This is a genomic window from Microbulbifer maximicatervae (SeqCode) (assembly GCF_052467955.1).
Genome location: NZ_CP174329.1, coordinates 345,194 through 402,864 on the forward strand (window position 1 = coordinate 345,194; position 57,671 = coordinate 402,864).

The 57,671-nt window shown below is 49.9% G+C and carries 48 protein-coding genes (2 of these 48 running past the window's edge); 40 read left to right on the forward strand and 8 right to left on the reverse strand.

Features of this window, described 5'->3' with window-relative positions; all coding sequences use genetic code 11:
• Together dnaN and dnaA are read right to left on the reverse strand one after the other, a co-directional pair.
• Nucleotides 1–119: the 5' portion of a DNA polymerase III subunit beta gene (gene dnaN / locus ACJJI5_RS01435; protein ID WP_444895604.1), read on the reverse strand. It extends 988 nt beyond the left edge of the window; the window shows 119 of its 1,107 coding nt (coding positions 1–119); its start codon is at nt 117–119; the stop codon falls past the left edge of the window.
• A gap of 33 nt (nt 120–152) precedes the next feature.
• On the reverse strand, nt 153–1,784 hold the full coding sequence (gene dnaA / locus ACJJI5_RS01440; RefSeq protein ID WP_445355345.1) for a chromosomal replication initiator protein DnaA: 1,632 nt from the start codon (nt 1,782–1,784) through the stop codon (nt 153–155).
• A 511-nt stretch (nt 1,785–2,295) separates the two neighbouring features.
• Here dnaA and rpmH point away from each other — a divergent pair.
• The 20 genes from rpmH (at nt 2,296) to ACJJI5_RS01540 (ending at nt 22,303) form a co-directional block, all read left to right on the forward strand.
• Nucleotides 2,296–2,430: a 50S ribosomal protein L34 gene (gene rpmH / locus ACJJI5_RS01445; RefSeq protein WP_020413885.1), complete on the forward strand. Its 135-nt coding sequence runs from the start codon at nt 2,296–2,298 to the stop codon at nt 2,428–2,430.
• Between the two features lie 29 nt (nt 2,431–2,459).
• A complete protein-coding gene (gene rnpA, locus ACJJI5_RS01450) occupies nt 2,460–2,846 on the forward strand; it encodes a ribonuclease P protein component (protein ID WP_445355346.1) in 387 nt (128 codons plus the stop codon).
• A complete protein-coding gene (yidD, locus tag ACJJI5_RS01455; protein ID WP_108735100.1) occupies nt 2,843–3,076 on the forward strand; it encodes a membrane protein insertion efficiency factor YidD in 234 nt (77 codons plus the stop codon). The genes rnpA and yidD overlap by 4 nt, the downstream gene beginning before the upstream one ends.
• 8 nt (nt 3,077–3,084) lie before the next feature.
• Complete coding sequence (gene yidC, locus ACJJI5_RS01460; protein ID WP_445355347.1) at nt 3,085–4,755, forward strand: membrane protein insertase YidC; 1,671 nt, start codon at nt 3,085–3,087, stop codon at nt 4,753–4,755.
• Between the two features lie 79 nt (nt 4,756–4,834).
• Nucleotides 4,835–6,211 (forward strand): tRNA uridine-5-carboxymethylaminomethyl(34) synthesis GTPase MnmE, encoded by a 1,377-nt coding sequence (mnmE, locus tag ACJJI5_RS01465; RefSeq protein WP_445355348.1) that lies wholly within the window; start codon nt 4,835–4,837, stop codon nt 6,209–6,211.
• 891 nt (nt 6,212–7,102) lie between these two features.
• Nucleotides 7,103–8,992 (forward strand): tRNA uridine-5-carboxymethylaminomethyl(34) synthesis enzyme MnmG, encoded by a 1,890-nt coding sequence (mnmG, locus tag ACJJI5_RS01470; RefSeq protein WP_445355349.1) that lies wholly within the window; start codon nt 7,103–7,105, stop codon nt 8,990–8,992.
• A gap of 85 nt (nt 8,993–9,077) precedes the next feature.
• Nucleotides 9,078–9,707, forward strand: a complete 630-nt coding sequence (gene rsmG / locus ACJJI5_RS01475; RefSeq protein ID WP_445355350.1) for a 16S rRNA (guanine(527)-N(7))-methyltransferase RsmG — start codon at nt 9,078–9,080, stop codon at nt 9,705–9,707.
• Between the two features lie 126 nt (nt 9,708–9,833).
• A complete protein-coding gene (locus ACJJI5_RS01480; protein ID WP_020413891.1) occupies nt 9,834–10,643 on the forward strand; it encodes a ParA family protein in 810 nt (269 codons plus the stop codon).
• 12 nt (nt 10,644–10,655) lie between these two features.
• On the forward strand, nt 10,656–11,558 hold the full coding sequence (locus ACJJI5_RS01485) for a ParB/RepB/Spo0J family partition protein (protein ID WP_445355351.1): 903 nt from the start codon (nt 10,656–10,658) through the stop codon (nt 11,556–11,558).
• 202 nt (nt 11,559–11,760) lie between these two features.
• On the forward strand, nt 11,761–12,123 hold the full coding sequence (locus ACJJI5_RS01490; protein WP_282930569.1) for an ATP synthase subunit I: 363 nt from the start codon (nt 11,761–11,763) through the stop codon (nt 12,121–12,123).
• Nucleotides 12,124–12,172: 49 nt separating this feature from the next.
• The gene (gene atpB, locus ACJJI5_RS01495) at nt 12,173–13,099 is read left to right on the forward strand and encodes a F0F1 ATP synthase subunit A (protein WP_282930570.1); all 927 of its coding nucleotides are present in this window, start codon (nt 12,173–12,175) and stop codon (nt 13,097–13,099) included.
• 59 nt (nt 13,100–13,158) lie between these two features.
• Nucleotides 13,159–13,404 carry a F0F1 ATP synthase subunit C gene (gene atpE / locus ACJJI5_RS01500; RefSeq protein WP_020413895.1) on the forward strand — a complete coding sequence of 82 codons (246 nt, stop codon included), beginning with the start codon at nt 13,159–13,161 and terminating at the stop codon, nt 13,402–13,404.
• A 52-nt stretch (nt 13,405–13,456) separates the two neighbouring features.
• Nucleotides 13,457–13,927, forward strand: a complete 471-nt coding sequence (locus tag ACJJI5_RS01505) for a F0F1 ATP synthase subunit B (RefSeq protein WP_282930571.1) — start codon at nt 13,457–13,459, stop codon at nt 13,925–13,927.
• Nucleotides 13,928–13,939: 12 nt separating this feature from the next.
• Entirely contained in the window at nt 13,940–14,476 is a 537-nt protein-coding gene (locus ACJJI5_RS01510) for a F0F1 ATP synthase subunit delta (protein WP_108735091.1), read from the forward strand.
• A gap of 48 nt (nt 14,477–14,524) precedes the next feature.
• Entirely contained in the window at nt 14,525–16,069 is a 1,545-nt protein-coding gene (atpA, locus tag ACJJI5_RS01515) for a F0F1 ATP synthase subunit alpha (protein WP_108735090.1), read from the forward strand.
• Nucleotides 16,070–16,146: 77 nt separating this feature from the next.
• Nucleotides 16,147–17,007, forward strand: coding sequence for a F0F1 ATP synthase subunit gamma (gene atpG, locus ACJJI5_RS01520; protein WP_444895613.1), 861 nt, complete (start codon nt 16,147–16,149; stop codon nt 17,005–17,007).
• Between the two features lie 53 nt (nt 17,008–17,060).
• Entirely contained in the window at nt 17,061–18,464 is a 1,404-nt protein-coding gene (gene atpD / locus ACJJI5_RS01525; RefSeq protein WP_282930574.1) for a F0F1 ATP synthase subunit beta, read from the forward strand.
• An 18-nt stretch (nt 18,465–18,482) separates the two neighbouring features.
• Entirely contained in the window at nt 18,483–18,902 is a 420-nt protein-coding gene (locus ACJJI5_RS01530; RefSeq protein ID WP_108735087.1) for a F0F1 ATP synthase subunit epsilon, read from the forward strand.
• Nucleotides 18,903–19,011: 109 nt separating this feature from the next.
• Nucleotides 19,012–21,153: an NHL repeat-containing protein gene (locus ACJJI5_RS01535; RefSeq protein ID WP_445355352.1), complete on the forward strand. Its 2,142-nt coding sequence runs from the start codon at nt 19,012–19,014 to the stop codon at nt 21,151–21,153.
• 175 nt (nt 21,154–21,328) lie between these two features.
• The gene (locus tag ACJJI5_RS01540; RefSeq protein ID WP_445355353.1) at nt 21,329–22,303 is read left to right on the forward strand and encodes a hypothetical protein; all 975 of its coding nucleotides are present in this window, start codon (nt 21,329–21,331) and stop codon (nt 22,301–22,303) included.
• Between the two features lies 1 nt (nt 22,304).
• Here the strand turns inward: ACJJI5_RS01540 and guaD are convergent, their stop codons facing one another.
• Nucleotides 22,305–23,702: a guanine deaminase gene (guaD, locus tag ACJJI5_RS01545; protein WP_445355354.1), complete on the reverse strand. Its 1,398-nt coding sequence runs from the start codon at nt 23,700–23,702 to the stop codon at nt 22,305–22,307.
• Nucleotides 23,703–23,938: 236 nt separating this feature from the next.
• Here guaD and ACJJI5_RS01550 point away from each other — a divergent pair, with 236 nt between their 5' ends.
• Nucleotides 23,939–24,367 carry a VOC family protein gene (locus ACJJI5_RS01550; protein WP_444895617.1) on the forward strand — a complete coding sequence of 143 codons (429 nt, stop codon included), beginning with the start codon at nt 23,939–23,941 and terminating at the stop codon, nt 24,365–24,367.
• A 115-nt stretch (nt 24,368–24,482) separates the two neighbouring features.
• Entirely contained in the window at nt 24,483–25,121 is a 639-nt protein-coding gene (locus ACJJI5_RS01555; RefSeq protein WP_444895618.1) for a glutathione S-transferase family protein, read from the forward strand.
• A gap of 74 nt (nt 25,122–25,195) precedes the next feature.
• On the opposite strand, the gene ACJJI5_RS01560 is transcribed toward ACJJI5_RS01555, so the two are convergent.
• Complete coding sequence (locus ACJJI5_RS01560; RefSeq protein ID WP_413663867.1) at nt 25,196–26,194, reverse strand: hypothetical protein; 999 nt, start codon at nt 26,192–26,194, stop codon at nt 25,196–25,198.
• 23 nt (nt 26,195–26,217) lie between these two features.
• Nucleotides 26,218–27,564, reverse strand: a complete 1,347-nt coding sequence (locus ACJJI5_RS01565; protein ID WP_413663866.1) for a methyltransferase — start codon at nt 27,562–27,564, stop codon at nt 26,218–26,220.
• Between the two features lie 409 nt (nt 27,565–27,973).
• Between ACJJI5_RS01565 and ACJJI5_RS01570 the strand changes: the two genes are divergently transcribed.
• The 5 genes from ACJJI5_RS01570 to ACJJI5_RS01590 are packed head-to-tail and all read left to right on the forward strand — an operon-like array spanning nt 27,974 to nt 36,668.
• Entirely contained in the window at nt 27,974–29,203 is a 1,230-nt protein-coding gene (locus ACJJI5_RS01570) for an NAD-dependent epimerase/dehydratase family protein (protein ID WP_444906811.1), read from the forward strand.
• Nucleotides 29,204–29,218: 15 nt separating this feature from the next.
• Nucleotides 29,219–30,196 (forward strand): NAD-dependent epimerase/dehydratase family protein, encoded by a 978-nt coding sequence (locus tag ACJJI5_RS01575; protein WP_445355355.1) that lies wholly within the window; start codon nt 29,219–29,221, stop codon nt 30,194–30,196.
• Nucleotides 30,186–33,317 carry a glycosyltransferase family 4 protein gene (locus ACJJI5_RS01580; RefSeq protein WP_445355356.1) on the forward strand — a complete coding sequence of 1,044 codons (3,132 nt, stop codon included), beginning with the start codon at nt 30,186–30,188 and terminating at the stop codon, nt 33,315–33,317. The genes ACJJI5_RS01575 and ACJJI5_RS01580 overlap by 11 nt, the downstream gene beginning before the upstream one ends.
• 13 nt (nt 33,318–33,330) lie before the next feature.
• On the forward strand, nt 33,331–35,433 hold the full coding sequence (locus ACJJI5_RS01585; protein ID WP_445355357.1) for a glycosyltransferase: 2,103 nt from the start codon (nt 33,331–33,333) through the stop codon (nt 35,431–35,433).
• Nucleotides 35,430–36,668 (forward strand): glycosyltransferase family 2 protein, encoded by a 1,239-nt coding sequence (locus ACJJI5_RS01590; RefSeq protein WP_444934524.1) that lies wholly within the window; start codon nt 35,430–35,432, stop codon nt 36,666–36,668. The genes ACJJI5_RS01585 and ACJJI5_RS01590 overlap by 4 nt, the downstream gene beginning before the upstream one ends.
• A 70-nt stretch (nt 36,669–36,738) precedes the next feature.
• Here the strand turns inward: ACJJI5_RS01590 and ACJJI5_RS01595 are convergent, their stop codons facing one another.
• Nucleotides 36,739–40,092, reverse strand: coding sequence for an amidohydrolase family protein (locus tag ACJJI5_RS01595; RefSeq protein WP_445355358.1), 3,354 nt, complete (start codon nt 40,090–40,092; stop codon nt 36,739–36,741).
• Between the two features lie 226 nt (nt 40,093–40,318).
• Between ACJJI5_RS01595 and glmU the strand changes: the two genes are divergently transcribed.
• From glmU to ACJJI5_RS01650, 11 genes are all read left to right on the forward strand, one after another.
• Complete coding sequence (gene glmU, locus ACJJI5_RS01600; protein WP_445355359.1) at nt 40,319–41,680, forward strand: bifunctional UDP-N-acetylglucosamine diphosphorylase/glucosamine-1-phosphate N-acetyltransferase GlmU; 1,362 nt, start codon at nt 40,319–40,321, stop codon at nt 41,678–41,680.
• A 125-nt stretch (nt 41,681–41,805) separates the two neighbouring features.
• A complete protein-coding gene (gene pdhA, locus ACJJI5_RS01605; protein ID WP_445355360.1) occupies nt 41,806–42,897 on the forward strand; it encodes a pyruvate dehydrogenase (acetyl-transferring) E1 component subunit alpha in 1,092 nt (363 codons plus the stop codon).
• Nucleotides 42,897–43,892, forward strand: a complete 996-nt coding sequence (locus ACJJI5_RS01610; protein WP_445355361.1) for an alpha-ketoacid dehydrogenase subunit beta — start codon at nt 42,897–42,899, stop codon at nt 43,890–43,892. Before pdhA ends, ACJJI5_RS01610 begins: the two co-directional genes overlap by 1 nt.
• Entirely contained in the window at nt 43,889–45,106 is a 1,218-nt protein-coding gene (locus tag ACJJI5_RS01615) for a dihydrolipoamide acetyltransferase family protein (RefSeq protein WP_445355362.1), read from the forward strand. Before ACJJI5_RS01610 ends, ACJJI5_RS01615 begins: the two co-directional genes overlap by 4 nt.
• Before the next feature lie 123 nt (nt 45,107–45,229).
• Complete coding sequence (locus tag ACJJI5_RS01620; RefSeq protein ID WP_445356293.1) at nt 45,230–46,054, forward strand: DeoR/GlpR family DNA-binding transcription regulator; 825 nt, start codon at nt 45,230–45,232, stop codon at nt 46,052–46,054.
• Between the two features lie 2 nt (nt 46,055–46,056).
• On the forward strand, nt 46,057–47,886 hold the full coding sequence (gene glmS, locus ACJJI5_RS01625) for a glutamine--fructose-6-phosphate transaminase (isomerizing) (RefSeq protein WP_413663854.1): 1,830 nt from the start codon (nt 46,057–46,059) through the stop codon (nt 47,884–47,886).
• Between the two features lie 24 nt (nt 47,887–47,910).
• A complete protein-coding gene (locus tag ACJJI5_RS01630) occupies nt 47,911–48,789 on the forward strand; it encodes an alpha/beta fold hydrolase (RefSeq protein WP_445355363.1) in 879 nt (292 codons plus the stop codon).
• A 157-nt stretch (nt 48,790–48,946) separates the two neighbouring features.
• Entirely contained in the window at nt 48,947–49,963 is a 1,017-nt protein-coding gene (locus ACJJI5_RS01635) for a zinc-binding alcohol dehydrogenase family protein (protein WP_445355364.1), read from the forward strand.
• A gap of 361 nt (nt 49,964–50,324) precedes the next feature.
• Nucleotides 50,325–51,089: a class II aldolase/adducin family protein gene (locus ACJJI5_RS01640; protein WP_445356294.1), complete on the forward strand. Its 765-nt coding sequence runs from the start codon at nt 50,325–50,327 to the stop codon at nt 51,087–51,089.
• Nucleotides 51,090–51,270: 181 nt separating this feature from the next.
• A complete protein-coding gene (locus ACJJI5_RS01645; RefSeq protein ID WP_413663851.1) occupies nt 51,271–52,890 on the forward strand; it encodes a Na+/H+ antiporter in 1,620 nt (539 codons plus the stop codon).
• 44 nt (nt 52,891–52,934) lie between these two features.
• The gene (locus ACJJI5_RS01650) at nt 52,935–53,285 is read left to right on the forward strand and encodes an AraC family ligand binding domain-containing protein (RefSeq protein ID WP_445355365.1); all 351 of its coding nucleotides are present in this window, start codon (nt 52,935–52,937) and stop codon (nt 53,283–53,285) included.
• Between the two features lie 14 nt (nt 53,286–53,299).
• Here the strand turns inward: ACJJI5_RS01650 and ACJJI5_RS01655 are convergent, their stop codons facing one another.
• Both ACJJI5_RS01655 and ACJJI5_RS01660 read right to left on the reverse strand, forming a co-directional pair.
• A complete protein-coding gene (locus ACJJI5_RS01655) occupies nt 53,300–55,117 on the reverse strand; it encodes a monovalent cation:proton antiporter-2 (CPA2) family protein (protein WP_445355366.1) in 1,818 nt (605 codons plus the stop codon).
• A 52-nt stretch (nt 55,118–55,169) separates the two neighbouring features.
• Nucleotides 55,170–56,471 (reverse strand): cation:proton antiporter, encoded by a 1,302-nt coding sequence (locus ACJJI5_RS01660; protein WP_282930598.1) that lies wholly within the window; start codon nt 56,469–56,471, stop codon nt 55,170–55,172.
• Nucleotides 56,472–56,990: 519 nt separating this feature from the next.
• Between ACJJI5_RS01660 and ACJJI5_RS01665 the strand changes: the two genes are divergently transcribed.
• Nucleotides 56,991–57,386 carry a DoxX family protein gene (locus ACJJI5_RS01665; protein ID WP_413663848.1) on the forward strand — a complete coding sequence of 132 codons (396 nt, stop codon included), beginning with the start codon at nt 56,991–56,993 and terminating at the stop codon, nt 57,384–57,386.
• A gap of 114 nt (nt 57,387–57,500) precedes the next feature.
• Nucleotides 57,501–57,671: the 5' portion of a glutathione transferase GstA gene (gene gstA, locus ACJJI5_RS01670; RefSeq protein WP_445355367.1), read on the forward strand. 435 nt of this gene lie beyond the right edge of the window; the window shows 171 of its 606 coding nt (coding positions 1–171); it begins with the start codon at nt 57,501–57,503; the stop codon falls past the right edge of the window.

A 57,671-nucleotide genomic window follows, 5' to 3' on the forward strand; every position in this document is an offset into this window, starting at 1 on the left:
TGGCCCTGTAACTGCATCAACACATTGGCCAGGACTGGCAGTGTTTGGCGTTTCTCAACAACACCGGCCACCAGTTGTAACGGCTTCAGAAGGGCGTCCCGGCTCACATTGAATTTCATCGGTAGTTTCGCCTTGTTTTGTCAGTTATTCGATTAAGTGGTCAGCGACCGTGTCAGCAATTTAACGTCCTCGCGAATATCCGCGTCGGACTCCTGCAGCTCACGTATTTTGCGGCAGGCATGCAGTACTGTTGTGTGGTCGCGACCACCGAAGGCATCGCCGATCTCCGGCAAGCTGTGATTGGTCAGCTCCTTGGCCAGGGACATAGCGACTTGGCGGGGGCGGGCCACCGAGCGACTGCGCCGCTTGGAGAGCAAATCCGCCACCTTAATTTTGTAGTATTCAGCGACAACCCGCTGGATATTATCCACACTGACCAGTCGATCCTGTAGGGCCAACAGGTCTTTTAGTGCTTCGCGCACAAGGACATCGTCAATAGCGCGACCGGTAAACTGCGAATTGGCAATTACGCGGCGCAGTGCACCCTCGAGCTCCCGCACATTGGAGCGAATACGCTGCGCAATAAAGAAAGCGGAGTCGTGGGGCAAGTCCACACCCACCTGCTCGGCCTTCTTCATCAAAATAGCGACTCGGGTCTCGAGCTCCGGAGGCTCTACAGCTACCGTTAATCCCCAGCCAAAGCGGGATTTCAAGCGCTCTTCCAAGCCGTCGATCTCTTTCGGATAGCGGTCACAGGTTAGGATAATCTGTTGACCACCTTCCAGCAGGGCATTAAAGGTATGGAAAAACTCCTCCTGAGAGCGCTCCTTACCGGCAAAGAACTGGATATCATCAATCAGAAGAGCGTCAACAGACCGGTAGTAGCGCTTAAAGTCGCTGATTGCATTCAGCTGTAGCGCTTTCACCATATCTGCAACAAAGCGCTCGGAGTGCAAATACACTACCTTAGCATTGGGGTTGCGCTCCAACAGCGCGTTGCCAACCGCGTGCATCAAGTGAGTTTTCCCCAGACCCACGCCCCCATATATAAAGAGGGGATTGTAGGCGCCGCCAGGATTGTCAGAAATCTGTTGTGCCGCAGCGAGGCCCAGCTGATTGGACTTACCTTCAACAAAGGATTTGAAAGTAAAGTTGCGGTTGAGTGAGCTGCCGTGCTTGATAGCCCCCTCCACCTCAACCTGCCTGGCCGGCTGCTCCGGTATGGAGCGAGCCATACCATTCATAGCCGGTGGTCGCAGATCTGTCAGGGCCAGTTCGCCTGTCGTCATCTGTTCGGCAGTCACCTCCTCAGCCATAGCGGGATGAGGCACCGGCCTGCTGGCACCAAACCCAGATCCCAGCGGTGAAGTCACCGGAGGTGGCGCAGTGGCAACAGGCGGCACAGATACCGGTGGCGGTGCCACTGCCGGCTGCACCGGAGGTGGTGGCGGAGCTGGCGCCGATGGCACGGGTGTCGGTACCGGTGTCGGAGGGGCATTATTTGTTACATCGCCGCGCTGGAAGCGAGCCGGCCGGCGAGCGGTAATCTCGAGCGCCACTTGCAGAGGGCGTCCTGGTGCGAACTGTTGCACCAACTCGCGAATGCGGTTCAGGAATTTATTGCCAACCCAGTCCAGCACAAAGCGGTTCGGTGCGATCAGGCGCAACTCGCCCTCCGCACTAACGGGATTGACGCGCAACGGTCTGATCCAGGTATTGAACTGCTGAGACGGCAGCTCGTCCTGTAAACAGCTCGCGCACTGCTTCCATACGGATTCAGTCAAGAAACCCCCCAAAAAACCCCAAAATGGTAAGACCAAGGAGAGACGGCAAGGCCGGATTAGGAATCACCCGGGGCCATCAAATAAGATCGGCGCAGTATACCTTTCCACCTTTAGGTTATCCACAAGAAAGACTGCATCTGTTGAAAAAACTGCGCAAAAAGATCCACACAATCAAGGATTTGCACAACAATTAGACAATTGAGGTGGGAACCCTCTGAAAGTTATCCACAGTAAGCTGTGGGTATCTTGGGGTCAATCAGTGGGCATTCAGAGATACCCCTGATGACTCAACGACTTGTTTAGTTGGCGTAAAAAATTACAGTGAACTCGCACACCAATAAAAAGAATTTCCCTGATTAGCGCGTTGCTTTCACTGCTGGGTTTCTATACAATCCGCGGCCTTCGCAGCGCGTAGCTCCGTCTGCACCGGCTTTGTGCCGGACCGGAGTCCAGGCCGCGGCCGGGAAAGGTCCCGAGAAATTTTGAACACAAAGTCTCAGGTAGCAAGACTATGAAACGCACATTTCAACCAAGCAACTTGAAGCGCAAGCGCACTCACGGTTTCCGCGCTCGCATGGCAACCAAAAACGGCCGTAAGATTCTGGCCCGCCGTCGCGCTAAAGGCCGCAAAGTACTGTCTGCATAAGATCTCTTCCCTTTTAGAGATATCTCTTTATGCAGCAGGTGCGCAGCAGCTTCGGATTTGCCAAGACGCTGCGCCTGCTCAATGCGGCGCAGTATCGCTTGGTATTCAATGAAAACCAGGTGCGCGCCGCACACCCTCATCTGTTGATCCTCGCCCGTCCCAACTCCTTGGAACACCCGCGTCTCGGCCTCGTTATTGCTAAAAAGCATGTACGCAACGCCTCCGACCGCAACCAAATCAAGCGTATAACCCGGGAAACCTTCCGTCTGCAGCAATACGATTTGCCGCCGCTGGATGCCGTGGTGCTCGCACGCCCTGGGATCGCAGATCTGGATAAGGCCGAGTTGGCGAAACTACTGAATAAACTCTGGCGTAAACTGGCCAAGCGGGCTCGACAGCCGCAACCCCGACCATGAAGTGGATACTGATCAAGCTGATCCATGTATACCGCTACCTGGCCAGCCCCTGGGTAGGCAACCAATGTCGCTTCTACCCCACCTGCTCCCGGTACTCTGAAGAGGCCATTGAAACTCATGGAGCGATAAAAGGGGGTTATTTAACTCTGCGCCGCCTTATAAAATGCCACCCCTGGCACCCTGGTGGATTGGACCCGGTTCCCCCCACCAGACACAAGAACACGCTCTAGGTAATAAGATGGATTGGCAACGCTATACGCTGCTCGGCGGAATTCTCGCGGTTCTCCTGGCACTTATCTTCCAGTGGAACGCATTTCAAGAGCAACACACTCCTGAACTCGACCGCGAAACCGTCGTGCAGACTGGCGGCGAGACTGTCAGCCAAATACCCGCCGAAACACCCGCAAGCACCGGCGACAGTGATGTTCCCCAACTTCGCTCCCAGGTGCCCGCATCCAATGAAGGCAGCAGTACTGAGAGCAAGCTGATCAGTGTCACCACCGACGTTTTTGATCTGCTCATCAATCCTCGTGGCGGCGATATCGTCAAAGTGGCGCTGCGCAAACAGCAAGAGAAGTTGGATACCCCGGACCAACCCCTGATCCTGTTGAACCAGACCCGCAACCATACTTATATTGCCCAGAGTGGTCTTATCGGTAAAAACGGGACCGACAGCGCCGCTGGCCGCCCGGTTTTCAAGGTGGCAAAAACCGAATATGCGATGGTTGAGGGCGATGATACCCTGATAGTAGACCTGACTCTGCAACAGGAAGGCGCCAATATCACCAAGCGCTTCACCTTCAAGCGTGGAGACTACCTGATCCAAGTGGCCTACCTGGTGGATAACACCAGTGACAAACCCTGGTCCGCGGCCATGTTTGGTCAGATTAAGCGCGATGCCAGTGAACCCGCAACCGACACCGGTTTCGGTATGTCGCCTTTCCTCGGCGCTGCCATCCGCACCAACGAAAAGAACTACTTCAAGCAGGACTTCGAGGAGATTGCTGAAAGCCCCACCCGCGAAACCATCGAAGGTGGCTGGGTAGCTATGGTTCAGCACTACTTTATCAGTGCCTGGATTCCCCCCCAGGACGAGCGCAATACTTTTGAATTGAAGGAGCTATCCAACGGCCTCTTCCGCATGGGCTTTACCGCACCTCAAGTGCAAATCCCCGCTGCCACCCAAGGCGAGCTGAGCGCTTTTTTCTACGCTGGCCCGAAAGATGTCTACCGTCTGGAAGAAATCTCCCCCGGCCTCGATCTGACCGTCGACTACGGCTGGCTCTGGTGGATCGCCAAACCGCTGTTCGGTGTCCTGCACTTTATCCAGGAGCATATTGTCAGCAACTGGGGCTGGGCGATCATCCTGCTCACCGTATTTATCAAGACGCTGCTTCTGCCACTGTCCGCCGCTGGCACCAAGTCCATGGCGCGTATGCGCAAGTTTGCGCCGCAGATGAAAAAGCTGCAGGAGCAGTACAAGGATAATCGGCAAAAGCTGGCGGAAGAGACCATGAAGCTCTACCGCCGCGAGAAGATCAATCCGATGGGTGGCTGCCTGCCGATCCTGCTGCAGATGCCGGTATTTATCGCGCTCTACTGGATGCTCACCGAAACCGTTGAGCTGCGTCACGCGCCCTGGATTTTCTGGATTCACGATCTGTCGGCGAAGGACCCCTACTTTATCCTGCCGGTATTGATGGGCCTGTCTATGTGGTTTATGCAAAAGCTGAACCCGGCGCCCACCGACCCAACCCAAGCCCGCATCATGCAGCTGATGCCGGTGATGATGACTGTGTTCTTCCTGTGGTTCCCAGCGGGTCTGGTTCTGTACTGGATCGCCAACAACCTGATTACCATTGCGCAAACCTGGTATATCAATAAACAGGTGGATGCCGGTAAGTACTAACCAGTACCGATCTGCAGCAACACAATAAACAAGGGCCGCAAATGCGGCCCTTTTCCGTTCTGTCGAGTAAACTCAGCCGATGACACAAGAAAGCCTCAATCGCGACACTATTGCCGCTGTTGCCACCGCGCCCGGGCGCGGCGGTATCGGCGTTATCCGACTGTCGGGCACAAGAGCCCTGCAAATTGCCCAACAAATCTGCGGGGAAAAATCCCTCCAGCCCCGCTCTGCCCACTACCGGAACTTTACCCACAAAGAGCAGTTAATCGATCAGGGATTGGCACTCTTTTTCCCTGGCCCCAACTCCTTTACCGGGGAGGATGTGGTGGAGCTCCAGGGACACGGCGGTCCGGTAATTCTCGATCAGCTACTTCAAGCCGCTATCGAATTGGGCGCTCGACAAGCCCGCCCCGGAGAATTTTCCGAGCGGGCTTTCCTCAACGACAAAATGGATTTAACTCAGGCCGAAGCGATCGCCGATTTAATCGACGCCGGCAGTGCCCAGGCAGCGCGAAATGCCATGCGTTCACTACAGGGCGCGTTTTCCGAGAAAATCGAAGACCTGGTGGAAAACCTCACCCACCTGCGTATCTACGTGGAGGCCGCCATTGATTTCCCCGAAGAGGAAATTGACTTCCTCGCCGATGGCAAAGTGGCAGCTGATATAGAAACCTTACTGGCACAAATGGTGGGTGTGGAAACCCAGGCGCGTCAGGGCGCGATAATGCGCGAGGGAATGCGAGTTGCTATCGCAGGCCGCCCTAATGCAGGGAAATCCAGCCTGCTCAACACACTGGCCGGACACGACGCCGCTATTGTCACCGATATCGCCGGTACCACTCGGGATATCCTGCGTGAACATATTCATATCGACGGTATGCCCCTCCAGTTTGCCGATACTGCGGGATTAAGAGATGCCCCGGATAGAGTCGAGCAAATTGGTATCGAACGCGCCTGGGAGGAAATCCACGGCGCAGATAGGGTACTACTTGTCATGGATGCAGAGCAGCTCCACTCCCTGGACCCCACACGAGTTTGGCCAGAATTTACCAGTCAGCTGAGAGATCTCAACAAACTGACATTAGTACTGAATAAGATTGACCTCACCGACTACAGCGCTGGACTTCAGGCACACACTGAAGGCGTGCCAGTGATTGCCATTAGTGCAAAAACAGGTGCCGGGCTCGATGCGTTAAAAGAGCATTTAAAACAGAGTATTGGTTTCAGCGGCGCTGGAGAGGGAACATTCAGTGCCAGGCGCCGACACCTGGACGCACTGGGCCGGGCACAAGCTTTTATACATCAGGGCCAGCGGCAACTTCACACTAGCGGTGCAGGCGAACTGCTCGCCGAAGACTTACGCCAAGCCCAGCAGGCTCTGGGAGAAATTACAGGCACCGTCAGTGCCGATGAATTACTCGGCAAGATCTTCGGCAGTTTTTGTATCGGTAAGTAAACGCTCCATCCCAACTTCCAAGTTATCCCAAGGGGGAGGCTACTTTATCCTCCCTCGCTTCTCTCCTTCCAGCTTCCCAACATATTTCTCACTTCTTTTACACAGGCTTAACCCCGACTTTCAGGGCGGGTAAATTAAATCCCCAATTTTTCCCGATCTTATTAAATAGATTCGCGAAAAAATCTGGCAAAAAACTCTGCAAAGTAAGATATGGCGCCGATCGAGTTATACATGTCCACGGGGATTTCCCGTGGATATCTTTTCACTTGCTTCAATCACTTATAAATCACATAGATACAGCAACAAAACTCACAGACTTATACAATATTCACTCTTACGCACAATTAACCCCCAAGTCTTATCACCCTCTACGCACAAGCTAAAACCTGAAATTGCCAGGTGTGAGTAAAAAAGGGGATAAACACCTGCGTAAGCAACGAATGCTATGATGATAACTTTCCCGCCAGCACGAGGCGCGCAAAGTTGTCCCGGCTTTCCACAATCGTCTACCGGGGTTGCCCCCCCTTCAGCCAAGGGGTTATTGCCCATGTTTTCATCAGTGTAACCCATTGATTTATAAGTATTTTTTTTGTTTATACATGATTTGCCGGGCACTAATAAAAACAACTAAATCAAAAACCTCTCTCTAAGAAATACATTTATTCATTTATATAAACTTAAGAGAGTCCAAAAAATGAATTTCTCTGAGGCTAGCTCAAGACAGTTTGCTTAGAGAAAAAGCCCGATAGGCATGGAACTGGATAGTCTCCGTTTTTACAGCTTTTCAAACCTCTACCAACTAGAGTGCAGGAATATGCTTGTAGCCAATTGCTGACTCATACCTACTGCCTATAAAATGTGCGCCCCCAGTTGTAACCAGTAGCAGCCACTATGGAATTCCCTAAGACCTATGATGTGATCGTGATCGGCGGAGGCCACGCAGGTACCGAAGCCTCACTGGCAGCGGCACGTATGGGAGCTTCCACTCTGCTGCTGACCCACAATATCGAGACCCTTGGACAAATGTCCTGCAACCCGGCGATCGGCGGTATCGGCAAGAGTCATCTCGTGAAGGAAGTCGATGCCCTCGGTGGCGCTATGGCAACGGCAACAGACCTGGGCGGAATTCAGTTCCGGGTCCTCAATGCCCGCAAAGGCCCTGCAGTAAGGGCAACTCGTGCCCAGGCCGATAGAGCCCTGTATCGCGCCGCTATCCGTTCAATCCTGGAAGCACAGGAAAACCTGGAGATCTTCCAACAAGCGGCGGATGACCTGATTGTCGAAGGTGAACGGGTTGTGGGCGTTGTCACCAATGCGGGGGTGCACTTTCGCGCCAAGACAGTGGTACTGACCGCAGGGACTTTCCTCGGTGGGCGTATACATATCGGCTTGGATAACCACGCCGGCGGCCGCGCTGGAGACCCGCCCTCGATTGCCCTTGCAGATCGTCTGCGCGAACTGCCTTTCCGCGTCGATCGCCTCAAAACTGGCACCCCTCCCCGTATTGATGCCCGCTCGGTAGATTTCAGCGAGCTGGAGGAACAGTGGGGAGATAGCCCCACACCGGTGATGTCCTATTTGGGCAGCCGCGATCAGCACCCGCGCCAGGTCTGCTGCTGGATTACCCACACCAATGCCCGCACCCATGAAATTATCCAGGGGGGGCTCGATCGCTCGCCCATGTATTCCGGCGTGATTGAAGGGATTGGCCCGCGCTACTGTCCCTCCATCGAAGACAAGGTGCACCGCTTTGCGGACAAAGATAGCCACCAGGTGTTTATCGAGCCGGAAGGGTTGACCACCAACGAGCTGTACCCCAATGGTATTTCCACCAGCCTGCCCTTCGATGTACAGATTGAGCTGGTGCACTCCATCAAAGGCTTTGAAAAGGCGCATATCACCCGCCCTGGCTATGCAATTGAGTACGATTTCTTCGACCCGCGCGACCTTTTGCCGTCCCTGCAAACCAAATTTATCCAGGGGCTCTACTTTGCCGGCCAGATCAATGGCACCACCGGCTACGAGGAAGCGGCTGCCCAGGGACTCCTGGCTGGCGCCAATGCCGCCCTACAGGCCCAGGAGCGCGAAGCCTGGGCCCCGCGTCGGGATGAAGCCTACCTGGGCGTGCTTGTGGATGATTTGATCACCAGCGGCACTAAAGAGCCCTACCGCATGTTTACCAGCCGCGCGGAATATCGCTTGCTGCTCCGTGAGGACAATGCTGACCTGCGCCTGACCGAAAAAGGTCGCGAATTGGGCCTGGTCGACGATACCCGCTGGGCAGCGTTCAGTGAAAAGCGCGAGGAGATCGCTCGGGAGACCCAGCGACTACAAGATACCTGGGTGCACCCAAAGACGCCCCAGGCCGCCTCTGTAGAAACCAAATTGCCGCAGCCATTGGCGCGGGAATATAGCCTGATGGACCTGTTGCGCCGTCCGGAACTGGGCTATCAGGATGTGGCGGGCCTCAAAGGGGAAGCGGTAACCGACGAGCAGGTTGCCGAACAGGTGGAAATTTCGGCCAAGTACGCCGGTTATATCGATCGCCAGCGCGAGGAAATTGAGCGTTTGCAGGCCTACGAAGATACCCCGATCCCGGCGGACTTCGACTACAGCGATATTTCTGGTCTGTCCAATGAGGTCAAGCAAAAACTGGGAGAGACCCGCCCGGATACCCTGGCGCGGGCCTCGCGAATACCGGGCGTGACGCCCGCATCCATATCCCTGCTGTTGATCCAGTTGAAAAAGCGCGGGCTGCTGAAGCGCAAAAAAGCGGTATAAATCGGTTTTCCACAGGGTATCCCGCGAGGCCCTGCGGGGTTTGAATTTCGCGGGACTACTGGGGGATAGACCCATTTCTCACTCAATGGAACAGTTTCGTCCGCGCCTGTTAGAGGCGGCGGCACAGATGTCGGTGCTACTCAGTGACCGGCAGCAGGATCAGCTACTGGAATACCTGGCGCTTTTCGCCCGCTGGAACAGTGCCTACAACCTGTCCGCCATACGCGACCCGGAGCAGATGCTGGAGCGCCATATTATCGACAGCCTCAGTGTGGTAAATCTCTGTGGCGAAGGCTCTTTAATCGATGTGGGTAGCGGTGGCGGCCTGCCAGGGATTCCCCTGGCAATTGTGCATCCGGAGCGCGCCATCACCCTGCTCGACAGCAATGGCAAGAAGACCCGCTTCCTGTTCCAAGTCGCCAGCACCCTGCCCCTGCCCAATATCACGGTAGTCAATGAGCGGGTAGAAGCCTTTGTGCCAGAACTGTCTTTTGCCGGTGTGGTGTCCCGCGCCTTTGCCTCCATCGAAGATATGGTCAATGGCAGTGAGCACATGTTGGCACCCAGGGGTCGTTTTTATGCCATGAAGGGCAAGCTGCCTGAGGATGAGTTGAGCGCTCTGCCAAAAGGCATTAAGGTCGAGCAGGTGCACCGGTTGTCGGTGCCCGGCTGCGACGGTGAGCGACATATGATTCAGCTCTGTCGCACAGAGTAAGATGATAGTTTGGCGGGTTTGTCGCCCGCCCAATCCTGCTCCCCTATCGTGGGGCACAACAGCCGCCGCCCGAAGCCGAGCCGGCGTCGGGGCAAACGCACCCAGAAACAACAAAGGACAAGAATCTTGAGCAAGATATTTGCTGTGGCCAACCAGAAAGGCGGGGTTGGCAAGACCACTACCTGCGTCAACCTGGCCGCATCTTTGGTTGCCAACAAGCGGCGCGTATTGCTGATCGACCTGGACCCCCAGGGCAATGCCACCATGGGCAGTGGTGTGGATAAAAGTGACCTGGAGGTGTCCGGTTACGATGTGCTGGCCGCTGAATTACCCGTTGAGCAGGCCATTGTATCCACAGAGAGCGGTTTTGATTTGATCCCGGGCAACGGTGACCTGTCTGCGGCAGAGGTAGAGTTGCTGAATCTGGAGGGGCGCGAATCCCGCCTGCGCCGCGCCCTGGCTGCGGTGAGTAATCGTTACGACTACGTGATTATCGACTGTCCGCCATCGTTGAATATGCTGACGGTAAACGCCCTCTGTGCAGCTCACGGCGTATTGATTCCCATGCAGTGTGAATACTATGCCCTGGAGGGGTTGTCAGCACTGGTGGACACCATCACCCAGATCCAGCAGGCCGCCAATCCGGACCTGAAAATCGAGGGTATCTTGCGCACCATGTACGATCCGCGCAACAGCCTTACCAGCGAAGTGTCGGCGCAGTTGCAGGAGTTTTTCGGCGATCGTCTGTATCGAACCTGTATTCCGCGCAATGTCCGTTTGGCAGAGGCTCCCAGCTTCGGCAAGCCGGCGCTGGATTACGACCGACACTCGAAAGGGGCTATTGCCTACTTGGCACTGGCTTGCGAAATCAATCGCCGCCATCCCGCCAATCAATCTTCCAATAAGAAAAGCCGCCCTGTGGCGGAAGCCGTATAAGGGGTAATTACTATGGCCGCCAAACGCAAAGGACTGGGCCGGGGTTTATCCCACCTGATCAGCAATAAAAACAGCACCGCGATCGCCGAGGCTACCGGTGAAGCTGCAACCGAAACCGCCGTGGTCGATGGTGAGCTGAAGGAGTTGCCGATAGAGTTTTTGCAGCGCGGCCGCTACCAGCCACGCCGGGATTTTCCACAGGAATCCTTGCAGGAGCTGGCGGACTCAATACGCGCCCAGGGCATTATGCAGCCGATCGTCGTGCGCGGTATCGGTGAGCAGAGCTATGAAATCATCGCCGGTGAACGGCGCTGGCGCGCGGCCCAATTGGCGGGACTGGAGAAAGTGCCGGCACTGGTGCGCAGCGTTTCCGATGAAGCTGCCATCGCTATGGCGCTGATTGAAAATATCCAGCGTGAAGATCTGAATCCGGTAGAGGAAGCTGTAGCCCTCAAGCGTTTACAGGATGAGTTCAAGCTGACCCAGCAGGAAGTGGCCGATGCGGTGGGCAAATCCCGTACCGCAGTAACCAACCTTTTGCGACTGTTGAGTCTCAGTGAAGAGGTACGGACTTTCCTGGAGCGTGGCGATCTGGAGTTGGGGCACGCCAAAGCCCTGCTCGGTCTATCCGGTGCCACCCAGCGCTCTGCTGCGCGCCAAGTGGTCGAGCGCAGCCTTACCGTGCGCCAGACAGAGGCGCTGGTGCGCCGTTTACAACAGCCGGCTGCCCCCGCACCGGAAAAACCGAAGCCCGACCCCAATATCCGTCGCCTGACTGAGCGCCTGGCAGAAAAAGTCGGAGTGCCCGTATCTATCGATCACAACGATAAAGGCAATGGCCGCCTGGTACTCAAATACACCACTCTGGAAGAGCTGGATGGAATCCTGGCCCACCTGGGTTACGCCGAGGACTGAGGCCACAGGGAAATGCGCGTCCTAGTGGCGCGCGCAATAACTGTTGGCAAATACTCACTGCGGCGAGTAATTCCGTGCAAAACCTCCTGAAAATCAAATAAGTTGACGACATTTGCCGGTTGAATCGGCGATGCTGTTGCCGCATAATTCGCACGCCCAAATTTTGGGCGGACAGCGCAAAAAAAGTCGGCTTATCCCGTCTATGACAAAACCCCCGGTATTACGAATAGCCGCGGTACAGCTTCTGCTGATATCGGTGGCCAGTGCGGCACTGCACTTGAGCGGTAAACCGGTGACTGCGCTCTCCGTATTTATCGGCGGTGCCCTGTGTGCACTGCCCGGAGCATATTTTGGCAGGCGCGCCTTTCGCGATAGCGGTGCGCGCGCGGCCCATCGCGTGGTAGGCAATTTCTACCGCGCGGAAACCGGCAAATTTATATTGACCATGGCAGGTTTTGCAGCGGTGTTTGCCACCGTCAAGCCACTGAATGCCGCGGCGCTTTTTATCAGCTACGTCCTCTGTGTAATCGTGCAGTGGATTTTGGTAGCGCGCATGGTCCGCTAGCCGGTGGATAAGAAAAAAGAATTCTTACTTTTACGATTGTTGAGGAACTATGGCAGGCGAAGCTCAAACCGCGACGGGGTATATCCAACACCACCTGCAAAATATGACTTACGGCAAGCTGCCGGCCGGGTATACCCGCGCCGACGGTACTGTGCTGAATGAGTCTACTTGGACTATGGCGCATTCCTCCCAGGAAGCTGCGGATATGGGCTTTTGGGCCCTGCACGTAGATACTCTGGGTTGGTCTATCGGCCTTGGTCTGATTTTTTGCTTCCTGTTTGCCCGCGCAGCCAAGAAGGCCAGTGTGGACAAGCCCACAGGCTTCCAGAGCTTTGTGGAGCTGGTTACCGACTTTATCGACAAGCTGGTTAAGGAAACCTTCCCCCACCGCAACACTATGGTTGCCCCGATGGCTCTGACCATCTTTGTGTGGGTGTTCCTGATGAACCTGATGGACCTGGTACCTGTAGACTGGCTGCCGATGGCTGCCGCCAAGATCTCCGGTAACGATCACCTCTTCTTTAAAGTGGTTCCGACTACCGACCCGAACGCCACCCTGGGTATGGCCCTGGCGGTGTTTGCGCTGATGATTTTCTTCAGTATTCGCGAAAAAGGTGCCATCGGCTTCCTTAAAGAGCTGACTCTGCACCCTTTCCATACCGGCAAGTTGTTCTTTGACATCCTGCTGATCCCGGTGAACTTCCTGCTGGAAGCAGTATCCCTGATCGCCAAGCCGATCTCCCTGGGCCTGCGTCTGTTCGGAAACCTCTACGCCGGTGAAATGATCTTTATCCTGATCGCGATTGTCTTTGGCGTTGGCGTTCTCGGCTTTATTGGTGCGGGCCTCCTGCACATGGGCTGGGCGATCTTCCACGTACTGGTAATCGTGCTGCAGGCGTTCGTATTTATGGTATTGAGCACCGTGTACATGGCGATGGCACACCATCGCGACGATGAGCACGAGCACGATCAATAAGTTTTTAACCCTTTTTTCGACCTTTACAACAACTCTTTAACTTTGATTTGGAGAACACAATGGAAGCATTAGGTCTGGTTTACATCGCAAGTGCACTGCTGATCGGTCTGGGCGCCCTGGGCACCGCTATCGGTTTCGGTACTCTGGGTGGCAAGCTGCTGGAAGGTTCCGCTCGTCAGCCTGAACAGGCTCCGGCTCTGCAGGGCAAGATGTTCCTGATGGCTGGTCTGCTTGACGCGGTTCCGATGATCGGTGTTGGTATCGCTATGTACCTGATCTTCGCCGTAGCTCCTGGTCTGGTTTAATTACGCCGTTCCAATTGCCCTTAACCCTATTTAAAGAGCAAGAGGTGTCGGAGTGAATATCAACCTGACTCTAATCGGCCAGTCGATTACTTTCCTGTTTTTCGTCTGGTTTTGCTGGAAGTTTGTTTGGCCGCCGCTTTTGGGCGTGATGAAAGAGCGTGAGCAGAAGATCGCAGATGGTCTCGCTGACGCCGAACACGCACAGAAAGATCTGGAACTGGCCAAGCGCAAAGCTGCCGAGCAGTTGAAGGAAGCCAAAGATCAGGCTAACGAGATCATTGATGGTGCCAACAAGCGCGCCAACCAGATTCTCGATGAAGCCAAGCAAGCGGCTCAGTCTGAAGGCGATCGCCTGAAAACTGCGGCCAAAGCTGAGATCGACCAGGAAGTGAATCGCGCTAAAGAGCAACTGCGCAGCCGTGTGGCAGACCTGTCTGTCCTGGGTGCGGAGAAGATTCTCGCGGTCAATATCGACGCTAAGGCGCACGACGACCTGATCGATAAACTGGCAGCCGAGCTGTAAGCGAGGAACCCAATGGCGGAACTCAGCACACTGGCCCGGCCCTACGCTAAAGCTGCATTCTCTTATGCGCAGGAAGCCTCCCACTTAGGTGGTTGGAGCACTGCGCTGAGCACTGCGGCAGCGGTCAGCCAGAACGAAAAAGTGCGTGAGCTGCTGGATAATCCCCAGCTCACCAGTGAAGAGCGCGCAGATAAATTCCTGTCGATCTGTTCAGACGAACTCGGCGAGCACGGAAGGAACTTCATCCGGTTGCTGGCGGAAAACAACCGCCTGCAGCTGCTGCCGGAAATTTCCGAACTGTTCGAAGAGCTGAAAGCGCAAGCGGAAGCCACCCTCGAGGTGGAAGTTGTTTCCGCGCACGCCTTGAGCGATGCACAGGCGCAAGCACTGGGCCAAAAGCTCAGCGCGAAGTTTGAACGCGAAATACATCTGCACAGCTCGGTGGACGAGAGCCTGCTGGGCGGCGCGATCATCCGCGCCGGTGATACAGTCATCGACGGTACCGTACGCGGCCGTCTGGCCAAGCTCGCCGAGGCGATGAACTCCTAAATTACTCTCCCCGTTGGCGTCAGCCGGCGGGGACTTGAGGAACAGAGCATGCAGCAACTGAATCCCTCTGAGATCAGTGAAATCATCAAGAGCCGCATCGAAAATCTCGATGTGAGCACTGAAGCCCAAAATGAGGGCACCATTGTTTCCGTATCCGACGGCATCATCCGCATCCACGGCCTGGCCGATGTGATGTACGGCGAGATGATCGAGTTCGAAGGCGGCGTTTACGGTATGGCGCTGAACCTGGAGCGCGACTCCGTTGGTGCTGTAATCCTGGGCGACTACAAGGCGCTGGCTGAAGGCCAGAAGTGCCGTTGCACCGGCCGTATCCTGGAAACCCCCGTTGGCCCGGAACTGCTCGGCCGCGTTGTAGACGCGCTGGGTAACCCGATCGACGGCAAGGGCCCGCTGAACAACAAGCTGACCGACGCGGTAGAAAAAGTAGCGCCTGGCGTTATTGCCCGTCAGTCCGTTGACCAGCCTGTACAAACCGGTTTGAAAGCGGTTGATACCATGATCCCGATTGGCCGTGGCCAGCGTGAGCTGATCATCGGTGACCGTCAGATCGGTAAGACTGCTGTGGCGATCGACGCCATCATCAACCAGAAAGGTACCGGCGTTAAGTGTGTCTACGTTGCCGTGGGCCAGAAGCAGTCCTCTATTGCCAACGTAGTGCGCAAGCTCGAAGAGCACGGCGCTATGGATCACACCATCGTAGTAGCCGCTGGCGCCGCCGATCCGGCAGCGATGCAGTTCCTGGCTCCCTACGTCGGCTGTACCATGGGTGAGTACTTCCGCGACCGCGGCGAAGACGCCCTGATCGTATACGATGACCTGACCAAGCAGGCTTGGGCCTACCGTCAGATCTCCCTGTTGCTGAAGCGTCCGCCTGGACGTGAAGCCTACCCCGGTGACGTTTTCTACTTGCACTCCCGTCTGCTGGAGCGCGCCGCGCGTGTAAACGCCGACTACGTAGAGAAGTTCACCAACGGTGAAGTGAAAGGCAAGACCGGCTCTCTGACCGCCCTGCCGATCATCGAAACCCAGGCCGGTGACGTATCTGCGTTCGTACCGACCAACGTGATTTCCATTACCGACGGCCAGATCTTCCTCGAGACCGATCTGTTCAACTCCGGTATCCGCCCAGCGATCAACCCGGGTATCTCTGTATCCCGTGTAGGTGGTGCAGCGCAGACCAAGGTGATCAAGAAGCTGTCCGGTGGTATCCGTACCGCTCTGGCTCAGTACCGCGAACTGGCGGCATTCTCCCAGTTTGCCTCTGACCTGGACGAAGCTACCAAAGCCCAGCTGGATCACGGTGAGCGCGTAACCGAGCTGATGAAGCAGAAACAGTACTCTCCGCTGTCTATCGCGGACATGGCTGTTTCCGTTTACGCCGCCGACAAGGGTTACCTGAAAGAAGTAGAAGTTGCCAAGGTTCTCGATTTCGAAGCCGCCCTGCTCGCTTACATGAACAGCGAACACGCAGAGCTGATGGAGAAAGTGAACAGCACTGGTAACTACAACGACGAAATCGACGCAGCTTTCAAAGCCGCTATCGAGAAGTTCGTCGCTACTAGCAGCTGGTAAGAACTCCCTGGAGAGCGCGAGAGAGCGGCGTGTCCGCTCTTTCGGAATCTAACTTCCAGCGAACAAGGTAAATCACTATGGCAGGCGGAAAAGAAGTACGCACAAAAATTGCCAGCATCAAGAGTACGCAGAAAATTACTGCCGCAATGGAAATGGTTGCAGCCAGTAAGATGCGCAGGGCTCAGGATCGCATGGCACTGGGGCGTCCCTACGCCCAGCGCATACGCGCAGTGATCGGCCACGTCGCCAACGCTTCGGCCGAGTACCAGCATATTTACCTGCAAGAGCGCGAGGCCAAGCGGGTCGGTTTTATCCTGGTATCCACTGATCGCGGACTCTGTGGTGGCTTGAACGTCAATATGTTCAAAGCCGCTATTCGCGAGATGCAGGCGTGGTCCGAGCAGGGTGTCGACGTCGAAGTCTGCGCGGTAGGTAACAAGGCGGCCAGTTTCTTTAATGCCATCGGCAGCAAGGTTGTCGCAGCGGTACGCGATCTGGGCGATGCGCCCCAGGCCAACCAGCTGATTGGCTCAGTTAAGGTAATGCTGGACCGTTACGCAGAAGGCGATATCGATCGCCTGTTCCTGGTATCCAATGAGTTTATCAACACCATGTCCCAGAAGCCGCAGGTTGAGCAATTGCTGCCGCTGCCGAAGGACGAAGATGAAAAACTCATGCACGAGTGGGACTACCTCTACGAGCCGGATCCGGTTGAATTGCTGGATGGATTGCTGGCTCGCTACATCGAGTCCCAGGTATACCAGGCAGTAGTTGAAAACAAAGCCTGTGAACAGGCAGCGCGTATGATCGCGATGAAGAGCGCCACCGATAACGCCGGTGAGCTGATCGATCAGTTGCAGCTTGTCTACAACAAGGCGCGCCAGGCGGCCATTACCCAGGAACTGTCCGAAATTGTCGGCGGTGCGGCGGCGGTTTAATCCGCTGCCAGTAATGGTCAGCCTAGAAAGAATTTAAAGCTGAGGATCCGGAAATGAGTAACGGGCAAATTGTGCAAGTGATCGGAGCGGTCATCGACGTGGAATTCCCACGCGATTCTGTTCCGAATGTATACGACGCACTGGTGGTTGAGGACAAGAACCTCACCATGGAAGTGCAGCAGCAGTTGGGTGACGGCGTGGTACGCGCTATTGCCATGGGTTCATCCGAAGGTGTCAGCCGCGGTCTGTCCGTGCGCAATACCGGCGCTCCGGTTTCTGTACCGGTTGGCCTGGAAACCCTCGGTCGCATCATGGACGTGCTCGGCAACCCGATTGACGAGTGTGGCCCTATCGGTGAGAAAGAGCGCTCCTCTATCCACCGCGCTGCACCGACCTACGAAGAGCAGTCCAGCTCTACCGAACTGCTGGAAACCGGCATCAAGGTAATCGACCTGGTTTGCCCGTTCGCCAAGGGTGGTAAGGTTGGTCTGTTCGGTGGTGCCGGTGTAGGTAAAACCGTAAACATGATGGAACTGATCAACAACATCGCTACCGAGCACTCCGGTCTGTCCGTGTTCGCAGGTGTTGGTGAGCGTACCCGTGAAGGTAACGACTTCTACTACGAGATGGCTGAATCCGGCGTTGTTGACCTGGAAAACAAAGCCAACTCCAAAGTGGCGATGGTTTACGGCCAGATGAATGAGCCGCCCGGCAACCGTCTGCGCGTAGCCCTGACCGGCCTGACCATGGCGGAGAAATTCCGTGATGAAGGTAAAGACGTACTGTTGTTCGTCGACAACATCTACCGCTACACCCTGGCCGGTACCGAAGTATCCGCACTGCTGGGCCGTATGCCTTCTGCGGTAGGCTACCAGCCGACCCTGGCGGAAGAGATGGGCGTTCTGCAGGAGCGTATTACCTCCACCAAGACTGGCTCTATCACCTCTATCCAGGCGGTATACGTACCGGCGGATGACTTGACTGACCCGTCTCCGGCGACCACCTTCGCGCACTTGGACTCCACTGTAGTACTGAGCCGTGATATCGCCGCTAAAGGTATCTACCCGGCTGTTGACCCGCTGGACTCCACCTCTCGTCAGCTGGACCCACAAGTAATTGGTCAAGAGCACTACGAAGTGGCTCGCGGCGTACAGTCTGTACTGCAGCGCTACAAAGAGCTGAAGGACATCATCGCGATCCTGGGTATGGACGAGCTGTCTGAAGAAGACAAGCAGACCGTAGCCCGCGCCCGTAAGATCGAGCGTTTCCTGTCCCAGCCGTTCCACGTTGCGGAAATCTTCACCGGTGCACCAGGTAAATACGTTTCCCTGAAAGAAACCATTCGTGGCTTCCAGGGCATCCTGAATGGTGAATATGACCACATGCCGGAACAGGCCTTCTACATGGTGGGAACCATCGACGAAGCTGTGGAAAAAGCCAACAAAGCCAAGGGCTAATCGAGAGAGGCATATACTATGGCCATGACAGTACATTGTGACATTGTCAGCGCCGAGCAGTCTCTCTTCTCCGGGCTGGTAGAGATGGTGATTGTGAGTGGTATCGAAGGTGAGCTGGGTCTCTCCTACGGTCACGCTCAGTTGCTCACCGCTCTGAAAGCCGGTCCGGTGCGCATCATCAAGCCCGGTGGTGAAGAGGAAGTACTGTTCGTCAGCGGTGGCTACGCCGAGGTACAACCTAATATGGTGACTATCCTCGCCGATGTAGCCGAACGTGAGATCGATGAAGACGCCGCGCAGAAGGCCCGCGAAGAAGCGGAACACGCCCTGCACAAGGCGCCGTCCGAAGTCGACTACGCGCGCATCTCAGCCCAGCTGGCCGAAGCCGAAGCGCGTCTGCGTACCCTGCAGGCAATTCGCAAGGCGGCCGGTAAGTAAACAGTTCTTACCTACTCGTAAGGCCTGTTTTCAGGCGACAAAAAAGCAGCTTCGGCTGCTTTTTTTTTATCTATTTTTTCGAGTGACTCCTCTACGATAAAGAGCATTAATGTTGAAAACCTCTATTAGAAACTACTTATTAATAACCTTCCTGATGTACTTAATGGTTGGATGCGGAGGGGGTTCTTCTTCAGGCGGCAATGACTCTTCGATACCGAAAGAGGAAACCGGTAGTGAATACCCAAGCGCAAGTATTATCTTTCCCGCTAGCGACGGGCTATGGAGTGATAAAGAGCAGTTGGTTGTGCGTGGTAGCGCAAATGATAATGTTGGTGTTGCCAGGGTATCTGTAAATGGAATTGACGCAACATCGGATGATGATTTTGCAACCTGGCAGGCAGAAATAACGCTTGAGGAAGGCACTACGACTAGCATTAACATTGAGGTAACAGATATTAATGGGAATACCTCCCCAGCTGCTGCCTCAGTGAGTGTTAATAGCTATGACGGATTTAATAGCTACAGATTTTGCGGTCCGTTGGCATTTGATAGCGATAGAAATCTAGCGTACGCCTTTAACCCTACTAGGGTATTAAATCTGGAAAGCATGCAGGAAGATTATATTTCCTCAGAGTTCTCCGATGTGGTCGGAGCTGAATTTGACCACACTACGGGTAATTTCTTAATCATCCAAAATGATCAGTTAATTTCTATCGATCGTGAATTTAATAGCTTAAATATCATTTCCGAGTCAGGGGATGATTCACTGTCATTTGGGAGAAGACCACAAATTTCTATTGATATCAGTTCTGGTGATATCTATGTGCAAAATTATTTTCCGAGCTATTTAATAAAAGTAGACCCTATCACCGGGGACCGTGAAAAAATATCCTCTTTTAATTATGAAGACGGAAGTTCAGTAGGCTATTTCAATCAAGGTTTCGAAATTGTCGACGGACGATTTTTTGTTGTAAGTGAGGATGGATTACTGGAGTTAAATCCTGCTACTTGGCAGGCAACCGAATTATCAGGAGTGAGTGTAGGCTCGGGAGAGTCTCTACAAAACTTGACAGGCTTAACGATTGATTTGGAAGTCAACTTAGCTTATGCCAGTGATACCCACAGCAGATTGATTGAGATCGACCTAATTAGTGGTGATCGAAAGCTAGTGTCGTCAGAATTAGACATCGGTAATGAAAACCTGAATTTTGATGAAGCGAAAAATGGTATTATTGATACGGGTGAATCAATTCTAATTAGCGCATGCTCAACAGGGCATACTCTTTTGGTTAATAAGGAAAATGGAAGCCGAACACTAGTATCAAAAAGAATAAGAGGAAAAGGTCCCCTACTCTCGACAAATTCTGACCTAACATATGATGAGTACAATCAAAGACTTATTCTACTCAATCATAACTATGCAGAATCCCGATACTCTAAATATGAATATGATGATATTCACCAAGTAATAGCGATAGATCCACAAACTGGTGATCGGGAGATTATATCTGGTCCAAATAATGGAGAAGGGCTAGTCGAGGGTCACTTTCAAGATTTGGCAGTAGATAGTCGAAACGGAAATATCTACGTACAAGAAATAAATTCTCAAAGTATAATTAAAGTAGATCCAGAAACAGGGGAAAGATTGGTTATTTCTGGTCCTGGTGTCGGTATTGGAGAGAATTTTAATGGCCTTACAGGGCTATCTATAGATATTACTCGAGATAGAATACTCGCTATTTCTAGTAGCTCACTGATATCGATAGACTTACAGTCTGGCGATCGAACTGAAATCAATTCTTTCCCCGATATGGGGTTCTGGTATCCAAACCATATCTCAATAAATGCAGAATCTACAGAAATATACATTTCAGATATTCATGGGAAAGTTGTCGAGTTTAATCTGGAAAATGAAATAACAAAAATCATATCAAGTAATGAAATTGGCGCTGGAGAAAGTGTGCATGAATTAGGGGATTTGGCGTATAGCAGTGAAGGTAATCTAATATATGTAGAAGATTACAATCACACAGACAGCGATGATGAACCAGTTAACATGGAACTTTTGGCTATAGATAGAGAAACTGGAAATAGAACCCTGCTTTTAAGTGCCATACAACAAGAGTGGGAGGATATGCTGCTTACTCCAGCAGTAGATCAAGCTAAAAATGTTCTGTATATCTCTATGCCAAATCGAGGCGTTGCTGTTTTTGATGTTGAAACAAAACAGTATCTAATGATGTCACAATAATTTATTTAGCAGGTATAAGCTATATGAGCTAATACCTGCATATAAAGGACGATAAATACAATAACTGTCTCACTTGATAGTTAATTCACATATAAAATAGAAAGCTATATAGAGTACCTTGTTGCTACACTAACTAATGAAACTTTATGGATTCATATTAAAGATGTTTTCAACGATGAAGCACTTGGCATTTGGCGTATTGATTTTCACTTTTGTTGTTTTATATGCTCTTTCTAAAAATACACATGCTGAGGGTAGCCCCCCTACTTTGGGCGCTAACTTGAAGCAAACAGAACGCATTTTTTTGCATGGAAACATTGTGTCATCGACAGCTATAAATCCAGGTAATATTGTGCCAGAGCATCTAACGGATTTTGGATTTTTTCATTCCGGTTGGACAATAGATGAAATTGCTCAAGTTGCGTCATTCACCACTTTTGTAGACGTATATTACTATGACATAGATATAATGAAAGAAGCCAGAAGTCATGGATTAAAGCTTTGGATACAACTAGCACCTATATTTTTTGATGGTTATCCTACCTATAGGAAAAGAGAGGATTATCTTGAACGCTGGGAAAGAGCAAAGAGGCAGTTAGAGCCATTTAGCGATATTATAATGGCCTTTGACCCGCTAGATGAACCATTTTATCGCTCAAAATTAAGTAACATAACGCTTAAGCTCTATCTTGAAGAGATCGCTCAACTAGTTAAAGATAGTTTTCCAAAAGCAAAAAGAGCAATTACATTTATGAATGAAACGGTCAGAAGATCACGTTTTGAGGAAATGGTACCAAAAAAATATAATCTATTTGCTGTAAATTACTACGTAGGAGTAAGTTTTCAAAATAAGATAGTCGAAAAACTAATGACAAGAACATCACATTTAGATGCAAATTATTATCTTATCCCGAGAGCTTTTAAAACATCGAATAGAGCCTTCGGTAGCATTACAGAGCCACAATTAATTAGCCAGGCTAGGCAAGCTTATGACTTTGCGATAGGAAACCCCAAGGTAATTGCCATATACCCTTTTGTTTGGGAGAGTATGTTTGGCGATGGTGAAGAGTACTACCTTGGGGTTGATAACCTAAATCGAATACAAGAAGAATACCGAAAAATAGGTAATGCGATATCAAGCTCTAGATGAACTATTTTCTATTTCCCATTATATATGTGCTATGTATAGCCCTGTCATCACCGAGTACCTGAAGTGCAAATAATTTCTCTTCGAGGGTTCTAGCTGACTTCATTCTAAATTTCATTAAATCGGTTGATTTTAAATCAATTACGATAAAATCAGCTTCCTTACCCTTCTCAAAACTCCCGACTTTGTCATCAATATCTAATGCCTTGGCAGATCCCAACGTAGCAAGATAAAATGCTTTTAATGGAGAGAGGGTTTTCACTCCGGTGTTATTGCCGATGGATTTTTGTAGCTGAATTATCTTATAGGCCTCATCCATAGTCTCTAACATCGAGAAACTGGTGCCGGCTCCTACATCGGTTCCCAGGCCCACACTAACATTGATTTCTTCAGCTCTATTAAGCGGAAATAATCCGCTCCCTAGAAACAGATTAGATGTTGGGCAAAAAGCTATAGCGCTACCTACTGAAGCCATACTTTCCATCTCTTGGTCATCCAGATAAATACCATGAGCAAACACTGAGTGGTCCCGATTTAATCCATATATGTTATAAACATCAAGATAACTGTTTGCTTCTGGGAACAATGATTTTACCCAATTAATTTCATCCTTATTTTCGGAAACATGGGTATGCATATACACATCGGGATATTCATCTAGTAACTTAGCTGCCTGCTTAAGCTGTTCAGGAGTACTTGTCGGGGCAAATCTTGGAGTAATGGCATAGCTCAATCGATCCTTATTATGCCAACGTTCGATTAGCTTCTTGCTATCGGAATAGGCACTTTCGGGCGTATCTTGCAGGTATTCAGGAGCATTGCGATCCATCAGTACCTTGCCTGCAATTAGTCGCATGTTCTCCCGTTGAGCAACTTCAAAGAGAGCATCTACAGACTCTGGGTGAACGGTACCAAATACAAGTGCTGATGTTGTGCCATTCTTTAGCAACTGACTAATAAAGAACTCTGCAACTTCCTTCGCGTGTTCTTTGTCGGAAAATTTACTTTCAGTTGGAAAGGTGTATTCTTTAAGCCACTCTAATAATTGCTCGCCATGAGCCGCAATCATTCCCGTCTGTGGATAGTGAATATGAGAATCGATAAAGCCGGGAAGTATTAACTTGCCGCGATAATCTACAATCTCTGCGCCTCTTTGTTTTTTCGAAATTTCTTCTTCAGAAATTATCTCGGCAATTATTCCATCTTTGACAATTAATCCACCATTTTCAATATATTCATAAGCTTTACTAGTCTTCGCCGGGTCGGCTGTAAAATGAAGTATGTCACCTTGAAATATAGTTGTCTCTGCATAAACAAAGTTGCTAGAAGCTGAGAGTAATAAAAATAATTTAACTATGTTGGACTTTATACTGCTGCTTAGGGATAAAGTTTCGACCACCATTTCACTCCGTTAAAACAATAAGCAAACCTATATATTTAGCATTTGAAAGATAATGTGACAAATTTATTTCGGTACTCTCTAGAAGAACTGGAATACAAAACAACAAATTAACTTATATATTGAGTAATAACCTGCTTGAAAATACAAAAATTTGATTTGTATATTTTGTATTTGGAAAAAACTTAAGTAATTACATCTAAACTTGTACTTAAATCCAGATTGAAGGCTCTCAATCCATGTTTAAACACCCAGATCACGTAACAGTAGTTGTTACGAAATTAGAGGAAAGTGTCAGTTTTTTTGAATTGCTGGGTTTTGAGCTTCTACTCAAAAATTATCTAACTGGCGAGAAAGCGTCACGGTATCTCCAGGTGGATAATGTAGAAGCAGATCACTTTACGATGGTACTAAAGCAGTCATCTCCGAAATTTGAGATACAGCTACTTCACTACCGAAATCCAGTGGTTAAAACTAATCCATCACTAATTGACTTGGCAAGGCCCGGTTATAACCATCTGTGTTTAAAGGTAGATAATTTGAATGAAGCTTTAGAGTATTTATCGAAGCAAGGAATTAGTACAAGAAGCGGAATATTGGAGTATCAAGATAAAAAATTAGCTTTTCTCTTGGGGCCTGAGAATATAACTGTTGAATTAGCCGAGTGAATTATCCAAGTAAATAGATAGTACTTTTACTTAACAACTTGACATGTAAATCTCTCGAAGAAATGATACTTGCCTAGCTAAAATTTATGTCTCCACATAATTTCGAGATATTGACATGGCAAATGAAATCATCTTTTATACGAATCCTCAGTCGAGAGGCTGTATTGTTCGATGGATGTTAGAGGAGATATCAGTACCCTATCAAACCAAAGTACTTGAATATGGCGAAGACATGAAATCGCAAGAGTATCTTGCTTTGAATCCCATGGGGAAAGTTCCAACACTAGTGCACGACAACAAAATAATAACTGAAGCAGCAGCAATATGTGTCTACTTGGCAGATGTATTTTCCGATTCAGGTTTGTCTCCGATAAATAACGAAGAGCGTGCCAATTATTACCGATGGATGTTTTATTCGGCTGGACCTCTGGAGTCCGCCATTGTGAATAAATATATCTTTGATGAAGATGTGGCTAAAGATAAACAGCAAATGTTGGGTTACGGTAATTATAAATTGGCACTAGATACGCTTTCTAGTGCAATTAAATCAAACCCGTATATTGTTGGAGAACGTTTTACAGCAGCAGATGTATATATTGGTGCACAGCTGGGGTGGGGGTTACAGTTTGGAACTATAGATAAGCGTGAAGAGTATCAGGAGTATGTAACTCGTTTATCTCAGCGTAAAGCATTTCAACGAGCTCATGAACTTGATGCAGCTTTGGAAAAAGACATGAATATAAGTCCCGCTTAAATTTAAGTATAGTTTGAACTAAAAGGTCAGAAATTATACTTCTGACCTTTCTAATTTATCCCAAATACTAGTTTTCAACTAAAAATTCCGCTTTTTATTTGCCGAACAGCTCTGTTGAATCGAAAACGATCATTTCTGTCTATAGAAGTATTTTCATCCATCATATGCTCATAATCACTTTCAACTACTTTGAGATAATCTAGTGCTTCATCTTTATCCCCCTTCATTGCAATAAGATATGAGCGAGACAAGCACATTCTCAATTTATGAGCATCTGTTAGATGTTCTTTAGGATGATTATCGTGGAGCTTCAAGCATTCCTCTAGGCTAGCTTCGGTGAATGGGTCGTATTCAGCTACTTCCTTAGGAATTGGTTTTTTACACTTATAGATTGAACTTGAGAATACTTGCCCATACCAGTCGAAATAATCTTCAAGATATCCCATGGTTACTTTAATCCATGGTAAACGATCAAAGAAAAAATCTTGATTAATGAAAAATGATTCGCCCTCAATAAGCTTTGGCATAAACTCTGCTGAAACATGTTTATTTAGGTCCTGAGTTTTACATACATCAATAAAACAAATTTCAATTGGATTATCAGGCCAGGAAAACTCATTAAAATCACCGATATTTAGTTCAATCAATGATTGAAATGGAGAAATACTATTTTCTAGTATTGGAACAAAAGATTCACCAAACTTATAGGTTAGTGAGTCACACTCCCAAACACGATCCGAACCATTTGCAGGTTTAGGTAGAAAACCCAATTCATAACTACTAATAGGTTTACTATCCAATATATTTGAGTTTCTGTTGTTTGAAAAATCTGAGTTACTCATCAACCCATGTGCGAGAGAAACCACAGATGCTCCCATAAAGCTTCCGGCATCAACAATATACCCTTTTTGCTGAAAGTTTTTTGACGCCAATGAATAGAGTAATTTACGTTCCGCAATCGAAACCATCCCTGGTGTCTCAAATACGCTCTGGGGGACTTCAGTTTTAGAGAATGAAATTTCTGGGTGTACATAACAACCCCTTGCAATTTCCGCATCATCAATTTCGTACATTATTTTGCTCCGGAAATAATTGATTACTTAGCGTAAGCTACACAAAAAACAACATTTGTCTTCATTTCATCCAGTGTAATATCAGGAATTTCTTCTCTTACCCTGGTCTCTATTTCCGGAGTTAAACGCTCTAAAACATTACTATGGGAAGGCTGTAGTTCCCAGGTTTCGATATTAAAATACTTACGTGTTAATGCGCGTAATTCATCGATTCGAATGCGATTTAGATGTGTGTGTAAATAGTGGTCATGTGGCAAATGGCGGACAATATTAATATGGTTCCAATCACAAAACTTAAGATGATCTGGATTCCCTTCATCCAAAACTGATGGATTATGAGGAGGCATATGGTGCCCACTCCAGCCATAAAAGTTGTGATGCAGAAATATAATTTTCCCTCCTTTGGTTAACAGCCCCGCAATATCCTCGAATACACCCTCAATTTCCAATAGGTGCTCAGTGACATTGTGAAGGCAAACCGTATCAAAGGTCTTTATACCGACGAGATCGCGGGTAGAGCACTGGCGTAGATCAATATCCGGGATCAAATCCATGATGTCCTGGCCGGACATTGGAGCGTTAACCCACTTTCTTATCCTTTTATTGCGAACCCTCCTGGAGTCTAAAGACATTGCTGGGTCTACACCGGTATAACTGTTTGCTCCAGCACAGAGGTAGCCCATGGCATAGCCGCCAAAACCACAACCGACATCTAAAACATTGCACCCTTGTACATATTTATGTAATTTTCTTGGCCATGAGCAGTAGCCGAGTTCAACGGCACTAGTGATGAGATCCGAATCAAAATTCTTCAGTGCGTGGCGTATATTAGTGCAGTTGTGGAAAAATGCGATTTTAGCCTGTAATTCATGATTGTCCCAATCTTCTAAAGGTTCTATTTTCTTCAGTTGTTTTGCTGCCTTTGAGCGGGAAAGTTTTGAAAATGCAGGGTGAGAACGGGAAGTGTCTAAAATTTCAATCGCTTCCCTGGCGTTATTTTCGATTCGTATCAGTTTGACTTGGTCAAAGACTTTCAGAGCTCGTTTATGTTCTGGGTTGCACTTGATTGCTATTTTTATATCTTTTTCAGCTTGATCTATGTCTCCTTTAGCTATATTTAGCATAGCGGAGATTATTCTCATGCCTACATGGTGTGGATGTCTTGAGATGAAGGTCAGCGCATACTTATCACAATTTAGAATCGAACCATTTTTTGATTCGGCATAGCACAGAAAATAAGTAGCCGGATGAAAAGGGTTGAGATCGGCAATTGGACGCAATAACTCTCTCGCCAGGTCTATTTCTCCAGCTAATGCAGCTTGCTTCCCTTGTTCAAAGTTATCCAGCTGATTGATTTCTAAAGTAGACATTTAATTTTCCAAGTAATGGTAACCAGGTTTTTTGGCGTGGATATTGACTTGCATGCTGCAAATAGGTGCAGTTGCGCTCGATTTAAATCAAATATAATAAGATTGCTTATTATTGAGTACATGCTCGCAGCTAGCACTGATTTTCTTAAGCTATGAAAATATTCATAAATGTGAAAGTTGGAGCTGTCAAATAATAAATTTATTTTCTCTGAGAAAACTATTCAAGGTGCAATCTATAAAAGTTGGCGCGGATGCTAACTCGTATAATCGGTAAAGCTGGAAAGCCTGTGTTATAAATTGGATTTTGTAAGATTCACGTTATCCAATTAAGCAGCAGACGATAACACCTCAATCCTGAATAAATTGATCTGCCAACGGCCTGGTTGGCAAAACTTGTGGAGGTGGCTCTTTGAAACTGATAATAGTCGGTGGCGATGGCTTTTGTGGATGGCCAACCTCATTACATCTGAGTAATTTAGGTCATGAAATTATTATTATTGACAATTTTTCTAGAAGAAAAATTGATAGTGAGCTCAATGTAGAATCATTGACACCGATTCGAGAACTGAAAGAGCGTATTGATACCTGGTTTGAATTAACGGGAAAGGCTATTCGCTTTGTCGAGTTGGATGTTTCCCAGAAATTTAACGATCTTGTAAATCTCCTAGAGGAGGAAAAGCCAGATAGTATAGTTCATTTTGGTGAGCAGCGCGCTGCGCCCTATTCGATGAAAAGCAGCGCTACTAAAAATTATACGATCGCTAATAATATTTGTGGTACTCATAATATTCTCAATGCGATTGTAGAGACGCAGCTTGATATTCACTTGGTTCACCTCGGTACAATGGGAGTGTATGGTTACGGCCATGAGGAGCCCATACCAATACCTGAAGGTTACTTGGATGTAAAAATAGAGACAGTTGATAATCGTCAAATTTCAGACTCCATCGTTTACCCGCCTAATCCCGGCTCCATTTACCATATGACCAAGACGATGGATTCGCAGATGTTCCAGTATTATGCGAAAAATGACAGGCTTCGTATTACCGATCTTCACCAGGGGATTGTTTGGGGAACGCAGACTGAACTCTCTAGTCTGGATGAGCGTCTGATAAATCGTTTTGATTATGACGGGGACTACGGCACAGTCCTAAATAGATTTCTAATGCAAGCGACTGTCGGTTTCCCACTGACTGTTCATGGCACAGGTGGTCAAACTCGTGCATTTATCCATATCTCTGATACTTGCAAATGTATTGAGCGGGCACTTTTACATCCACCGGAACTCGGTGAACGGCCACTGATTCTCAATCAGATGGCGGAAACGCAAACACTTTCCGATCTTGCACAATTAGTTCAATCACTGACAGACTGTGAAATAAGTTATCTGCCAAACCCTAGGAAGGAGGCAGAGAGAAATGATCTCAATGTAAAAAATGATTTACTTCGTTCATTTGGATGGCAGCCTATTCTTATTAAAGATAGCCTTCTGCAAGAAATTACAGATATAACAATGCAATATCAAGATCGGGCTGATCATACAAAAATACCTTGCGTTTCCTATTGGACACAAGGTAATAAACTAGCCGATATTTCCTATCGGGAAAAAACTAGTGAAGTTACAGAAACCATTTCTTAGTGGGTAGCTTTAGCTATGTCTACGCGAATCCTTATTACTGGTGGATGTGGATTTATAGGTTCAAATTTAGTCAAATATCTCAATGCTTTGAGTTTATATGACGAAATTTTAGTTTTAGATAATGAGGTCACTGGCACTACTGCAGCATTAGCCGGAATACCTCATCAATTTATCAGAGGAGATGTTAGAAATCAGCGGGATGTAGATGAGGCAGTAAAGCATGCTGATGCTGTTATACACTTAGCTGCAGATACACGTGTAATTAATTCAATAAATAATCCAGTCTATAACTTTGAAGTAAATGTACAAGGGACAGTCAATCTTCTGGAAGCGATGCGAAGGTATGAGGTTAAACATCTCATTAATGCTTCTACAGGTGGGGCGATCATTGGAGAAGCTGATCCACCAGTACACGAATTAATGCCAGTGAATCCCGCATCGGCTTATGGTGCGTCTAAGGCTGCAGCAGAGGCCTACTGTTCTGCATATTCTCAAAGTTATGGATTATCAATAACTTCTTTACGATTCTCTAATGTTTATGGTCCGCTTTCCTTTCACAAAGGAAGTGTGATAGCAGCCTTTATTAAAAATATTCTGGAAGGACAGGTCTGTGATGTCTACGGAGATGGCTATCAGACTAGAGACTTTATTTTTGTAGGCGATCTCTGCCAGGGAATAATTAGGGCTCTGGAAAAGAGAGAAAATGGGGTATTTCAGCTGGGTAGCGGCCAGCCGACGTCAATTAACGAAGTAATTAGTTTACTAAGGGATGTCTCGGGCTGCCATGAAGATCTTGAAATAGCTAACCACCCTTTCAGGGCAGGTGAAGTGCGCCATAACTATACGGATATTACTAAAGCAAAACAGTACTTGGGCTTTAGGCCGGAGGTATCATTAAGAGACGGTATTCAAATTACATGGGATTACTTTGTCAATAAGGAGGATGTTCTGAAGCCTAGCCTCTCGCAGAGGGCCCTACAGAATGCAGATTGACAAATTTTCAGTAGAATCATTCCCTGATTTAAATACTTATGCAGGTTTTGAGTCGGACCAGAAGCTCAGAGTTTGTATAGCCACAGAAGAAATCCTAGGTCCGGTGAGAAATGGAGGGATTGCTTCAACCTACTATCACCTAGCGAAAGGACTGGCAGCACATGGGCACGAAGTACATGTGCTCTACTTAAAAGGCGAAACAGTTGAGAATGAAACACCTGAGTATTGGGTTGAGGAATATTCCAATTTTGGTGTTTCACTGCACTACTTGGTGCACACGGATGAAACAATAATCGGCCCCTCACAGAGTTGGCAGCGACGATATAGTGCGGCATACCGCTGGTTAATTGAACAGAGACGTTTTGATGTTATCCACACTTCCGAATGGCGAGGTGGATTAATTTATGCGTTAATGGTTAAGAAGTTGGGTTTGGCGTTTAAAGATACTTTATTTATTGTAAAGACATCGTCCCCGCACCTCTGGAATCGCCATTATCAAATGCAGCCATTGGTAAAAAGGGAGCTGTTACCAGCGAGTTTTGCTGAGCAGAAATGTGTTGAATTTGCCGATATGGTAATTGGTGGTAGCGCACATCTACTTTGCTTTATGCGCTATGTCGGCTATAAGCTGCCAACATCAACTTATGTTCAGCCAAATATTCTCGATTTTTCTGAAGTTCCCGTTGATGATAAACGCATTAATCGACAGCCTGGTGATGTAGTTCGCACTAACGAATTGACCTTCTTTGGTCGTTTGGAAATGCGGAAGGGATTGGAGCTCTTTTGTACCGCTCTGGATTTACTTGAGCGGACGGGGACTTGTCCTACCAGAGTTAATTTCCTAGGTAAATATGGTGAAGCCTTACCTAATCAAAACAATGAGAAGGTTGCGGACTATATTGAGCGAAAAGCATCTACTTGGAGTTTTGAAGTCAATTGCATCACAGATTATAACCAGCCGGAAGCTCTCTCTTTTTTATGTTCCAGGGATATGATAGCGGTAATGCCCTCCCTGATTGAAAACTCCACCATGGCAGTATATGAAACACTAGAGAATAATATTCCTTTTATTGCAACGCGAGTAGGGGGAACTCCAGAACTTATCGCAAAAGAAGACCATGAAAGTTGTCTTATCGCACCCTACGCATTTGAGCTTGCGAAAAGGCTAGAAGAGGTACTGAAGAATGGGCATAGGATTGCGCATTCCAGTTTTGATAACAATTATAACCTTCAAGTTTGGTATGGTTTTCATGCCTACTTAGCAGATCTTTTTAAGCAGTATAGTGGCGCTGAAGCGATCACCAAGATTACAGGCTTGCCCACCTTAACAGCTTCTAATGAGATGGAGCTACCGACCCTAGAAGTGGTTGTTCTATTGCGGGATACTGAGAGTGTTATGGAGTTTTCTGAGGCACTTTTAGTTGATAGACCCGACTCTATCAAGTTTTTATTAATTGATCCCTATCTTGAAAATATTGCTGAGAGAGCTTCTAACTTTCTATTGGAAGCCGGTCTCAATTGTAGTTTGGTGGATTTCATTGGATTTCCAGCAGGGATTGCACTGGCAAAAAGTCTTTCTGAAAGTACTCTAGATGCTTGCATTCTCTGTGATGGTACATCCTCTCGGTTAGGTGGAAAATTTTGTGGTGAGTTACGCAAAACTCTTCAAATAAATCATGAATTCATAATCACTAGCTTTTTATCTCTACCTGAAAACAAGGTGGTAATGCCGATAGGTGGAGATATCGTCTCTGAGATCAGCTTTGGAAATGCAATAGGCACAAATATTATTTGTATCCCAAAACTGGTATCAAGCAAGGTGGGGTCAATACTCCCTTATGATATTCGCTACGGTTTGGTACAAGAATATATTTTAAGGGCGAACAAAGAATTTGGGTTTGAATTGATGGTTATTCCTGAGTGCCATCTTCGTAGTGATTACTATTTAGAGGAATTGGAAGAATCTCGAAATAACGCTAACTCTGTCTACCTTCGCTCAATGTCGTTGATTGAAAATGATAATATTGCCTATCGTAAACTAGCCCTTCTTCCTTCAGCTCAGCCTATTGGAGCTAAATTAAGACCAGCACTTTATCGGGATAAGAATCGTTTGGATGAGGAACCTGTGTGGCTTTTACATGCCGACCGGCCTCGTAAAATGAAAAATCGTAATCCGAGGGTAGTTGTTGGTTTGGACGAGAGAAATTCCCATTTGCTCTGTGTAGCCAAAGGTCCGGGAAATAGGCAATTAATTGTTAATGGCGAGCCCCAATCAATTTCTTTGGAGCTACAAGATAATGAACTTACTTTACATAGATTCCCAATTCCAGATAAATGGGAAGAAGGTGAAAAATTTAATATTAAGTTTCTGTTAGAAGATCAAGAAATGACTTACACCCGTTTTATACGGGTTATAAAACTATCTAAAAATGTATTTGCAGCTATCTCTGGAAGTCCAATACTTAATGAGGTAGCTGTTGAGGAGATATTTAACCAAAAATATACCTGGAGTTTCTTCTCTAAAACAGAAAATAACACACCTGAAAACAATCAAGGGATAGATACCGAAGATACCACTTTATATGGGCAAGATCACGCAGAGGTAGGAGAGTTTGTAGACAAGGATTATACAGTAGAAGGTAAGGATGAGCCTGAACATGATATTGCAAAAATTATCCATGAGCAGGGAAAAATCAATGAAACTGAATTTAAACCCAAGTTTAGTTTTCAGGCTGTGATTCAAAAATCAGGTACTACCTTGCAACGTATATTTAAGGGATATACTGGCTCACCTATTAAGGGGTCAATTCCACCACGAGAGCTTTTTGCACTCGATCCACGGGTTCTTGAGGGATGGGCATGGGATAGAAGCAATATAGCTAAAAATTTAGTGATTGTCTTAGAGGTAAACGGAAACATTGTAGCTGAAGCCACGGCGAATCGTTATGTGGAACGTTTCGGTACTCGAAACCCGAAACTAGCTTGGTATGGATTCCGGTTCTCATTAACACCTGAAATAAAGCAGGAAAACTCAGAGATTACCGTACGTGTTAAGGAAAATGGACTTGTCTTACGAAATGGTCGATTGCGTTATCTTAAACAAATGCTAGTTGCGATCTAAGGTGGCTTGAATAATGAAAGAGCTTCACGAGGATTTACGCCTTGAAGCTGTTCAGAAACCTAAACGTATATGCATCCTAACGGAGGATATGTTTGGTCCAATAAAAAATGGTGGCATTGGAACGGCTTACTTTCATTTGGCTGTTTTTCTACAGAGATCTGGTCACAAAGTCACCATCTGTTTCGTTAATGGTCTAGCAAAAAATCCTGTGAAAATGAAAATCACAAAAAATTTTTTTGCAAAACTTAATGTTGAATTTCATGGTGTTGCACCGCAGGCACTAGCTAAAACGACAATGGCTCGCACTATGGCAATGCCCTATGCAGCCTATGAGTGGCTCAAGAGAAATGATCGCTTTGATATTGTCCATGTTTCAGAATGGCGTGGAATGGGTTATATAGCATTACTTGCCAAGAGTCTTGGTATTGCATTCCAAGATATACATTTTGCTGTTAAAGGTTCTTCCCCAACACTCTGGTCTGCCGAAGGTAATCAACAATTCCTTAAAGAGGAACGGCAATTGGGGTGGGTATTTATGGAGCGTAGAAGTGCTGAGATGGCAGATACTCTGATCTGTGGGAGTCAGCATTTAGTCTGCTGGATGAAAAATAATAAATACCGCCTGCCTGAGCGCAGTTACTATTGGCCAAATGTATTTTTGGACGATCTATTACCTGATAATGAAGCCATAAAAAATAGTAACTTAGAGACAAAAGAATGGGTGTTTTTCGGGCGTCTTGAACCTCGTAAGGGGATTATTCTTTTTGTGAATGCATTAAACACTCTTGCTAAAAGAGGGGTTAGATTACCATCGATTACTTTTTTGGGAGGACACTCTTATCGATTTGATGCGCGAAAATTCATAGAGGAAAACCAGAAGCATTGGAGTACAGAAGTCTCATTTATAAGTGATTGTAATGCTATACAGGCTGTAGAGTATTTGAGTGGAGAAGGACGTTTGGCTGTGATCCCAGCTTTGTTAGAGAATTCCCCGATTTCTGTCTACGAATGCCTTGCAACTAAAGTACCATTTATTGCTGCTGATACTGGTGGTACTCGAGAGTTACTTGATGACGAAAATGGAAAAAAAATCCTCTTTAAGCCAAATCATATTGCTTTAGCGAGAAAGTTAGAATTACATGCAAAGAAACTGCCTGCGCCGGGTATAAAACACCAGAGGCTTAAGAAGTCGTTAGATGTATGGAATAAATGGCATGGCCAAGAGCATTCAATTATTAAAAACGCCCGATCTTCCAATAGACATGATCCCTTGGTTTCTATATGCGTAACTCATTTTGAGCGTCCAGACTTTCTCTATCAAGCGTTAAAAAGCATTAAAGATCAGACTTATAAGAACATAGAAGTTATTGTGGTTGATGATGGTAGCCATTCACAAGAAGCGCTACACGCGCTGGAAATTATAGAAAGTCACTATCAGAAGAATGGATGGCAGTTTGTATACCAGGAAAACCGATATGTAGGGGCTGCTAGAAATACTGCAGCACAAAATGCAAGTGGAGATTATCTACTTTTTTTTGACGATGACAATGTCATGATGCCGGAAATGGTAGATAAGTTGGTAAGCGCGGCAACTTTTGCAGATATTGATTGCCTGACTTGTAGCTCTATCCGATTCAGCGGCAAGGGGGCACCTAATACTCCAGAAGGTAAGCTCGGAACTCAAATTCGTTTTATGGGGCCAGCTAGAGCTTGGGCAACGAAAGTAAATATAGTCGGTGATGCGACGTGTCTGATAAAAGCTTCTAAGTTTAGAGATCACGGAGGTTATACAGAGAGATATAGAACAGGTAAGGATGATATTGAATTCTATAGCAAGCTAATTTTAGCAAAGGAAAATGTATCCTATTATCCTGATCCTTTATATTACTATCGCACCGGTGACAACTCTATGAAATCCAGAAATCACCTTCAAGAAGAAGGGGATTTCAGGCAAATAAGTCCTTACCTTGAAGGGCTCGACTCGGAAGAGAAAAGCCTTCTACTACTAAGAAAACAGCAAAAAGATGCCAAAAAAAATAAAGGGGAAAAATATAAGCCAGGGTTTTTAAAGCGAACGATTCGAAAGCTGCGTAAATTCGCTAGGGTGAAAGTTTGAAAGTAGTTAAGTACATTGAAAGTGCTAGTGAAACACGCTTCCCCCTTATTTGTATCTTCCGTGATGAATTGGATATTCTCCCGGCTTTTCTCGACCACTACCGGTCTTTAGGTGTGACATGTTTCCACCTGGTGGATACGGGAAGTAGCGATAACTCGGTAAGCTATCTACTGAAGCAGAATGATGTCCAGCTATACGAAGTTGATTGTGGCTACCCCCAGGCAAACGCAGGTGTAGATTGGGTTAACAGAGTTGCCCGGGACTACTGTCAGGGAAAATGGACTCTTGTGGTAGATGCTGATGAATTTCTCTGGTTACCTGAAATTTTAGGTAAAGCTTCACTGAAGGTTACGACTCAACTTATGCAGAGTGAATTAGCTTTTGCTCTATATACTCCACTAATAGATTTCTTTAGTGACAACCTTCAAGGGAATGCATATGACATAAGAAATCTTTCTGAGTTAATGGAATCAACGCCTAACTATGTATCTTATAAAAACTTTAAGAAAAAAAGCATATTAGCTTTTCCTTTTTTTGAAATTCGCTCCAAAGCCAGAGCGCAAATATCTGGCATTTCTGATTATTTTGTTAAATCTTATAAAATTCCGTTGGTTTATTGGCGGACGGGTTTTCAATATTTACGTTCAACCCACTCATGTACGCCGGTTCCTCTCAGTAAAAATTGCGCTCATCTTCTCCATTTCAAATTCCGGTCCGGCTTTCAGCAAAGGCTTAGTCGGGAATTGCAGAACCCTGACCGGATGAATGCTGATGTATATCGCATTTCCAAGGCCATCATTAAAAATCAGATAACTATCCCGCAATACACATCGGATCTGCGCAAGATAGATGGATTCGGGGAAAGCGATTGGCTAACAAAGATGGATTTTGATACTGATTGGCAGAATGAAAATAAGTCCAAAAGCCACTATTTCGAACTGCTCACACAGCAAAAGATAGCCTCGGAGAGCTTTCTCGCCGATAACTTAAACCGTATAACCAAGTCTTTTAGTTGGCGACTGAGCCGGCCTTTACGCAGATTTCTGTTTCATCGGGGCATATTGCGACACGATCACTATCCAGAAAGGCTCGACCAGGATCATCCATTAGTGGATCAGACGATTGCCATCTATGAGTCATTTTGGTGGCTGGTTACGGGAATCTTTAGACTGCCTGTCGCAATCTATCGCGCCATTCTCTGGCATAAGCTTGGAGGACGTCGCCGGACCAGGTAGGGCTTTATACAAAAAAGGCCGGGGAGGTTTGTCCCCGGCCTTTTGTTTGCATCTCAGTTTGTGCCTGAGGTTAGTGTACCCAGTGGTGGCGTTCCATCTTCTCCTGTACCGCTTCTGCCGTAGGAGCGGGCATAGCACTGATAGGCAGGCGTTCGTGGAAGAATGCCAAGCGTTCGCCAGCCCCTACTTCGTTCATGGTTTCCGCCTCAAACACACGGCCATTAATTACCGTGTAGGTAATGTTCTCTGACAGGCGCAGGTTATCCAAGGGGTTGCCGTCAACCACGATCAGGTCAGCCAGCTTACCAGCTTCAATGCTGCCGATATCACCGTCCATACCCAAGTAGCGGGCACCATCGATAGTACCGGCACGGAAGGCTTCCCAAGGAGTAAAACCGCCCTGCTCCATCATCCACATCTCCCAGTGGGCTCCAAGTCCTTCGCGCTGGCCGTGGGCGCCGATATGTACGGTGACACCTTCGTCGCGCAGCTGCTTGGCCTGACGGGCCACATTAAAGTGGTTGTAGTGGGCATCCGGCGCAGTGGGGCGACGGATAGAGCGGGGGTTAACGATAAAATCGGGGGTAAAGCGGGTCAGGCGCTCGTTCTTCCATACCTCGGTGCGGTCATACCAGTACTCCTCACCCCAGAGACCGCCGTAGGCCACGACGAAGGTCGGTGTATAACCCACTTGGGTTTGGCTCCACAGCTGCTCCACATCGCCGTAGACATTGGCGATCGGCAGTGAGTGCTCGATACCGGTGTGCCCGTCCACAATCATGTTCATATTGTGCTGGTACTTACCGCCGCCCTCGGGCACTACCATAATGCCGGCTTCGCGGGCTGCCTGCAGCACTTGCTGGCGCTGGTCGCGGCGGGGCTGGTTGTAGCTCTTCACCGAGATGGCGCCCATTTCCTTGAGACGGTTCACGTGGAACTGAGCGTCCTCCAGGGAGTTGATCTTGGCTTTGTAGCCTGGACCTTTGGCGCCATAGAGGATGGTGCCGGTGGAGAAAATACGCGGCCCAGTAATCAGGCCGGCCTTTTGCATTTCAGCGGCGGAGAAGATCTCGCTGCTGTCATTGGAGGGGTCGTGAATAGTAGTCACTCCAAATGCCAGGCTGGAGAACAGGTTCCAGTTCTGCTGCGGGATAATTTCCTCGCGACCCTGAGCACCGTGGGCATGAGCGTCAATAAGCCCCGGTAAAACGGTTTTGCCGGTGATATCGATACGCTTCGCTTCGGTGGGAATCTCCACTTCCTCTGCGGGTCCCACGGCGACAATGCGGTTGCCCCGGAACAGAACCACACCATTGTCGATAATTTCACGGGTGTTTTCCGCATCGCGCATAGTGACAACCTTGCCGCCGGTGAGGGCAACGAGGCCTGCGCGATTGTCGAAGGACTGTTCAAAGCTCAGGTCGATGCCTTCAGAAACTGGCTCTGGCAGTTCCTCCGGAGCGCCGGCGACAAATTCGAAGGCGTCCTTCAGTTCACGCTCGAACAGTTTGGGGCCGTGTGCCCAGCCCAAAGTGTCGCTATCGGCAGACCAATGCAGGTTTTCACCGGCGCGCTTGGATACCTGGGTGACTTTGACCGCTTTGCTATCGGGGCCGATAACCTCGGATTTGCCGGTATGCATAAAGGGCGCGACAAAGGCTTTGAAGTCCTGGGTGAAGGCAACCCACTTGCCGTCCGGAGACAGGCGGAAGGAAGTAATCTCAGCGCCGTGCAGGTGCTCGCGCTCATCCTTGCCTTCCAGGTTGGTGCTCTTCAGCACGCGCTTGCCGCCGTCAGCGTTTTGGTACTCGGAGAAGTAGATACGATCCTCGCTGGCGCCGAAATGAGGCTCATAGCCGGACTTTACGACCCGGCGTTGCCAGTCGCCGTCGGCGTCTGCCAGGTAAATGCCCGGTTCCAGGGAGTACTCAGGGCTGAGTAGATAGCCACCGGTAAAGCGACGGTAGGCCACTGCGTCACCGCTTGGAGAAAAGCTTGGTTCAACGTACAAGCCCGGCTGCTTGGTGATGTTTTTACCGCGACCGTTGCGAGCGGAAACTACCCTCACATGGCCCAGGTTTTGGTCATCCCAAGAGACATAGGTGATCTCGCGACCATCGCGGGACCAGCTGGGATAGAATTCAAAGTGGTCGTCCTGGCGGGTCAGACGACGGCGCTCACCACTGGCGACATCCTGAATATAAATCTTGCCCAATGCCTGGAAAGCGACCTGTTTGCCGTTGGGGGATTTCTGCGCCCAGCGAATCATCTTCACATCGAAGGTTTCCGGCGCTACGTCTACCGGGAAGCGCACCGCATCCGCTACCTGTTTCTCAACTTTCACATGGGCCGCAATCGGTGCGACGCTGTCGCCGTTGATGGAGATGCGCAGGAATTTACCGCCAGTCCAAACGACCAATGACTCGCCATCGGGCATCCAGTCGTATTGAACGTAGTTGCCATGAGGGCCAAAGATTTCCTGCAGGTCGCGTTCGAGGCCGGAGTAAACCGGTGTTTCCAGTCCTGTATCCAAATCTTTCAGGAACAGGGAGGTCTGGTTGTCCTGGCGGCGAATAAAGGCCAGTTTAATGCCATCCGGGGAGGGTACAGGTGCTACTGCGCCACCGGGACCGGAGACAAAGGTCTCCTCTTCACCATCCTGGAGGTCATAGCGGTTGATGGCAAAAATTTCCTGGGTGGAGTTTTTGTTGTACTTCCACACGGTGCCGGGGGTGGTGTCGATGGAATAATAGACATAGCGCCCATCTGGGGAGAAGGCCGGATCGGCAATATTTTTCTGGGCGATATCGCCACCGATGCGCTCTTTCAGTTGGCGACCTTCACCCCCACCGTAGTGGTACATCCAGATTTCACCGGCGGCAATACTGCGGCCAGACATAAAGCCTTTACGCGCTACCAGGTACTGGCCATCGGGACTCCAGTTGGGCGAGTGCAGCAAGTTTTCCTTCTCTGTCGTGAGCTGGCGAAGGTTGTCGCCATTGCGATCCATCAACCAGATGTTGTCGGCGCCGTCACGGTCGCTGATAAATACGATGGTCTTGCCATCCGGGCTGAAGCGCGGCTGCATATTCCAGGCGATTTCATTGGTCAGGGCTACCGCCTCGCCGCCTGCTACCGGCACTGTGTAGATATCGCCGAGCATATCGAACAGGATGGTTTTGCCATCTGGGCTGATATCCAGGTTGCTCCAGGTGGTCTCGCGGGTGTCCAACTGGATCGGTTTGAATTCGTAGGGTGGCTTGTTGATATCCCAGGATTGGGCATCCGTCTTTTCTACTTTCTTTTCTTTAGTAGCTTCGAGAGCGCTCTCGGCTTCTGCCACAGCCCCCATCGGCAGGGTCAGTGCCAGGACAGCCAGAGCCAACAAATGGCGGCGCGGCTTGTTCTGCTTGGTGGTGTTCATTGAAATATCCCTCCGCCTGATTCTGTGTTTGGCGGCTATATTTGTTTTGTTAGGGTGAGTAACCGGTTGATTTCACAGGGGGTAAATTACCGGGATCAAAGCGGCGCGGCAATCTTAATACGTTGAATACCTGGGCCTCGGGGCGAACTGTTGTTCGCTTGAGTAAACCGGGTCTAGTGGCCACAATGCACTCAAATTTTGTAGATGATTGGAATATCCACCTTTTATGACTATCGACGTTGTGATTTTGGCCGCCGGAAAAGGCACTCGTATGCACTCTGACCTGCCTAAAGTGCTGCATCCTATCGGCGGTGTTCCCATGCTCGAGAGGGTAATTGATACCGCCATGTTGCTGGGAGAGGTGCAGATTACCGTGGTCATCGGACATGGCGCAGATCTGATACGTGATCGCTTTGCTGATCGTGGTGTCAGGTTTGTGGAGCAGGAGCAACAATTGGGTACCGGGCATGCCGTGGCCCAGGCTGTGCCCTATTTCCGCGAGGGAGCCACCGTTTTGGTGCTCTATGGCGATGTGCCTCTGGTCAGGGCCGGCAGTTTGCAATCACTGCTATCGGCAGCGGATCACGGACCTGCCCTGTTGTCAGTTGAAATGGCCAATCCTGCCGGTTACGGGCGCATTGTGAGGGATAACAGCGGCTGTGTGCAGTCGATCGTGGAGGAAAAGGATGCCGATGCGGATACCCTGGCTATCCGTGAGGTCAATACCGGCATTTTGGCAACTCCTGGAGCACTGTTGGCTCGCTGGTTACCGGAGTTGTCCTGTGACAATGCTCAAGGTGAGTACTACCTGACCGATATTATCGGTCGTTCGGTCAGTGAGGGTATTCCTGTAACGGGAGTAATTGCCAGTGATCCACTGGAAGTGGCGGGAGTAAATAGCCGTGCGCAGCAGGCTCAGATGGAACGCGCTTTGCAGCATAACCATGCGACCAGTCTTATGAATGCGGGGGTGACTTTATTGGACCCCATGCGTATAGATGTTCGCGGCAGCCTGGAGTGCGATACCGATGTCTCTATTGATATCAATTGCATTTTCGAAGGGACAGTTTCACTGGGTAAGGGGGTACAAATTGGACCTAATTGCCTGCTAAAAAACTGTCGCCTGGCAGATGGCACCAAGGTAGAGGCCAATTCCATTATCGAAGGCGCTGAGATTGGTGAGGCTTGCACTATTGGTCCCTTTGCACGTTTGCGTCCGGGCACAGAGCTGGCCACCGGTGCCAAGGTGGGTAACTTTGTCGAAACCAAAAAAGCCAAAATTGGTGAGGGCAGTAAGGTTAATCATCTCTCTTATGTCGGTGATGCCCTAGTGGGCGAAGCGGTCAATATCGGTGCTGGCACTATTACCTGTAATTACGACGGTGTGAACAAGTCCCTGACCGAGATCGGCGATAAAGCTTTCATTGGCTCTAACACGGCTCTGGTAGCCCCGGTAACTGTGGGCGCCGGAGCCACAGTGGGTGCTGGCTCCACCATTACCCAGGCTGTGGGGAGCGAAGAGTTGGCGGTAGCGCGCAGCAAGCAGCGCAATATTACCGGCTGGCAACGTCCGAGCAAGAAAAGCTAAATAACCCTTACCGTAATTGGGTTGCCCCTCGGAAACTATAATTCCGGCGGGCCTTCCCTCTCCACGCCTGTTGATAGCCACCCTATCCATTAAACTTGCGCTTCGGGAACAAAAGGAATGGCCCGATGCACAAGCCCAGATTACAGCTGCTTGCCAGTTTTGATATTGCTTCGCTGCAATATTTGGATGAACAGGGACAGACGACCCAAGCCCTACCGGAATTTGCCACCCCGGATACCCTGATTGCTTACTACCGCCAGATGACGTTGGCTCGTATGGTGGATGATCGCGCGGTAAAAATGCAGCGTACAGGTCAACTTGGTACCTATCCCTCAAGCCTCGGCCAGGAAGCTATTGGTGTTGGTCTCGCAGCCGCCATGGCCAAAGAGGATATCTATTGCCCCAATTACCGGGAGACCGCTGCTCTTTTGGAGCGGGGCGTCACTATCGAAGAGATCTACGCGATCTGGGGGGGCGATGAACGGGGGCAGAACTTTCGCCATAGCCGCGAAGATTTGCCCTTGAGTGTGCCTATAGCCACCCAGATGTTGCACGGTGCCGGTGTAGCCTTTGCTCTGAAATATAAACATGAGCATTTCGGTGAACCCATGCGCGTCGCTGTCTCGACCGGGGGCGATGGATCTACTTCGCGGGGAGACTTTTACGAGGCGATAAACCTGGCTGGGGACTGGTACCTGCCTTTAGTGATAGTGATCAACAACAATCAATGGGCCATTTCCCTACCGCGAGATGAGCAAACGGCCTGTAAGACTCTGGCACAGAAGGCTATTGCCGCCGGCATACCCGGCTTGCAGGTAGACGGCAACGATGTGATTGCCGTTCGTGAGGCGGTGGGTGATGCCGTGGAGCGGGCGCGCAGTGGTGCTGGCCCAGCTCTGATCGAAGCGATCAGCTATCGCCTGTGTGACCACACCACCGCCGATGATGCCAGTCGCTACCAGCCCAAAAAAGATGTCAGTGAAGCCTGGTCCCGAGAGCCTCTGCAGCGCCTGCGATCCTACCTGGAAAACTGCGGTGCCTGGGATGATGCGCAGGAAGAAGAGCTGCAACGGGAGCTGACCCAGAAGCTGGAGAGAGCGGTCCACATCTACCGGGAAACCCCCAGAGATGCCGCCACAGCAATATTCGACCACCTCTATGCAAAGTTGCCGGAGCCTTTTCTGGAGCAGTATCAACAGTTGCAGGGAGATAGCTAATGGCTGAGATAACTTTGGTCGAGGCTGTCACCCAGGCTCTGGCTTACGAGATGCAAGCAGACCCGATGGTGGTTCTATTTGGTGAAGATGTTGGTCTGAACGGTGGCGTATTCCGCTCTACCGAGGGGTTGCAGGCCAGGTTTGGCCGGGACCGGGTGATGGATACCCCCTTGGCCGAGACCATGATTGCCGGAATGGCTGTCGGTATGGCGGTGCAGGGCCTGCGACCGGTGGCTGAATTCCAGTTTATGGGTTTTATCTATCCCGGTCTCGATCAGATCCTTAGCCACGCCTCGCGCTATCGCAATCGCACCCGCGGCCGTCTCTCCTGTCCGATTGTCTACCGGGCCCCCTATGGAGGTGGAATCCATGCACCGGAGCATCACTCCGAGAGCACCGAGGCCCTGTTCGCCCATATTCCAGGTCTGCGCCTGGTGGTGCCCTCCTCTCCTGCACGGGCTTACGGTTTACTATTGGCGGCAATTAGAGACCCGGACCCGGTAATTTTCCTGGAACCCAAACGTATTTACCGAGCCGTTCGCCAGGAAGTACCCGACACTGGCGAGGCTCTGCCACTGGATCGCGCCTTTGTGTTGCGGGAGGGTCGCGATATTACGCTTGTCGCTTGGGGCGCCTCCCTCAAAGAGACCCTGCAAGCCGCAGAGCAGCTCGCAGAGGAAGGGGTAGAGGCTGAGGTTATCGACCCGGCCACCCTGAAACCCCTGGATATCCACACGGTAATAGACTCCCTGGAGAAAACCGGGTGCTGTGTCGTTGTGCACGAGGCGGCCAGGTTTTGTGGCCTGGGTGCCGAGGTGATCGCACAGATAAATGAGTATGCCTTCGATCTTTTAAAGGCACCGGTACAGCGGGTGACCGGTTTCGATACGGTGATGCCCTACTATCAACTGGAGGATGAGTATCTACCCGGAGTGCCGCGTATTTTGTCGGCCGTACAGGAAGTGCTGGACTACGCCAACGGAGGGCCACAATGAAGACTTTTACCCTTCCGGATCTCGGCGAAGGTCTCCCCGATGCGGTAGTGCGGGAGTGGCATGTCAAAGAGGGAGACACCATAGCCGCCCATGAAACTCTGGTGACAGTGGAAACCGCTAAGGCCTTGGTGGAAGTGCCGGCTCCTTGGGGCGGCACTATTGAGAAGCTATTTGCGGCAGTGGATGAGACTGTGAATGTTGGCGATCCCCTGGTGGGATTTATGGCCGAGGGAGAAGTCGCAGTTGAAAGCCCGCCCACTAAAGCTGAAGAATCGGAACAAGAGACTAGTCCTCGGGCCGACAGCGGCACGGTGGTGGGAAAAATAGAGCAAGGGCAAGGTGTGTTGGGGGCTGAGCGGGGGCCGGAGGTGGGCTTGAAGCGACTGGCCACTCCGAGAGTACGGGCCCTGGCCAGGCGTTTGGGGGTAGATTTACAGTTAATATCACCAGCGGGTGCACTGGTAACGGAAGCTCAGGTACGCACTGCGGCGGGGCCGGGAACAAAGGCCAAAACTGTGGCGAAGGGGCAGCATCCATCACCTGCCCGCGCTTCTGCCGTACAAACTACAGCCGTTGCACCCCAATTCGATTCTGAGTCCGAAGTCATGACGCCTGCACGTCGCGCAATGGGTTTGTCCATGAGCCGAGCGCGGGATGAGGTAAAGCAGATAACGCTGTGTGACGATGCGGATATTTCCAACTGGTGGGGTAGTGCTCCGGCGCTGCTGCGATTGATTCGTGCAGTACAGGAAGCTTGTGAGGCGGAACCTACCCTCAATGCCCTGTATCAGGATGATAAGCTGGCGCCGCAGGGCAGTATCAATATTGGCTTGGCAGTGGACTCTCCGCGAGGGCTCTATGTGCCGGTACTCAGGGATGTTGCCCAGCGTACTGATGAAGATCTGCTCCAGCAGGTGGCGGACTTTAAACACCAGGCCCGCGAGACCGGGATCGCCCAGCGAGACCTCCAGGGGGCAAGCATACTTCTCTCCAACTTCGGCTCCATAGCCGGTCGTTATGCCACTCCGGTAGTCATGCCGCCCACTGTTGCCATTGTCGGTGCCGGGCGGGTGTGCCAGGGAGTTGTGGTGGTCAATCGATGGCCGGCACTTCGCCCCCTACTCCCTCTCTCTATCAGTGCCGATCACCGGGCCGTTACCGGTGGAGAGTTGGCGCGCTTTCTTCAGACAATGTTGGAAACTTTGTCTCTCTAGCAGACAGTCTGAGTGGGTCCTATACCGGTATCTAATCAGTTGAGTAGTGGTTATTGATAAAAGTTGTGGGAACTTTAGTTTCGTTTTGCTATCTTTTAGTTTCGAAACGAAACTTGTATGCCTATGTCCAAACGCAACACTCAACAGCGCCGCCACGGCATTCTCCACTTGCTAAATGAAGTAGGAGAGACCAGTGTCGAGCAATTGGCGCGGCAGTTCGGAACTTCGGAAGTTACGATTCGAAAGGATCTGACGGCAATGGAAAATCACGGCTTGTTGCTGCGTCGCCACGGTGGTGCTATCCCAGTGCCGAGGGAGTTGGTCAATGAAGAAGGGCCCTCAGGGAGCAAGCGGGCCATTGGTCGAGTCGCTGCTGAACTGATACCGGATCACCATCGAATTGTGATCGATTACGGTCGCACCACGGCGGCAATGATTCCCGAGCTTGAAAACAAGCGCGGCCTAGTGGTGATGACCAACTCGCTGCATGTGGCCAATGCACTGCGCGAACTTGAAAACGAACCGACGCTGTTGATGACCGGAGGCACCTGGGACCCACACTTTGAGGCCTTCCAGGGGCAGGTTGCAGAACAGGTACTGAGAGGATACGACTTCGATCGCGCTTTTATTGGTGCCGATGGAATCGATTTGCAACGCGGTACCTGTACATTTAATGAACAAATTGGCCTCTCCCGCGTAATGGCGGAAGTTGCGCGGGAAGTGGTTGTACTGGCGGAGTCCAGTAAAGTGGGGAAGCGGATTCCCAATCTGGAATTGTCCTGGGAGCAGGTCGATATCCTGGTAACTGATGATGGCCTGGCGGATGCCGTGGGCCAAAAACTGGAGCAGCTGGGGATCCAGCTCATTTGTGCCGCTGAAGATAGGAGCGGAGGCGCTCAGCCTGAAATGTTAATGGGCGGCGAGACTCCCGGGTTAATGAGGAAATAATTATGTGCGGAATCGTAGGTGCGCTGGCACAGCGCAATGTGACGGGGATTCTTCTGGAAGGGCTGCGCCGCTTGGAGTATCGCGGTTACGACTCAGCCGGAGTCTGCTTAAGCAGTGGAGATGGCCAGCTGCAATTGCGCAAAAGCCTGGGCAAGGTCGCAGATTTGGAAGCCAAATTAAGTGAGGAGAGCGCCGAGGGCCATATTGGCATTGCCCATACCCGTTGGGCTACCCACGGTGTTCCCTCCGATGAGAATGCCCATCCCCATCTGTCAGGCCATATCGCTCTGGTTCACAACGGCATTATCGAAAACCATCAGGAATTGCGTTCAGAGCTTCAGGGAAAAGGTTATGAGTTTGAGTCTGAAACCGATACTGAAGTTGTGGTTCACCTTATTCACTCATTAAGTTCTGAGGGCCGCAGCCTGGTCGACTCTGTGACTGAAGCCACGCATATACTGGAAGGTGCCTACGCCCTCGCGGTTGTTAGTCATGAAGAGCCGGAAGTTTTGGCCTGTGCCCGCTCTGGTAGTCCGCTGGTCCTGGGAGTGGGTATTGAAGAGAACTTTATTGCCTCTGACCCTATGGCCCTGCGCCAGGTGACTGATCGCTTTATATTCCTCGAAGAGGGCGATGTGGCGGAAGTGCGTCGCGGTGGCATCGCAGTTCGAGACAAGTTGGGAGAGGAAGTCAGTCGCCCGGTGCACAAATTGACCGGCGGTCATGAAGCTACCGATAAAGGGCGCTATCGCCACTTTATGCAGAAAGAGATTTTCGAGCAGCCCCAGGTGGTCGCAGCCACTCTGGCGGGCCGTATCGGTGAGCGCTCAGTGTTGGCCCAGGCCCTTGGTGCCCGCGCCCAGGAGATTTTGCCCAAGGTGGAGCAGGTACAGATAGTGGCCTGTGGCACCAGTTACCATGCGGGTATGGTAGCCCGCTATTGGCTGGAGGACTGGGCCGGTATTCCCTGCTCGGTGGAGGTGGCCAGTGAACTGCGCTATCGCAAGAAAGTGGTGCGTCCGGGAACGCTGTTTGTGAGTATTTCCCAATCCGGGGAAACGGCTGATACCCTCGCCGCCCTGCGCCAGGGCAAGGACCTGGGCTACCTGGCCTCCATGACCATCTGCAATGTGCCCAACAGCTCATTGGTGCGAGAGTCTGAGCTATCGCTAATGACCGAGGCGGGCCCTGAGATTGGTGTGGCCTCGACCAAAGCCTTTACGACCCAATTGGTAGCCTTACAACTGTTCTGTATCGCCCTCGCCAAGGTCAATGGCCTGTCGGCGGAGCGTGAAGGTGAGCTGGTCAGCGCCTTGCACCAGTTACCTGAGCTAATGGAGAGTTTTACCGGTCTGGATAAGGTGGTTAAAAACACCAGCAAGGCCTTTGCAGAGAAGAACCACGCTCTTTTCTTAGGGCGTGGTGTCGAATTCCCCATTGCTCTGGAGGGCGCTCTAAAGCTGAAGGAAATTTCCTATATCCACGCGGAGGCCTATCCCGCCGGCGAATTGAAGCATGGCCCCCTGGCACTGGTGGACGGCGATATGCCCGTGGTTGTCGTTGCCCCCAATGATGAGCTGCTGGAAAAACTCAAATCCAATTTGCAGGAAGTGCGTGCACGGGGTGGGCAACTGTTTGTTTTCGCCAGCCCCAAGGCCGGATTTACCAGTGAAGAAGGTATTACCGTGGTGGAAGTTCCAGATTCCCCAGAGAGTCTGGCGCCGATTCTCTACACCGTGCCGCTGCAGCTATTGAGTTACCATGTAGCGTTGCTGAAAGGTACTGATGTGGATCAACCCAGAAACCTGGCTAAATCAGTCACGGTTGAATAACCGTTTACCTGCCGCAAAAGGTTTATGCACAAGCGAGTAAAGCTGTGTGAATTTACTACCTCTGATAGCGTCACCCTGCGTTATCTAGAGGCCGGCAGCGGCCCCATATTATTGATGCTACACGGCTGGTCCCAGGGGGCGGTGTTGTATAAACATCAGCTTGCTGGGCTCAGCGATCAGTTTCGTGTGATCGCGCTGGATATGCGTGGTCATGGTCAGTCTGACAAGCCCAATCATGGCTATCGAATTTCCCGCCTCGCCAAGGACTTGCAAGAGCTGATCTCAAGTCTGCAACAGGAACCCCTTCATTTACTCGGCCACTCCGCCGGCTGCTCGGTGATATGGAGCTACCTGGAAATGTTTGGTGGGGATAGGGTCAGTGCACTAGTGCTAATCGATGAACCCCCCTGTCTACTGGCAGATCCCGCCTGGAGTGAAGCGGAGCGATTGGCAGCTGGAGGCATACTGACCCCGGAGAGCCTCTTCCAGTTTGTGGATAACTTGGTTGGAAAACAAGGTGCTGAGGCCACCCGCCAAATTCTTATGTCTATGGTCACGCCTTTAATGGGGAAAACCCAACGGGATGAGCTGGTTGCGGTTAACCTGCAGTGTCCCCGTCGCTGGGCTGCAAAGCTTTTTGTGGATAACGTAACAAAGGACTGGCGGGATTTTATCCCCAGGATTGATAAGCCGACGCTAGTGGCTTTCGGTCGTGCCAGTCCACACCCAGTAGAGTGCCAGCAGTGGATTCACCAGCAAGTTGCGGGTTCCAGGCTTGAGATCTTTGATGTGGCGGAAGGAGGAAGCCATTTCCTGTTTCTGGAAGCAGCGCAAAAATTTAATGCCTTGGTGAGTAAATTTCTTCTCAAGTTTTCCACAGATAGCCATTTCCCCGTTCCCTAGTTCAGCTTTGTGGATAACTGTGGATAGAGTTATCCATAGTTACTGGAATTTAAAAAAATAATTGAAACAGCTTCTGCGAGAAGGCAGTTTTTCCTGTGGATATTCCTTTTTAAGATACCTTCACACTAGTTACCCCATTTGGAAAAGGATAAAACTGATGATGAAGGCCGTCGGTTATCAACAGTCTCTGCCAAGCAGTGATAAAGAAGCGCTACAGGATATAACCCTCCCCATACCGCAAGTCTCCGGCCAGGATCTGCTTGTAGAAGTACAGGCCGTTTCAGTTAACCCGGTAGATACTAAGGTGAGGCAGCGGGCCAGCCCGGATACCGGTCAGTGGAAGGTACTTGGCTGGGATGCTGTGGGCATAGTGAAAGCGGTAGGCCCGGAAGCGGGACTCTTTAAGGTTGGCGATAGGGTTTGGTATGCGGGCGATATCTCCCGTTCGGGCAGCAATGCCCAGTACCAGCTGGTGGATGAGAGAATCGTTGGTACTGCCCCCAAGACGGTTGGCTGTGCCGAGGCAGCGGCGCTGCCTCTCACTGCGATTACCGCTTGGGAAATGCTATTCGACCGCCTGCAAGTTGCGGTGGGTAAAGGGGCAAACAACAAGTCACTGCTGATCATTGGTGCCGCTGGTGGCGTAGGTTCGATTATGGTCCAGTTGGCCCGTTGTCTGACCAATTTGACTGTGATAGGTACTGCCTCCCGCCCCGAAACCAAAAGCTGGCTTGAAGAGCTTGGAAGCCACCATGTGATCAATCATCGGCAGTCTCTTAGCGAACAGTTAAGTCGCGAGGGTATCGATGGCGTCGACTATGTTGTTAGCCTCACTAATACCGAAGAGCACTTGACGGAAATTATCAAAAGTATCAGACCTCAAGGCAAGTTTGGTTTGATTGACGACCCCGCCTCCTTGGATGTTATGGCACTGAAGCAGAAGAGTCTGTCCCTGCACTGGGAGTTTATGTTTACTCGCGCGCTGTTTTCTACCGAGGATATGGTTGCCCAGCATGTTCTGTTGAATGAACTTGCGGAATTAATTGACCAGGGATTAATTAAAACCACTATGGGGCAGAATTTTGGGAAAATAAATGCAAATAACCTTTTAAAAGCACATCAGCTTATCGAATCCCAGGCTGCAAAAGGAAAGATAGTCCTGGAAGGTTTTTGATAGAGTAAACTCTCTCCTACTCAGAGTCATATCTATGACATCTGGGTGGGAATTTACTTTGAGTAAACAGTCCTAATTATTCAGTAAAAGAAACTAAGTGCAAGATACTAATTTTTCATTATTTGGCAGTAAATTTTTGCTTATATTTCTACCGCGCGAAAATAAACTGATAGAAAAGACATCAAAGTCACTTTTATATTTTTCCGCATTAAGCAGTCACCATTTTATTAAGTTATTAATCCTCGCATAGAAAATAAAAGTCATGCTATAACCATGCCTCGGCATTTTCCAAAGATGAGAGGGCCGCTAGGTGGCTACAACAGAAAAAAATAAAACAAAAACCGGTATTGATGCTGCTGTTATGAATGGCGACATCAATATGTTGCTTGGCGAGCCAACCCAGCCGCCAGAACAAGTTCGTGAAGAGCGTAAGAGGAAGCTGACGGCGGCTTTTCGGCTGTTTGGAAAATTTGGTTTTGATGAAGGCGTAGCCGGTCATATCACTGTCCGTGACCCGGAATATGACGATCATTTTTGGGTCAACCCCATGGGGGTTTCCTTTAAACAGATGACGGTGTCACAACTGTTGCTGGTCAATCATCAAGGAGAGGTGGTTGAGGGGGATGGTTACCTTAATGGCGCAGCCTTTACTATTCATTCTCACATCCATAAAACCCGCCCGGATGTGGTAGCCGCTGCGCACGCTCATTCCCTTTATGGGAAAAGTTGGTCTACTCTCGGGCGCCTTCTGGATCCCATTACCCAGGATGCTTGTGCCTTTTATCAGGACCACGGTTTGTTGGATACTTTTTCCGGCGTGGTATTGGAAATGGGAGAAGGTGCGGCCCTTGCTAAAGCCTTGGGTAACCACAAAGCACTGATATTGCAGAATCACGGCTTACTGACGGTGGGTAAATCCGTTGATGAAGCTGCCTGGTGGTATATCACTATGGAAAAAAGCTGCCAGGCTCAATTACTGGCGGAAGCAGCTGGGCAGCCTATTTTGATCGATCCAGAGGTGGCAATGCGAACCCGGGCGGTTGTGGGAACTGAACTGGCGGGATTATTTAGCTTTCAGCCTCTCTACAATGTAATTGCAAAAGAACAGCCGGATATGTTTGAGTAAAGAAACTCCAAAAACTCTGCCAAATTTGTAGAGTAATTTTTTGGAGCGCCGCAAAGCGCCGGTACTTTTTCTCAGAATTTATTCCCTGTTTTCTATTCTCGCATAAACTTCCTGATATTGAGTGAGCAGCACTAGGGAGAGATCTATTTCAATAAGGCGTCACAGGGAACTGTAGCGAGTAATGCACTATCTGGTTATTGCGCTGGTGCTGTTGTTAGTTGTGGCCATTACCCTGGTTATTGCGCGCCTGTTGCCTTTACCTATTCCACTGCCTCTATTGCAAATTGCTGCGGGAGCAATACTGGGTAGCTTTTTGGGAATAGAAATACCCCTCGAGCCAGAAATTTTTTTCCTGCTGTTTGTTCCGCCCTTATTGTTTATTGCCGGTTGGCGAATACCGAAAGGCGCCCTGTTTCGTGATATCGGTGCCATTGTTACCTTGGCTATTGGCTTGGTGCTTTTTACCGTTGTGGGTATGGGATATTTTATTTCCTGGTTGGTGCCTGTCATGCCACTGGCGGTGGCTTTTGCAGTAGCGGCAATTTTGGCACCGACCGATCCCGTGGCGGTATCGGTGGTCCACGGTGGAACTTCTATGCCACCACGGCTGGAGCATATCCTCGCCGGAGAGTCCCTGTTTAATGATGCCTCGGGATTGGATATTTTCCGTTTTGCAGTGATTGCTGCCCTCACCGGGACCTTTTCATTTCCCCACGCACTGGCTGGTTTTTTCTGGGTCGCTATCGGCGGTGTGGTTATTGGTGCTGGAGCGGCATTTGCCTGTGGATATATTTTGCGTCTGCTGGTCAGAATTGGCGGTGAGGACACTACTGTACAAGTTCTGGTGAGCTTATTAGTGCCCTTTGCGGCATATATCGCCGCCCATACTTTACAGGTATCGGGTATTTTGGCGGCAGCCAGTGCTGGAATTGCGACTCACTATACCACCTTACACGGCGCGGAAATGTCGACTACACGGATGGACCGCCGTGCAGTATGGAAAACAGTACAAGCAGTTCTTGACGGTATTATTTTTGTTTTGTTGGGAGAGCAATTGGTTCGAATTACCGGAGCGGATTTCTCCGGCGCGCGCCACACTGGTGACTTAACAATTATTTTTTATGTCCTGGCAATATTTGTTGTACTACTTCTCCTGAGATTTGTGTGGGTATGGGTCTCCCTATATCTCTCACGTTTTGGGCAGAAAGTAGAATCTTTTGGTACCCATTTTTTATTGGTTAGCGTGTTGACCATCGCCGGGGTAAGAGGGGCGATTACATTGGCGGGAGCCTTTTCCCTTCCCCTCGCTATGACAGATGGAAAGCCGTTGCCCGGCCGTGATTTAGCCCTGATTATTGCAATGGGCGTTATTTTGCTTTCCTTATTGCTGGCAAGTTTTTTATTGCCTGTTCTATTGCGCCGTTTACCCGAAGCCCCCAATTTTGCCGCTATCGGTGATGAAAAAGGCGCGCGAATATCTGCTGCCACAGCAGCAGTGAATCAGCTAATGAATATGCGTCATGATATTGATCGAGGCGAAAAAGATCGCGATCTCGCTTTTGAGGCGGTGGATCATCTTTTGGCTATTTATCGGCGGCGCATAACCCTAGGAGAAGATGAAAGCGAGGATATTATCTGGATGCGTTCCAGGGTTGAGCGTCATTACCACCTTGCCGCACTTTCTGCTGAGCGCGAACAACTGTTGGAATTGCGTGTCTCCAGGAAGATTGATGATGAACTCCACCGCAAATTGGTTTTGGAGGTCGATCTGGTAGAGGCGAGCTTAATTAACAAAGAATAAATTTTCTCTTGTAATAGACACGCTTAAATTGGTGAAAACTTGATATGGAGTTTGTAGAGCTGTGTTCAGTTAATGGGATTTCCCTTTTTCAGAAAAGAAAAATAGACAGTCCCCAGCGCGAGCCCCTGGGTAATTACTCAATCCCCTATCCCGCCAAGCAGGTGCAGTTCCGGGAGTTTAGCGAGGGGCAGCGTTTTGATTGGCACTGTGCCCCGCAGGCGCAGTTTATTCTTTATCTTGAAGGCAGGGTGAAGCTCACGACCAGCTCCGGTGAACAATATATCTTTGCTCCCGGAGATATCTTATTAGCCAATGATTTACACGGAAAGGGGCATATCAGCGAGAGTCTGAGTCCTGGCAGGGCTGCCATTGTCGTGCTTAATGACAACCCCTAGGGCCAATAAGCGGCTTACTGTTTTTCCATCTCGGGCCTGGCTTCTTCCCAGTAGTGATCCAGATGCAGGTCCTTGTCGCGGCGGTCTTGTTGTAACGCCTGTAAAAGTTGCTCGCGATAGATTCGGCTTTGTGCAATATGCTGGGACTCATCGCGCCAGTAGGGGAAAAGTGCCTCCAGCATACGCTGGTCGTGTTGCTTGAATTTCAAGGCGGCGCGGCGCGCCTGTATGGGACTGAGTCCCAATAGTTCCAGCGCCTTTTCGCCGATGGTCAGGGCCGAGTCCACGGTCTCGCGGAAGATATAGCGGACCCCGGCTTCCATCAAAGCATATTGGTGCATACGGTTGCGGGCCCGGGCGAGGATGGACACATTGGGGAAGTGTTTTTGCAGCTGGGCCACAATTTCCAAACAGGCGGCCTGGTCGCTCAAGGTCAGGATAACCAGCTTTGCATTTTGGGCTCCGGCGGCGCGCAGCAGATCCTCTCGCGAGGCATCCCCGTAGTAAGCCTTGATACCATAGCGGCGCACCAGATCCAGCTGTTCTGCATTGCGTTCGAGCAAAGTGGTATTGAAACCGCAGGCATTTAGAAGTCGCCCGGCGATCTGCCCAAAGCGCCCGTAGCCAATAATGATTACCGGTGAGCCGGAATCCACAGGCGGTGATGTATCTATGTTGGCGGGAACCTCTGGGCCGGTGACAAACCGCGGCTGGATAAACTGTTCGTAGATCAGCAGCAGCACTGGTGTCAGGGCCATGGTCAGAGCAATTTGAGCTACTAACAGGTTGCCGATGTCCGCACTCAGGACCTGAAGCTGGGTAGAGAACGCCACCAGTACAAAACCGAATTCACCGGCTTGCGCCAATGACAGCGCGAACAACCAATCCTCGCCCTTTGACATTCGCAAGGTGCGCGCCAGGGCAAACAGCACGGTAAATTTAACCAGCACCAACGCCAATGCTAATCCGATAAGCACCAACGGGTTGTCCGCGATCAGGGAGAAATTCAGGCTGGCACCAACGGCGATAAAGAAGAGGCCCAACAGCAGGCCCTTAAAAGGCTGTATATCCGCTTCCAGCTCATGGCGGAACTCGCTCTCGGCCAGCAGTACCCCGGCGAGGAAAGTACCCAGTGCCGGCGATAGGTCCAGCCAGGTCATTACCGCAGCTGCGGCAAATACGATCAGTAGCGCGCTCACGGTAAACAGTTCGCGCACTTGGCTGCCTGCCATTAGACGCAGTAAGGGACCGAGGAGGTAACGTCCGGCGAAAATAAAAGCCAGCATGGTGCCGATAACTGCCGATGCGTAATACCAACCACTCAAGCCACTTTCATGGGGGCTGGCAGCGGTACCTGCCAGCAGTGGCAATAGCGCGAGGATGGGAATAACAGCGATATCCTGGAACAAAAGTACCGCAAATGCAGCGCGCCCGCCCTGGCTTTTCAGCAGGCCCTTTTCACTGAGGGATTGCAATACGATCGCAGTTGAGGACAGTGCCAGGATCAGCCCGATAGCCACCGAAGAGCGCCAATCCATCTCGGAAAAGGCGAGAACCAACCCAGCGATGGCCGCAGCGGAAAACAGTAATTGGGCACTACCGGTGCCGAGGATAGCACCGCGCATTTTCCACAATTTCTTCGGCTGCAGCTCCAGGCCGATCAGGAACAGCATGAGTGCAACACCAAACTCGGCAACGTGCATTTCATCGCTGGCATCGCCGACCAGGCCCAGGGCACTTGGGCCTATGGCCACCCCGGCGAGTAAGTAACCGAGGACTGAGCCCAGGCCCAGGCGGGTGGCAATGGGTACCGCAATCACTGCGGCAGCCATGAAAATTACTGCCTCAATAAGGAAGCCGGAGTGTTCCATTTAATCGTTATCGCTATTTGGCTGTCGGTTGCTGGGGCTCGTCGCGTTCGGGCTCAGAAAACTCCCGGCTGCGACGAATCAATGGCGCTATGGTAGAGCCCTGTACGACGATAGAAAAGAGCACTACGCCATAGGTCATGACCACCCACAGGTAGCGAAGGTCCTGTCCCTGGACGAAGGCACTGCCGGCGGGAATCGACATCGCCAGCGCCAATGCCAGACCACCTTTCAGCCCTCCCCAGATCAAAATCCGGTTGGTATAGGGGTGGTACTTGCGGCGACTTTTTAAATACAGGAAGGGTATGCCGACAGCGAAAACCCGGGCGGTAAGAACAATGACAATGCCCACTGCCATCAACAGGTAGTCGGAAGGGCGCAGGTCGATTGTAATCAGGAACAGGCCCACCAGCAGGAAGAGCAAACCGTTGAGGAAGTCCTCGGTGATGCTCCAGAAATTATCCAGCTCGTGTTGGCTCACCCGGGAAAAGCCGCGCTCTCGGGTAAAGTTGCCAATAATAATGCCACTCACCACCATTGCCAGGGCGCCGGAGACCCCGAGTACATTGGCCAGGGAAAAACCGGCAGTGGGAATAACCATGGTCAGCATCAATTCCAGGCTGTGATCATTGGTACAACAAATAGCCCAGTGGAAAACGCCACCAATGATCAGTCCCAGCAATATGCCCCCCAGTGCCTCGATGGCGAATAGCTCAGCCACTGCCGGTACTGTGGGTTGGCCGCCTTCGAAAGCGAGTGCGTAAATCACCGCGAAGATCACGATACCGAAGCCATCGTTGAACAGGGACTCACCTTCCACCTGAATGGAAACCTGCTCCGGGGCCTTCAGGTTTTTCATAATTGCCAGTACGGCGATAGGGTCGGTGGGAGAGATCAATGCACCAAATAACAGGCAGTAAACAAAAGCCACCGGCATATTGATCAGCATCAGGAACCAGTAAAGAAGGGCCCCGACCACAAAGGTGGAAATGAGGGTACCGACAATGGCGAGAAGACCGATCTCCAGTTTCTGGTTGCGCAGTTCCAACAGATCGATATGTAAACTGCCGGCAAAAAGCAGAAACCCGAGCATTCCCTTGAGCAGAATATCCTCAAGGTTGAGCAGCGGCAGAAGCTGATCTGCCCAGGTGCGCAACTCCACCACCCCCAACTTGCCCAGGGCGGTGACCAATAGTGATAGGGCCAGGGCACCGGCGGTAATAGCGATTGTGGTTTGGGCGCGCAATACGTATTGGTTCAAGAAGCCCAGAAAAACTGATACGGCGGCAAGAAAACAAAAGGTGTAATAAACTTCCATGCCGTGTGTGGACTCCAGCGCTGAAATATTCTCGGATGGTTTAATGCCATTTTGGGGAGCGCCCCGGCGGCAATTTATATGATGGTGAGTGTGCCGTTATTGTAGTCGTGCAGAGGCTGCTCGATTTCCCTTGGAGTGGATCTAGGGCAACAGGATTACACCGGGGCGGGCCGCGCAGGCACAAGCGGCCAACTCCCTTTTATATGGGCGCGCAATTGTAGCGGCTCTAGGGCGCCACACAACTGCATTTTTCAGTTTTGCGCTCAAACGGATCGACTTCCCCTACCCACTAAAATTCATTAATGCCTTAGCTTTTTAAACATTACTTCATTACTTTCTAACTGCCAATTAGTAGATTCCTACTGACTATTGAAAATAAAAAGGATGATTATCACGCCAGTCTAGTGGTTTTTATCCCTCCTGAGTAAAGGCAGCTACCGACTATCTCATGAATTTTCACGACAGTGTCTACACTGGTTGATAGTCCATACCCATAAATGCGCAATTGAGGAAGTAGTAGTGAAGCATTCGATGTTGTGCGACACCTCAAAGCTGATCGGTCGGGTACTGATGTCGCTGATCTTTATATTTGCCGGCTGGAATAAAATTGGCGGCTACGAAATGACAGAGGCCTTTATGGTTTCCATGGGGATACCCGGCTTCATTTTGCCCCTGGTCATCGTTATTGAGTTGGTGGGAGGGCTCGCGGTGTTACTGGGGATATTCACCCGGATTTCTGCTTTTGTCCTTTTCCTGTTCTGTCTCGCTTCGGCCTTCCTGGTACACCTGTCCCCTGGTGATGCAACAGAAATGACCAGCTTTATGAAAAATATCACGATTGCCGGTGGTTTCCTGATTCTGACCTGTGCCGGTGCCGGTCGCTTTAGCCTGGATCATTGGATACGCGGTAAGTAGATTTCAGCAACAGTTGTAGAGAGGAATTCAAGCCAGTTTCAGTCGAGCTTCAGTGGGGAGAAATTAGCCGGGCCTATACTGCCTGGATATAGGTAATGACTCTACAGGATTACCATGAAGCTTTTTTATGCACCGGGTGTTTGCTCTCTATCGCCTCATATTGTCGCTTGTGAAGCAGGGATCAATCTGGGCCTGCAAAAGGTCAATCTAAAAACCCACGAGCTGGAAAACGGCGATGATTTTACAAGGATTAACCCAAAGGGGTATGTGCCGGCGCTGCAACTT

Bases quoted from the DNA above. Each gene is read 5' to 3' on its own strand.
- rpmH (WP_020413885.1), top strand. From the start codon at position 2,296: ATGAAACGCACATTTCAACCAAGCAACTTGAAGCGCAAGCGCACTCAC.
- rnpA (WP_445355346.1), top strand. From the start codon at position 2,460: ATGCAGCAGGTGCGCAGCAGCTTCGGATTTGCCAAGACGCTGCGCCTG.
- yidD (WP_108735100.1), top strand. From the start codon at position 2,843: ATGAAGTGGATACTGATCAAGCTGATCCATGTATACCGCTACCTGGCC.
- yidC (WP_445355347.1), top strand. From the start codon at position 3,085: ATGGATTGGCAACGCTATACGCTGCTCGGCGGAATTCTCGCGGTTCTC.
- mnmE (WP_445355348.1), top strand. From the start codon at position 4,835: ATGACACAAGAAAGCCTCAATCGCGACACTATTGCCGCTGTTGCCACC.
- mnmG (WP_445355349.1), top strand. From the start codon at position 7,103: ATGGAATTCCCTAAGACCTATGATGTGATCGTGATCGGCGGAGGCCAC.
- rsmG (WP_445355350.1), top strand. From the start codon at position 9,078: ATGGAACAGTTTCGTCCGCGCCTGTTAGAGGCGGCGGCACAGATGTCG.
- ACJJI5_RS01485 (WP_445355351.1), top strand. From the start codon at position 10,656: ATGGCCGCCAAACGCAAAGGACTGGGCCGGGGTTTATCCCACCTGATC.
- ACJJI5_RS01490 (WP_282930569.1), top strand. From the start codon at position 11,761: ATGACAAAACCCCCGGTATTACGAATAGCCGCGGTACAGCTTCTGCTG.
- atpB (WP_282930570.1), top strand. From the start codon at position 12,173: ATGGCAGGCGAAGCTCAAACCGCGACGGGGTATATCCAACACCACCTG.
- atpE (WP_020413895.1), top strand. From the start codon at position 13,159: ATGGAAGCATTAGGTCTGGTTTACATCGCAAGTGCACTGCTGATCGGT.
- ACJJI5_RS01510 (WP_108735091.1), top strand. From the start codon at position 13,940: ATGGCGGAACTCAGCACACTGGCCCGGCCCTACGCTAAAGCTGCATTC.
- atpA (WP_108735090.1), top strand. From the start codon at position 14,525: ATGCAGCAACTGAATCCCTCTGAGATCAGTGAAATCATCAAGAGCCGC.
- atpG (WP_444895613.1), top strand. From the start codon at position 16,147: ATGGCAGGCGGAAAAGAAGTACGCACAAAAATTGCCAGCATCAAGAGT.
- atpD (WP_282930574.1), top strand. From the start codon at position 17,061: ATGAGTAACGGGCAAATTGTGCAAGTGATCGGAGCGGTCATCGACGTG.
- ACJJI5_RS01530 (WP_108735087.1), top strand. From the start codon at position 18,483: ATGGCCATGACAGTACATTGTGACATTGTCAGCGCCGAGCAGTCTCTC.
- ACJJI5_RS01535 (WP_445355352.1), top strand. From the start codon at position 19,012: ATGTTGAAAACCTCTATTAGAAACTACTTATTAATAACCTTCCTGATG.
- ACJJI5_RS01540 (WP_445355353.1), top strand. From the start codon at position 21,329: ATGAAGCACTTGGCATTTGGCGTATTGATTTTCACTTTTGTTGTTTTA.
- guaD (WP_445355354.1), bottom strand. From the start codon at position 23,702: ATGGTGGTCGAAACTTTATCCCTAAGCAGCAGTATAAAGTCCAACATA.
- ACJJI5_RS01550 (WP_444895617.1), top strand. From the start codon at position 23,939: ATGTTTAAACACCCAGATCACGTAACAGTAGTTGTTACGAAATTAGAG.
- ACJJI5_RS01555 (WP_444895618.1), top strand. From the start codon at position 24,483: ATGGCAAATGAAATCATCTTTTATACGAATCCTCAGTCGAGAGGCTGT.
- ACJJI5_RS01560 (WP_413663867.1), bottom strand. From the start codon at position 26,194: ATGTACGAAATTGATGATGCGGAAATTGCAAGGGGTTGTTATGTACAC.
- ACJJI5_RS01565 (WP_413663866.1), bottom strand. From the start codon at position 27,564: ATGTCTACTTTAGAAATCAATCAGCTGGATAACTTTGAACAAGGGAAG.
- ACJJI5_RS01575 (WP_445355355.1), top strand. From the start codon at position 29,219: ATGTCTACGCGAATCCTTATTACTGGTGGATGTGGATTTATAGGTTCA.
- ACJJI5_RS01580 (WP_445355356.1), top strand. From the start codon at position 30,186: ATGCAGATTGACAAATTTTCAGTAGAATCATTCCCTGATTTAAATACT.
- ACJJI5_RS01585 (WP_445355357.1), top strand. From the start codon at position 33,331: ATGAAAGAGCTTCACGAGGATTTACGCCTTGAAGCTGTTCAGAAACCT.
- ACJJI5_RS01595 (WP_445355358.1), bottom strand. From the start codon at position 40,092: ATGAACACCACCAAGCAGAACAAGCCGCGCCGCCATTTGTTGGCTCTG.
- glmU (WP_445355359.1), top strand. From the start codon at position 40,319: ATGACTATCGACGTTGTGATTTTGGCCGCCGGAAAAGGCACTCGTATG.
- pdhA (WP_445355360.1), top strand. From the start codon at position 41,806: ATGCACAAGCCCAGATTACAGCTGCTTGCCAGTTTTGATATTGCTTCG.
- ACJJI5_RS01610 (WP_445355361.1), top strand. From the start codon at position 42,897: ATGGCTGAGATAACTTTGGTCGAGGCTGTCACCCAGGCTCTGGCTTAC.
- ACJJI5_RS01615 (WP_445355362.1), top strand. From the start codon at position 43,889: ATGAAGACTTTTACCCTTCCGGATCTCGGCGAAGGTCTCCCCGATGCG.
- ACJJI5_RS01620 (WP_445356293.1), top strand. From the start codon at position 45,230: ATGTCCAAACGCAACACTCAACAGCGCCGCCACGGCATTCTCCACTTG.
- glmS (WP_413663854.1), top strand. From the start codon at position 46,057: ATGTGCGGAATCGTAGGTGCGCTGGCACAGCGCAATGTGACGGGGATT.
- ACJJI5_RS01630 (WP_445355363.1), top strand. From the start codon at position 47,911: ATGCACAAGCGAGTAAAGCTGTGTGAATTTACTACCTCTGATAGCGTC.
- ACJJI5_RS01635 (WP_445355364.1), top strand. From the start codon at position 48,947: ATGATGAAGGCCGTCGGTTATCAACAGTCTCTGCCAAGCAGTGATAAA.
- ACJJI5_RS01640 (WP_445356294.1), top strand. From the start codon at position 50,325: ATGAATGGCGACATCAATATGTTGCTTGGCGAGCCAACCCAGCCGCCA.
- ACJJI5_RS01645 (WP_413663851.1), top strand. From the start codon at position 51,271: ATGCACTATCTGGTTATTGCGCTGGTGCTGTTGTTAGTTGTGGCCATT.
- ACJJI5_RS01650 (WP_445355365.1), top strand. From the start codon at position 52,935: ATGGAGTTTGTAGAGCTGTGTTCAGTTAATGGGATTTCCCTTTTTCAG.
- ACJJI5_RS01655 (WP_445355366.1), bottom strand. From the start codon at position 55,117: ATGGCTGCCGCAGTGATTGCGGTACCCATTGCCACCCGCCTGGGCCTG.
- ACJJI5_RS01660 (WP_282930598.1), bottom strand. From the start codon at position 56,471: ATGGAAGTTTATTACACCTTTTGTTTTCTTGCCGCCGTATCAGTTTTT.